Here is a 54,104-nt window from a genome sequence, read left to right as displayed (position 1 = left end):
CTTTCTCCACTCGAACAGCTCGCCGTAGGTGATCGTCCTCCCCTCGGTGACGATCACTGCGGGCGAGTCGGGAGCGCAGCCAACGTGTCGCGGCCGTGTTACATGAGTCAGGGTTGCGCCGCGGCGATGGCGTCGCGCTGATCCTGCCGAATCGGCCCGAGTTCTTCGAAATCACCTGGGGCTGCCAGCTTTCCGGTCTGTACTACAGCGCGATCAATACCCATTTCACCGCTGACGAGGTGGCATACGTCGTCGACGACTGCGACGCCAAGGCCGTGTTCATCGACGCCTCGATGGCCGAACTTGGAGATCGCGTCCTTGCGGTCAACGACAAGGTCTTCTTGCACCTCGGTGTCGGCGGGTCGCTACCGTGGTGGCGACCCTATGAACAAGCTTTGGCCGAAGCGGGTGAGGCGCCGCCCCTTTCGGACGGCTCTGAGATGCTGTACTCGTCGGGCACCACCGGGCGGCCCAAGGCGGTGCGCCGGCCGTTGCCCGAGGACGGTCAGGGGTCCTGGGCGCAGAAGGTGCTGGAGTACTCGTTGGGCGAGCGTTACCGGATGACGTCGGCCAGTGTGTACCTCTCGCCCGCACCGCTGTACCACGCGGCGGGCATCAACTACACGATGGCGGTGCACCGTATCGGCGCCGCGTCGATCCTGATGCCGAAGTTCGATGCCGAGACCTCGCTGCGCCTAATCGAGAAACACCGCGTAACGCACGCCCAGTTCGTGCCCACCATGTTCGTGCGGATGCTCAAGCTGCCGCAGCAGGTGCGGGAAAAGTACGACATCTCCAGCCTGCAGTGCGTGATCCACGCCGCGGCGCCGTGCCCCGTCGACGTCAAGCATCGGATGCTGGAGTGGTTCGGCCCGATCATCTACGAGTATTACGGGGGCACAGAGGGATTCGCGGGAACTCTCATCGGTCCTGAGGAATGGCTTTCCCACCCGGGATCGGTCGGCAAGCCGCTGCACCCGGTCCATGTCGTTGGTGACGACGGCAGAGAGCTTCCCGCCGGTGAGGCGGGGGTCTTGTACTTCGAGGGCGGCCCGGAGTTCGAGTACTTCAAAGATCCCGCGAAGACGGCATCGGTGTCCAACGATCGCGGGTGGCGCTCGCTGGGCGACATGGGCTACGTCGACGAGGACGGCTACCTGTATCTCACCGACCGCTCCACATTCATGATCGTCTCGGGAGGGGTGAACATCTATCCGCAGGAGGCCGAGAACGTGCTTGTCATGCATCCCAAGCTCGTGGACGCGGCGGTGTTCGGCGTACCGAACGCCGAGTACGGCGAGGAGGTAAAGGCGGTGGTGCAGCCCGTCGCGGGGATCGAGGGCGGCCCAGAGCTGGAGACCGAACTCATCGAGTACTGCCGCGCACACCTCGCGTCATACAAATGCCCGCGGTCGATCGAGTTCGACGCCGAGCTGCCTCGCGACCCCAACGGCAAGCTCTACAAGCGGCGCATTCGCGACCGCTACTGGCAGGACCGCTCCTCCCGCATCCTCTAACCCCTTCACCCAACCAACACATGGGCGGGGCTAGTCCAGCGAGAAGTCGATGACCCCGCGCACGATCTCACCGCCAAGCTGATCGCGATAGCCCTCGTTGATGTCGTCGAGCCGGTAACGCCGGGTGATCATCTCGTCGAGCTGAAGCAGGCCCGCCTCGTACAGCCGGGCGAAGCGCGCCACATCGACCCGCGGGTTGCACGATCCCAGCACCGTGCCCACCAGGCTCTTGTTCCACAGGATGAACTCCTGCAGGTTGATCGCGATGGAATTGGTCGTGGTGGCGGTCATGCCCGTCAGCACACACGTTCCACCCTTGCGGGTCAGGCTCAGGGCCGCCTGCACATCGTCTCGCGTGATGAGTGACGGTGACACGATGACGCTGTCCGCCATCACACCGTGCGTCAGATCACGTAACAGATCGGCGGCCTCGTCGACCGTCGAAACACTATGCGTGGCACCGAATCCCAGAACCGATTTCCGCTTGAATTCCACCGGATCCACCGCGACGATCTGCGCCGCACCGTTGATGCGGGCACCCTGGACCGCTCCGGTGCCAATGCCACCCACACCGATCACGACGACGGTGTCACCTGTCCTCACCTTGGCGCGGTTCTCCGCCGAGCCGTAGCCGGTGGGAATCCCGCACGACAACAACGCCATCGGCAGCAACGGCAGATGCCGATCGATCTTGACTATCGAATCGGTGGACACCACAGTGTGTTTCGAGAACGCTCCGACCTTCGACAGATGACCGAGGTTGCGGCCGTCGGCGGTGTGGTGGCGGAACGTGCCGTCGGTCGGCATCCCGGGAACCATCACCTGCGCGCCCATGTCGCAGATGTATTCCATACCGGAGTTGCACCACCGGCACTGACCGCACACTGCGACGAAGGACGTCACGACGTGATCGCCCGGCGCAAAATCGGTCACCCCCTTGCCCACTTCGAGCACCACCCCCGACCCCTCGTGCCCTCCGATCATCGGGAACATCGAGGGCAGCCCGAACGACTCCATCACCTCGTTCGGCGCCGACATGTCACCGTTGCGGATGTGCTCATCGGAGTGGCACAGCCCCGCGGCGGCCATCTCGATCAGCACCTCGCCGGCGCGCGGCGGGTCAAGCTCGAATTCTTCGACCGACCACTGCTGACCCATGTCGTGCAGGACCGCCGCCCGGCTTTTCATGCGACGGGACGGAAGGTCACCGGCAGGTGTTTCGGCGAGCGGAACGGCATGCCCACGATCGCGCAATCGTCGTCGGGCACCAACTCGATGTCGGTCACGCGGTCGAAGAGGCTGTTCAACATCGCCTTGGTCTCCACCCGCGCGAGGTGCATGCCAAGACAGCTGTGAATGCCGCCCGCGAACGAGATGTGAGCCCGCCGAGGCCGACGGATATCGAACTTGTCGGCGTCGGTCCACCGGCTCTCGTCGCGGTTGGCCGAGCCGATACACAGATTGACCTGCGAGCCTTTCGAAATCGGCACGCCATGGATCTCCACGTCCTGATTTGTGTTACGCGGCACCATGACCAATGGCGTCTCGTAGCGCAGGCCTTCTTCCATCGCGGCCGGAATCAGCTCGCGGTGCTGCTGCAGATCACGAAGTTGTTCGGGATGCGTCAGCAGCAGGTACAGCAGGTTGCTCGACGACCGGTATGTCGTCTCAAGGCCGGCGGGCAGCAGCAGTCGCAGGAACGAGATGATCGCCTCGTCGGTCAGCTTCTCGCCGTCGATCTCGGCCGAAACCAGGTCTCCGATGATGTCGTCGGTCATCGCGCTGCGGCGCTGGTCGACCTGGTTCTGGAAGTACGTGCCGAGCTCGACCGACGCGTTGAGTCCGGCCTCGATGTCCTCGGTGATCGAGATGAGGTCGAGTGACAACCGACGGAACAGCTCCAGGTCCTCCTGCGGCAGGCCGAGGAGGGCAGCCGTGACACGGGTGGGGAACTCAAACGTGATCGCCTTGATGAGGTCGGCCCCGCCTTCGTTTTTGATCTCGTCGACCAGTTGGTCACAGATGGGGTCGATGACTTCGGGTTCCCACTGGGTCAGTGCACTCTGGCGAAACGCCTTGGCGACCAGGCTGCGGTGATCGTGGTGCTGCTTGCCGTGCATGCCCAGGATGGTGGGGCCGAAGACGAGACCGATCGTGTTGTTGTACATCTCAGAGCCGTACACGTCGTCATCGCGGAAGGCGGCGAAGACGCTTTCGTAGTCGAACAGCGTCCACTCGTCGACGCTTGCCAGCTCCGGCGGCATCATCTCCGACGTCATGAGGGTGCCGCGCCACACGGGCTCTGTGCGACGCATGTACTCGAAGAAGCCGTAGGGGTCGGTGGCCAGGTCGGGGGCACCGGGTGTGTCGTGCGATTCGGTACTGAGCGTCACAGTGCCTCCCGGACAGCAGCGTCTAGCGGGTCAGTCGCTCTATCTTTACTATTTTAGTATTCTAGGTCAAGGATCGGCGAAGGGACGTTGATGCAACGCCGTCCGGTGTGCGCGCTCGAGGACCTGCCTCCCGGAAGCATGAAGCTCGTGCAGGCCGGCGCATTCGGCGTGGGCGTCTACAACATCGACGGGTCGCTGTATGCGATCGCCAATTACTGCTCGCACGAGGGCGCACCGCTGTGCGAGGGATACGTCGGCGGTACCACCGAATACGCGCCCGACGCACCCGGCCGGCTCCGCTATGTACGAGAAGGCCAGATAGCCCGCTGCCCGTGGCACAACTGGGAATTCGACATCACCACCGGGGTCAACCTCGCCGATCCGAGCAAGCGGGTCCGAACCTACGAGGTCGAAGTGTCGGACGGGCAGGTGTATCTGACCGCATGAGCGAAGCTTGCGAGCGAATCATCAGCACAGAATGCGCCGGCGGAGCCTGCGAGGTCGGCGCATGATCATCGATGCGAATGTGCAACCTCATTTCCGCTACAACGCGGAGATTCGGCGCTACCTGCCGCCGGCGTACCAGCTGCGCGCCATCCCCGATGTCGAGCAGCAGTGGTACCAGGCGCCGGGCGGCGACTACCGCGACGACCTCTACGGCGACGGATACCCGGGCTCCGATCCCGCGACGGTGGCGCGCCACCTGTTCGACGAGGCCCGTGTCGACTACGCCGTCCTCAACCCGCTGACGCGCGGCAACATCGCCGACTATCTGCTCAACAGCCGGATCTGCTCAGCGATCAACGACTGGTTGATCGACCGCTGGCTGGATCCCGATGCCACCGGCCGATTTCTAGGCACGATCCGGGTGAACCCGGAGGACGTCAAGGGTGCGCTGGTCGAGATCGACCGGCTCGCTGACCATCCGAAGATGGTGCAGGTGGGCGTCCCACTGCAGTCGAGGGAGCCCTACGGCAAGCCGGTGTTCGAGCCGATCTGGGAGGCGGCGGCCGCGCACGGGCTGCCCGTCGCGGTACATATCAACGGCGGTAACGGCGTTGACTACGCGCCGACCTTCGCGGGGCATGCCTTCACCTATCCCGGCTATGCAGCCTTCATGCCGCTGAACTCGTTCGTCCACCTCGCGACCCTGATCATCGAGGGAACCTTTGGCAGACATCCCGAACTTCGATTCGTGTTCGCCGACGGGGGTCACGACGTCCTCACCCCGCTGATGTGGCGACTCGACACGTTCTGGATGTCGATGCGCGACCAAACCCCTTGGGTTGACCGGTATCCGAGCGACTACCTCGCCGATCACGTGCGCTACTGCACGTCGGCGCTCGACGGCCCGACAGACCCCGTCCATGCGCAGCGGTGGCTGGGTTTCACCGACAAGGAGGATCTGCTCATGTACGGATCCGGCTACCCGCACTGGTCGACGACTTCACCTGAAGCGGCCGTCACAGGCCTCAGTATCGAGCAGCGCGAGAAAGTGTTGTGGCGCAACGCGAGTGGGCTCTATCGGATCGGGGCAGCAGAGGGAGTCGTGCGATGACGACGGTACAGCGCGCAGAGGAAGACGTCGCGCGGGACATCGCGGTGACCATCGTCGACACCGATGTGCATCCGCTGCCGGTGTCGGGCGAGGTACTCAAGTCCTACGCCCCGGCGCAATGGAAAGATCAGCTGTGGCCGACCGGCAACGCCGTCTCGCCCTTGTCGTATTTCTATGACACCCCCGATGCGTATAAGACGAGTTCACTACGCGTCGACGCCATCCCCCCGGCCGGAGGCGCGGCCGGCAGCGACCCGGACTTCGCCGCCCAACAACTTCTCGTCGACGCCGGGGTGAGTATCGCGATGCTGGAACCGATGTGTGATGCTCAGCTGCCGCAGGCCGAGCACATCCTCAAGGCCACCTATAACGATTGGCTGGCCGACGTGTGGCTTGGCGAGAACAACTGGCACGGGCGCTGGCGCGGGGCGATCAGCGTGACAGCGCAGGATCCCGGACAGGCGGCTCGGGAGATCGAGCGATGGGCGGGACACCCGTACATGGCCGAGGTGTTGATGACGCCGCAGACCCGCGGAATTCCGTTCGGCAGTCAACATTTCGACCCGATTTACGAAGCCGCCGCGCGCAACGGCCTTCCGGTCGCGACCCATCTCATGGGGCAGACACCGTTTGAGTTGATCCCGATCTATCCCGTCGGTAACCCAGCCCACTGGCATGATTTCTTCGCTTCGTGGCCGCTACTCTATGTCTCGCACCTCATGAGCCTGGTTTTCGACGGCGCCTTCGATCGCCATCCCGGGCTACGGGTGGTGTTCGTCGAGGGCGGGTTCACGTGGGCGATGCCGGTGATGTGGCGCATGGACCGCATCTGGGAGCAGCGCAAGGCCGATCTGCCGGGTGTGCGGCGCAAGCCCTCCGATTATGTCCGCGAACATGTGCGGTTCACGACCCAACCGCTGGAGGACGTCAACGTCGCCGAATACCGGGAGTACATCGAAATGATGGATCTCGGCGAGAACCTCATGTTCTCAACGGATTATCCGCACTGGAGCTATGACGCACCTGAGTGGGCGATCAGGCGATTCCCGGCCGATCAACGGCAGCAGATCATGCGCGGCAACGCGACCGCCCTCTACGGTCTGCCGCCGACGGTCAAGGCGCTCCCGAACGAGCTCGCCGCCAACTAGCCGCGATTTCGGCGTGATTTCCCGCGCTCAGCGCCGGTTTTCACGCCGAAATCACTTGGTCCGGGCTGCGCGTCGCTCGGCTTCCAGCGGAACGATGGGTGGCCGCGCCGACGGACCCCTGGTGATCGCGTGCAGGCGGATCTCCGGCAGGTCGACCGACGGGTCCAGGGTGTCCAGCCAGGCAACGGCGTCGGCCACATCGATGGCCCGAATCGCCCACATCTCGAACGGAACATCCTGCAGCATATCGGTTTCCACGGGCCCTGGCGTAACCACATGAACGTTGATGCCGTCGCGATCCACCTCTTGGGCCAGCGCAGCGGCGAATGCGTTCATCCCGGCCTTCGACGCGGAGTATGCCGTCCTGGCCATCATCGGCTCGTGTGCGGCCGACGACGAGATGAACACAAACCGCGAACCCGGCTTCATCCGCGGCAGCGCAGCGGAGGTGACCACGAAACACGAGTCGAGGTTGGCCGACATCGTCGCGCGCCACTGCTCGAATGTCTGCTTGCGGGCATAGGTGCCGCCGAGCACGCCCGACGCGTGGACGAGCAGGTCGATGTCGCCTGCGGCGTGGGCCGCGGGTGCGAACTTCTCGGGATCGGAGGCATCGGCGACGACATACCGCGCGCCGACCTCCTCGGCTGCCGCGCGCAGCGGTGCTGCACGCCGCGCAGTGAGCACCACGTCATAGCCGAGGTCTGCGAGCTTGCGCCCGCACGCCATGCCGATGCCACCGCTGCCGCCGGTGATCAACGCCGTACGCACGCAGCACCTCTCAGCGCTGGCGGCGGGCCAGGGCCTGCGGCGAGAGGGCTACGATCCGCTGTTCGGGATCGCCCGTGCTGAAGTAGGTCTGGGTGTCGGCGATATGCCGTGCGGCGAGCTTACGGGCCCGCTCGCCATCGCCGGCTTCAATCGCATCGGTCAGCTTGGTGTGCACCGATAGGGCAATGCGTCGCTTGCTCATCGACGGGTATTCGCCACGCGCGGCGGTCTCCTTGGCCCACATGTTCAGGTGGCCGGTCCACAGCGTCTCCAGGCTGCCGACCACCGCGATCATCGTGTGATTGCCGCAGCCGCGCACCACTTCGTCATGGAACTGGCCGCCGATCTCGGTGAACAACGCGCCGTCCTCGATGTGTGTACCCATCGCGTCGTTGATCTCTTTGAGCTTCGGAATCAGTGTCTTGCCGCGGTCGGGCCGACGGGCCGCCAGCGCGGCGCACATCGGTTCGAGTTCCTGAAGCGCCGTTCCGAGATCCGCCAGCGGCACCGTGTCGCTCTGCAGCAGCAGACCCAGCATGTAGGCCGCGCTGGCCTTGGCGGGCGCATGCACGACAGCGCCGCCGCGGTTGCCCCGGCGCACCGACACGAGCCCCTCGGTTTCGAGGATCCGCAACGCTTCCCGCAACGACACCAGGCTGACGTTGAACTGCTCGACCAGAATCTCCTGGCGGGGCAGCAAGTCACCGTCGGACAACTCGCCGTCGATGATCTGACGGCGGAGTTCGTCGGCTACTATTTCGGCCGTCCTTCGCGCGCCGAGCCTGCGGCGGGCCTCGGGGCCGATTCCCAGTGTGGTCATTGCGTGGCAATGTTAACAGCGTTAGGCGCGCTACCAGCGACGTACCGGATCGCTATCCGATAAATGTAACTAAGATGGCAAAGAAACCGCCGCAGGGAGGTCGTACGCGTGCGTGAGGGAGCATCCACTCCGCTCTCCGACCTACGCGTGGTCGAGGTCAGCGACCGCATCGCAGGCAGCTACTGCGGCAAGCTCCTCGTCGACGCCGGAGCCGACGTCGTGAAGGTTGAACCCCCCAACGGTGATGCGTTACGCAGGTACACCGCCTCCGGCGGTGTCCCGGCCGACGGCGCGGATGCTCCGCTGTTCAGTTACCTGTCCGCCGGAAAGCGCAGCGTCACAAGGCTTTCTAACGAACTGCTAGCCGGCGCCGATATTGTGATCGTGACCGCCACCCGCGGAGCTGCCGCGCAGCTCGGCATCGATCCGGTGCGCCTGCTCGAGTCCCGTCCGGAATGCATCGTCGTGACCATCTCCGACTTCGGCTGGACGGGGCCCTGGGCGGAACGGGTCGCGACGGAGTTCACCCTGCAGGCAGACTCCGGGCTGACGGGTTTTCGGGGCGATCCGGCCGGGCCGCCCATCTCGGTTGGCGGCGAGCTCGGCGAGTACATGGGCGGCGCATGGGCCGCCTACGGCGCCATGGCGCTCCGCCGCCGGGTTCTCGGCGGCGGCCCCGGTGGGCACCTCGACATGTCCATGCTCGAGGCGATCACGCTGATGCAGAGCAGCGAGTGGCTGCACTCCCAGCTGCTGCAACGCCCGCCCGTCAAGCGCTCGGTCGAGGTGCCGTCCATCGAACCGGCCAAGGACGGCTACGTGGGCATCAGCATGGTCACCGGACAGCAGTGGCTGGATTTCGCCGCGATGGTCGAATGTCCGGAGTTCACCGAGATCCCACAACTACGGTTCCAGATCGGCCGATGGGACTACCGAGAGTGGATCCGCGAACGGATTGACCCGTGGATGCGTGCCCGCACCGTCGACGAGATCGTCGAGCTCGGACAGCTCTTCCGGTTGCCGCTGGCTCCGCTCGGCAACGGCGCGACCATCCCCGGCATGGACCACCTGCGCGCCCGGGGGGTCTATATCTACAACCCGGCGGGCTTTCGGCAGCCGCGGGCCCCGTGGCTGATGTCGGTCGCAAACCAGGCACCGGTGCGGGCCGCCCCTGCTCTCGGCGAGGCCGACGGTGTATCGCTCTGGCAGCCAAGGAGTTCGGTCAAACCCAAGCCTGTCGACCCACCGCTAGAAGGCATACGGGTCGTCGACTTCACCGCGTTCTGGGCCGGACCCTCGGCAACACATTCGCTGGCCGCGTTCGGCGCCGACGTCATCAAGATCGAGTCGGTCCAACGCCCCGACGGCATCCGCTATTCCGGGGGAATGCGCACCGACGTCGATGACTGGTGGGAATACGGCTGGGTATTTCACGCGATGAACACCAACAAGCGCTCGGTCACCCTCGACCTGCAGTCTGACGACGGGCTGCGCCTGGCCAAAGAACTGGTGAGGCAGGCCGACGTGGTCATCGAGAATTTCTCGCCGCGGGTGATGGAGCAGTTCGGCCTGGATGCCGAGGTGTTGCTGGAACTCAACCCGAAACTGGTTGTGGTGCGGATGCCCGCGTTCGGATTAACCGGGCCGTGGCGCGACCGGGTTGGCTTTGCGCCGACCATGGAACAGATCGCCGGACTGGCTTGGGTCACAGGACTTCCCGACGGGCCTCCCGTCGCGCCGCGGGGCGCGTGTGATCCGCTCGCGGGCGCACACGCGGCGTTTGTGACGCTCGCGGCGCTGGAGTACGCCGCCCGAACTGGCCGCGGACAGCTCGTCGAGGTACCGATGATCGAGATCGTCCTCAACGTAACGGCTAGCCAGACAATGGAATTCGAGGTGTTCGGCACGCTCATGGAGCGGCGGGGCAACCGCGGACATCGGGATGCCGAGCAGGACATCTACCGCTGTGCGGGCGAGGACAGTTGGGTCGCAGTGACGATCCGAAACGATCGTGACCGTACTACGTTGGCCGACGTCACCGGTGACCCTGAGGGGGGCATCCGCGCATGGCTGGCTGCCCAAGACGCACAAGTAGCCGTCGAAAGGCTTGCCGCAGCGGGCGTTCCGGCTGCCGTCGTGATTTCGCCGTCGCTGGTGACCGACAACCCGCAACTCGTGCACCGCGGCTTCTTCGAGCGCCTTGTACATGCGCGTACCGGCGAGGGGCTGTACCCGTGCCCGCCATTCGCCCGGCTCGACGGCGTGGAACGGTGGTTGTCACGCACGCCGCCGACACTGGGACAGCACAACGCCGACGTGCTGACGCAGCACTGCGGGCTGACGGACGCCGAACTGGAGCGATTGGCCGCCGACAGTGTCATCGGCACCCGACCCAAAGGCGCCTAGCGTCAATCGGCCGGCTTCACCGTGATCGGTAGCGCGTCGAAGATCGTCATGTTGTTGGTGAGGTTGGGATAGGCGACCACCGGGGATCCGATCCTGATTTCGCCGGTGCGGCAGAGCAATTCGTCGAGTACCGCGCGGATTTCAGCCCGGGCCAGCATTGCACCGAGGCAATGGTGCGGTCCGCCGCCTCCGAACGCGACGTGCGGGTTCTCGGCGCGGCCGATGTCGAATGCGAACGGGTCTTCGAAGACCTCTTCGTCGCGGTTGGCCGACCGCAACATCGCCACCACCCGCTCGCCTCTCGGAATCGTGATTCCGTCCATCTCGACGTCGACCTTCGTGCTGCGGGTCCAGAACGTCACCGGTGAGGACCAGCGCAGCACCTCTTCGACTGCGCCGGAGCGCACCGTGTCGTCATCGCGGTAGCGCTCTATCTGCTCGGGGTTGGCCACGAACGCCTGCAGCCCGGAGGCCAGCGCGTTCTTGGTGGTGTCGCTGCCGGCGAAGGCGATCACGAAAAAGAAGATCTCCAGTTCGTTCGCCGGTATCGACAACTCCTCGCCGTTGTCGTCACTGACCACCGCGGAGGTCAACGTGCTCCAGATGTCGTCCGTCGGATTGCGCCGCTTCTCGGCAGTGAGCTCGAGCGCATACGTGAAGATCTTCCCGAACAGTTCCATCGCGTTTTGCTGGGCGACCTCGTCGTCGGACGATGCAACCTTGAGAATGCGATCGAGGGTGGCGAAGATTTCGGGCCGATCCGCTTCGGGGATTCCGATGATGTCACCGATGACCGACATCGGCAGCACGTCGGCGACGTCGGCGATCCAGTCGCCCCCGCCCGCCGAAAGCAGTCCGTCCACCATCACCGCCGCGCGCCGGCGAATGCCCTCCTCGAGCTTGCCGATCGCCTTCGGCGTGAACGCGTGCGACATCACCCGTCGGCGCTTGAGCAGCTCGGGCGGGTCCATTTTGATGATGGTCGGCGCCGATCCGACGATGCCCACACCCTGGATGAGTGGGCCGTCGGTCGCGGTGAACGACTCGGTGTCGCGGTGGATTCGCTGCGCATGCCGGTGCTTGGTCGCCATCCAGAAATCGCGCTTGACGGTCCTGGCCACCCCGGCGGTCAACGCGTGCCGGAACAGCGGTCGATCACGTCGTAGATCGGCGAACACGTCGTCGGGAAAACCGTTCCGCCACAATGCGGAATCCGAGAGGTCCACCGGCGTGGTCGTAGGCATGCGCGCTCCTGGTTCGGTCGTCCTTGACCTAGAATGATTAAAATAGTAACAATAGACGCAACACAGGGTCTGACCTGCCCAGACATCGCGCGGACGGAGACGGCATGACGGACATGGCCGACGATCCCATCGTCGATCCGTCGGAACGCGAATTCGGTTCGGGCGGCATCAGCCTGTCGAAGTACCGCTTCCCGACCGGATGGTTCATTGTCGGCTTCGCGTCCGATCTGGCGCCGGGGCAAGTCAAGCGGGCCCACTACTTCGGCGAAGAGTTGGTGATCTTCCGCACGGAATCCGGCAGGCTCAACGTGCTGGACGCCTACTGCCTGCACCTCGGCGCGAACATGGGTGTCGGCGGAACCGTGGAAGGCGAACGGATCGTCTGTCCGTGGCACGGCTGGCGATGGAACGGCGACGGCACCAACGCCGAGATTCCCTACAGCAAGCTCGGGTGTAAGCAGAACGTCCGCATCAAAATGTACCCGTCGATGGAGTGGTACGGCTTCATCCTGGTATGGCACGAACGGCATGGCCGCGCTCCCTATTGGCAGCCACCCGTGCTGCCCGAACTGGAAACCGACGAGTACTACCCACTGCATCCCCACACCCGAATGGTCAACCGGGTCAAGGTGCACGCCCAGATGATCATCGAAAACGCCGCCGACCCATACCACGTGCAATACGTGCACAAGGCCGCCAATCCCGCGACCACCGCAGCGTTTGAGGTGTCGGGTTATCACCTGCATGCGACGGTGAACGCGAACTTCGGTGGGGGACGGCCCAAAACGTGGCTGACGCCCAATGGCCCGGTCGATGCCAAGATCATCTACGACAACTACTCGCTGGGCCTGGGTGTCGTCCGGTTCCCGTCGGAACTCGTGGCCACCGTGCAGGTGACTGGTCAGACACCGGTGGATGAGGACTACACCGACTACTTCTATACCCAGGCGTCGATCCGCGAGCCAGGTGACACCGGCGATGCGCCGACCGGTCGCGCCGCGAAGTTCCTGCAGCTTCAGCAGGAAGTGATCAAGCAGGACTTCTTCACCTGGGAGAACATGAAATACCTCGAGAAGCCCAACCTCGCGCCCGAGGAAGCCCGCGACTATGCCGCCCTCCGCCGCTGGGCACATCGCTTCTATCCGGGCGAGCAACCCGCGCCCGACGATTTCGGCTACACCGTCACCGGTGAGCCGGATCCGGCGGCGGCGGGTGCCTGACGCGAGTCGCCCTGACGGGCCGATCGGCCCGTCGCGGTTCGGCGTCGACCGTTTCACCGTCGTCGACGTGCTGGACCGTCGTGCTGAGCAGTTCGGTGACCGGGTGATGATGTCCATCGCCGGAACCGCGGTGACATTCGCGCAGATGCGCGATCGTTCATGTGCGGCCGCGAACGCCTTGACCGACATGGGGATCGGTGCGGGCGACACCGTGGTGTTGTTCACCGCAACATGTCCCGAGTGGGTGTACATCTGGCTGGGCGCGGCGCGCATCGGTGCGGTGACCGCCGCGGTGAACGCCGCCAACAAAGGAGAATTCCTTAGCCACGCGCTGCGGTTGTCGCGCGCCAAGCTCGTCGTTGTCGACGCGGAAAGACGTACTCACCTGCGCGACATCATCGATCAGGTTCCGACTGTGAAAACCGTTCACACCGTCGAGGATTCACTGTCGAGGCTGCTGACCGCCGCATCGACCGGCCCCCCGCGGGTCGTTCCGAGCGAACCCGACGACCTGGCCGCGCTGTTCTTCACCTCCGGCACCACCGGTCCGTCGAAGGCCGTCGCGACCACGTGGAACTACTTGTTCTCGGCCGCCGCGGGCGTGGCGACGGCATGGGAGCTCACGGCCGGCGACGTGGTCTGGAGTGCGATGCCGCTGTTCCACCTGAGCGCCGCCCCTTCCGTGCTGGCGCCCATGCTCGTCGGTGCGACGACCGTGTTGTCGGCAACCTTCAGCCCAGGCAGCGTGTGGGACAACGTACGGGCGTGCGATGCAACGGGTTTCGCCGGGGCAGGTGCGATGGTCTCCATGCTGTGTAACCTGCCGCCGGATCCCGGCGATCAACGGCTTCCGCTGAAATTCATCTCCGCCGCGCCGATCCCGGCCGACATGTACCGCCGCATCGAGCAGCGTTACGGGGTCAAGATCGTGACGATGTACGGCATGACGGAGGCTTTCCCGATCGCGTTCAAAGCCGTTTCCGAAGACGGTGTCCCCGGCACATCCGGACCGGTGAATGCCGCGTTCGACGTCCGCATCGTCGACGGTACCGGCCGGTCACTACCGGCAGGCGACGTAGGCGAGATCGTCTGCAGGCCCAGAGCCCCGCATGTCATGAGTGAAGGGTATGTCGATGCGGTGGCGGCCGGCTCCACGCTGAGTGTCCATCCGCACGAAGAATGGTTCCGCACAGGTGATCTCGGCTCGCTCGACACCGAAGGAAACTTGACGTATGTCGACCGGGTGAAAGATTCGCTGCGGCGGCGCGGCGAGAACGTGTCTTCGGTGGAGGTGGAGACGACGGTGATGAGCCACCCTGCAGTGCTCGAGGCGGCCGCGGTCGCGGTACCAAGCGATCTCGGTGAAGACGACATCCTGGTGGTCGTCACCTTGCGGACGGACGCGGACTTCGATTATGTCGAGCTGCTGGACTTCTGCTCCACCCGCATGCCCTACTTCTGCGTCCCGCGGTACTTGGAGGTGCTCGACGAGCTGCCGAAGAACGTCATCGGTCGGGTCCGCAAGGACTTGCTGCGGCGACGTGGCCTCAGCCCACATGCCTGGGACCGAGAAGCCAACGGCTACATCCTGACTCGCTGATACGGAGAAACATATGACGATGAGCTATCAGCAGGAGTTTGTGTTGTCCGGGGTGGCCGGGCGAGCCGCGATCTTGAACCTGAACGCGCGGCACAACCGGCTGTTCTCAGCGGGCGAGGTTGTCGGCTGGATCGCCACCTTCCGGCACGCGGGCGCCGCTTACATCCGAGCGGGGGAGACCTTCACCGACCTGAGCGCCGCCTTCGACGGCGGACACGGACAACGGCTCGTCACCGTCGATCACGAGATCGACGTTGACGGCGTCGACGCCACCCAGACATGTGTCGCGTTGCTGTTTGTCGGCGCTGAACTTCGGTCGACGGGTGTCTACCGCGACCGCCTCATCTACGAGCGGGGCGGTTGGTACTTCACGTCGCGCGAGCTCGACTGGGACGAGTCGGTGACCTGAGTGACACGGGACATCAGCTACCAGTTCGCATTCGGCACCTACGAGGATGCCCTGCGGATGGTCGGCGTGCGCAGCGAGCCGAGATTCGCCGGAACGGCGGTGAGCGCCGCACGCATCCAGCACTTCGCGTCGATGGTGCAGGACGGGAACCCGGCCTTCTGGGACACCGAGTTCGCGACCGAGGTGTGGGGCGGATTGGTCGCGCCGCCCGCGATGCTGATGGGCTGGCTGATTCCGACGCCGTGGCTGCCCGGCGGCCAGCGGCCTGTTCCCTCGATCGCGATCCGCGTGCCGCTTCCCGGTACCACATTCATCAATGCCTCCAACGACGTCGAGCTCGTGACGCCGATTCTCGAGGGCGACCGCCTCAACGCGATCGAAGAGGTGCTGTCGGTATCACCGGAAAAGCGGACCAAGGTCGGCATCGGTCACTTTGTCGAGACCTGTGAGCACTACTACCGCGACGACTCGTCGCTGGTCGCGACGAACCGCAACACGTTGTTCCGCTTTACTCCCGCGGAGGCCCAATGAGTATGCCCCGCGGGCTCGAGTGGAACGATGTCCCGGTCCCGACAGAACTCGCCGAGGTCGTCGACGAGATCAGCTACCAGCGCGTCGTGATGAACCCCGGTGCGACATGGGATTACTTTCCCGGCCACTTCGATCCGGACTACGCCGAGAGCCACGGTCACCCAACCATTTTCGTCAATACGATGCATCTCGCCGGCTTCATCGACCGAATCGCCACCGAATGGGCGGGTCCCTACAGTCGCGTGGTGCGCCGCAAGGTGTCGATCGTCGGATCCATCTACGCGGGGGACTCGATGATCGGCCGGGGCCGCGTAGCCGCCAAACGCTGCGAAGGAGCCGGTGACACCCAGCGTCACCTGGTGGACCTCGAGATCGCGATCTTCAACCAGCGCGACGAATTATGTTGCCCTGCCGCCGTGACTGTTGAATTCGCTAACCGTTCTGGGAGTGCCCATGGGTGATGACTGGCGCCAATACCCGTTCGAACTGGTTGCAGGCGACCCGCACTTCGTGTTCCCCGCCGCTGAGGCGAATCATCCGACATGTGAGTCGGACACCTGGTACCTCGCCGGCGAGCTCACCGCAGAATCCGGTCGGAGGTTCGCGTTCTTCACGATCTACAACAAGAACCGTCCGGGTGGGGTGATCGTCGCAGATTTCTACACGCTCGCTCTGTTCGACCTCGACAACGGCACCTACGGCACCTACACGGATTACGACATGCCGGGTACGAATAAGCACGGCTCGACGTCTCCGAGACTATCGGTGGCCGATGACCACCTGGATTTGTCCTACGAGTGCAGTGCTGGAACTGCGCTCTGGCGGACACGTCGTGACGAGCGGGGCGAATTGGTGCCCTACACCTACGACTTCAGCCTCTTCGGCACCGACCATCACGGTGACGCGATGCAGCTCGACCTGAGCGTGACACCGTCACGGGGACCCGTGCCGCTGGGGGCCGCGGCGTACAACGGCGTCATCGAGTGCTTCGGACAGCCCGACACATACTCGTACTTCCAGACGCGCATGAACATGGCCGGAACCCTGTCGTGGGGTTCGATCTGCGAAAAGGTCGCGGGGAGCGCGGGTCACGTGGATCGGCAGTGGTTCCCACTGGTCGCCAATGACGGAGGTCCCACCGGCGACATCCGGTCACGCGGCCACGAGTGGCGCACGATCAACCTGGACAACGGCGTGGATATCAGCATCTGGCGCCAGTTCGACCGTACCAATCGCAATGCGCCGCAGCCGTTTACCGGTGCAACCGTGAGCCTGCCCGAGACTGCGCCCGAATACGTCGACGATATCGAGGTCGACACGACAAGCTACGTACGCTGGCCCGAAGAAATCCGCACGCTGGTCCCACCTCCCGCGAAGGTTCGGTACCTGCCCGATCGCCACCGCCTGACGTCGCGCAAATTGGACCTGGACTTGACGGCAGAACCGCTGGTGGCTGCCCCGGCGCATCTCCTACCCCTGGAATACATGGCAGGTCCGTACCGATACCAGGGCACCTATCGCGGCCAGTCGGTCAGCGGCTTCGCGTTGTACGAACGGTCAATGGCCTTGTATCGGGACTGGGAACTCGCCGACGTGCTCGCGGCCGCCGGACCCGACGAGCGAGACACGATCGCGCGGATCATCGAGGCGCAGCGCTGACCGCGTTCTCCCACACCTGGTGGCGATGCTGCAACCCCGGCTCGTTACGGCCGAATACCAGGTGGTCTCTGACGCCGGCGGCGAGATTGGCCTGCAACCTCTCGACCAACGCGTAGTCCTCGTCGCGCACCGTGCCGTGGGCGTAGTCGAATACCGCCTGAGCTCCCGCGGCAACCGACTCCTCGGAGATGTCCAACGGAGTCGAGTTCTGGTGCACCGTGATCGAGCGGCCGGGCATGTCACCCGGATAGACACGGAACAACTCGCCGTTGGCGATCGTGGCCGACAACACGATGTTGGGGAACAGCGCGTAGATGACGACCATTGCCTGCAACGGATCCCATTGGTCCTCATCGACATTATCGAAGTCGAGAATGCCGTTGAGCGGGAAGACGAGTCGGTGATGGGGTCCGAACGAGTCGAATACCGTGCAGTTGCTGCGCGCGATCGTCGCAAACGTGGTCTTGTGCACGGTCGCGAAATGGTAGTTCTCCGCGAAGGTGTCGATCGCGAGTTTCCAGTTGATGGCCGAGTCCAGCACTTTCTCACCGAGCGGTGACCAACGTCCGATCCCCCACGACTCCAGCTCGTCGACCAGCGGCCCCAGAAATCCACGGATATCGAGTGTGACGTCCGGATCCAGGCCGACCCACAGGAACCCGGCGCATTCGGTCGCGGGTAATTCGGTCAACCGTGCGCTGTCCGTTGCGTTTTTGGGAAAGCCTTCCTTCCCGGGCACGCCGGCCAGATTGCCGCCGAGGTCGTAGCTCCACGCGTGATACGGGCACACCAGGCGGCGCGCCGTACCGCAGCCATCGGCGATCTGTGACTGGCGGTGTAGGCACACGTTGTCAAAGGCTTTGACCGAACCTTCCGCCGTGCGGGTCAGCAGAATCGACCGGCCCATCACAACCTTCGTGCAATACGAATTGGGCTGGGGAAGTTCGGAGACATACCCGACGAGCTGGGGGCTCGCCATCACCATCGCACGGTCACGGGCGTGCCGCTCGGCCGACGTGTACGTGCTCGCCTTCACGGTGTATACCTCGGGTGCCAGGTCGGTCGTCTTGTCTCGTGCCAGCTTCAGCGCGCGACGAGTCAAATCGATCAGCTGATCACGCTCCATGGCCCTATCTTATTATCTTTGCAAAGATAGAGACAAGTAGAGCCAAAGCCTCAGAGGAGTTGACTGCTCCAGTGCCATGGCTGCCCCTCCCTCGAGTGCTGATCATCTAACGGCCTTGATTGACCTAAGTCAACTAAGGTAACCGGCAGGAAACCACTCCGAGGCGGTAGAGTCACTGTATGGCAGTGGTAGACAAGCCGTCCGCGCGAGAAACCAAACGACTGCAGACTCGGGAGCGGCTCATGGGAGCGGCGATCGCAGAGTTCAAACGCGAGGGGATGGCCGAGGCCGATGTTGGTTCGATCGTCACCGCTGCGGGCGTAGCCCACGGAACCTTCTTCTTCCACTTTCCTACCAAGGAGCACGTCCTCCTCGAGTTGGAACAGCGTGAGGAGGAGCGCATCGCCAAGCAGCTTGCTCGCTCCCTTGGGTCGGGCAAGGAGCTCGCTTATACGCTGAACGAGGCGGTCCGACTGGTGATGGGACTGGAACGCCGGCTCGGCGCGGTCTTGTTCAAAGACTTTCTCGCACTGCACTTTTCACAGACCCGGCCTTCGTCGGACGAGAGCCGTCAGCATCCAGTGATCGTCGCGGTCGCCCAAGAGATCGAGCGGGCGCAGCAGCTCGGCGCGGTCGACCCCGACGTGATACCGATGAACAGTGCGGTGTTCTTCCTGCTTGGTCTCTACGCATTGCTGACGACAACTCACGATTGGCCGGGTCAGGCCGCGATGATCGAGGATTATGTGGCGAGGACACTTCGTAGCGTGGGGGTTCGCTAGTTCATTGACTACGTGCACTGAATGACTATAGTCAGTTTCTGTGAATCTGCCGATGGTGCGTCTCGGCCGGGATCGGGCTCCTGCGCAGCGAGCGAGATCGTCTGGAAGCGGCCTCGACGAGCATATGGCTGCGTCGCAGGCCGCGCAGCGTCGGGCCGACAAGTGGCTGATCTCCGGAAGCATCTTGATCGGCACCGCCGCCCTGGGCATCTTTGGGCTGCCGCTCTTCCTTCGCGGCGTCTGGTTATTGCGCAAGGCTCAGCGCGACGGCCTGACGGTCAGGCCGATGCTCGTCACGCTGATCGGTTATCTCGTGATCATCGACGCTGCCATCAACACCGTGGGGTGGGCACTCGACCTGGTGGCCAACCACACGATTCTCGCTCGAATCCTGTTGAACGGGTGGGGAGCTATGTTCGATGCCGGCTACTTCTGGCACTACAACGAACTGTGGCTCGGCGGCGCGGCAGGCCCCGGTGAGAAGGCCATGGAAGTCGGGATGATCCTCACCGTCTTCACGATGCGGATCGCCGCTGCGATCGGGTTTCTGCAGATGAAGCGCTGGGGCCACCAGTGGATGATCATCACATGCTGGATGGGCGTGCTCATCTGGTGTCTGTACGTGTTCAACATGACGATGTACGCCGACGTCCGCTTCGCCGGCGTTGTCCTGCCCGTGGTCGGCTGGTGGCTCTACGACATCTTCTACATCACGCCGTTCCTGGCGATCCCATACCTGCATTCAGTGAATCGGGAGATCTTCTCCGACTGATGCCAATGACTTGACTCATTGACTTTGGTCAGTAACTGGGATACAAAGGGCGAACCATGACGCCACAGGTCAAGCAGTCGGCACGCGAAGCCCGCCGGCGGCAGACGAGGGAACGCATACTCGGCGCAGCCATTTCCGAGTTCAGGATTGCGGGTATGTCGGGCGCCGACGTGAACGCAATCGCGACCGTGGCGGGCGTGGCCCACGGCACCTTCTTTTTTCACTTTCCCAGTAAGGAGCACGTGCTGCTGGAGTTGGAAAGTCGTGAGGAAGCCCGGATGGCGGCCCGCTTTGCACAGTTCCTCGACGGTGGCCACGATCTCGTGGGGGCGCTGAACGAGGCGGTCCGACTGGTCACGGGTCTCGAGCAACGATTGGGTTCACTTCTATTCAAAGAGTTGCTGGCGCTACACTTCTCGCCGACGCGGCCAACCATGGATGAATGGACCGACCATCCGGTGATCGTGCTGTTGGTGGATGAGATTGAGCGTGCGCGGGGTGACGGTCAAGTCCATCCAGCTGTCGATGCGTTCTACAGCGCCGCCTTCTTCCTGCTCGGTGTCTACGGAACGCTCACCACCACAACGAATTATGAAACCCGTGGCACGATGCTCGCCAAGTTGGTCGACACCGCCGTTCGCGGGTTAGAGATCCGATGACTTCGTCTATCAGCAGGGAGGCTTGACGTGGATTGGATTTGGGAGATCCTCCGATACGTCGCAGCATGGGGCGGAACTGGATTGATCATCTGGTTCTGGTATTGGATGTTTTCCAACATCGGCACGTTCTGAGGCTCCTTCCGCGATATGTCCGAGAACGCCGAATCGCACTCCCTTGCCGTGGAGCGCAGCTGTGCCGTCACTGCCGTCGCCCTCAGCGGGCAGCGCCGTGAGGGCGTGCGCCTAGTCAGCGGCGAGCGGCGCAGCTTCGGTTTGAGCTCGGCGCTCGACTTCATTCACGTTCCTTATCCGCCGCCGCAAAGGGATTGGACGCGAAGAAGTTTGACGTGTGGGGTCGCGCTGCAATGCTCACCATCGAAAGAACGGATTCTCGGCTACCGGTTGAACGAACTGTCGGCCCGGGAGCTGAGCGCGCTCACGCTCGTCGAGGCGGCCGTGGCTCTGGGCTGGATCGCGCAGAGTTGGCCGGGCTTGCTGGTCGAACTGCGGCGGCTACTGCCAGACGTTGACGTGGCGTCCGCCGAGATGAGCGCACCGCAGATGCTCAATCGTGCCCTTGCGCTTGCGCGTGCGCCGCAACCGCTACTCGTTGATCCGCTATTGGGGACCCTGCCACGGGCATACACAGATCCTCAGGGGCTCGCCGACAAACTACGTCGTAGCTTCGGTAGGTTGCCATGGACCACCTCGCAGAAGCGACTTCCGCGTGCACACTCCGTTCCGGTGGGCGGCGACGGCGGCGTTCGCAACCCGAACCTGCCACCGCCGAGTCGGCCGCAGGACAACGACGTGGATGTCACCCCCGAACACCGCCCGGGAATTCCTTACCCCGAGTGGAACATGTGGACTAAAAGCTTTATGACCGACCACGTCGCGGTTCTTGAACGCACCCATACGACCCGCCTTCGGCATCCGGTGGCGGCCTCGGCCGACTTGCGGAAGTGGTTCTCCGAGCACACCCACCGTGCGATGACAAACGGCCTGGAAGACGGCTGCGACCTCGACGTTGACCGGTACGTGAGCCACTACATCGACCTCGCGACCGGTGAAGCGGTCGAGCCGCGCATCTTTCGTGACCTGCTGCCCAGCAGTCGCGACGTCACCACGGCCCTGCTTCTCGACGGAAGCTCATCGCTCGGCGTGCACGGCGGCAGGATCTTCAAACTCGAATTAGCCTGCGCCGACGCGCTTTCGCAGGCGATGCTGCTTGCCCGCGAGCGACACGGGATCTTTGTGTTCACCGGCAACACCCGCCACCGTGTCGAAGTCACCTGCCTCAAGGATTTCGAGGACCGCCGATTCGTGCCGCCGGGAACTCTCGGATTGGCCACCGGTGGATACACCAGGCTCGGTGCCCCGCTTCGCCATATGACCAGTCGCTTGCTCGCCCAACCATCGGAGAGACGCCTGCTGATCGTCATCGGGGATGGCCTGATATCCGATGAGGGCTACGAGGGTCGTTACGCATGGGCGGATGCCGCTCACGCGGTCGAGGAAGCGAACGACGCAGGTGTCAGCATGTACTACGTCGGCGTCGGTCCGACGCGTGTCGATCCACTACCCGAGGTGTTCGGACCCCGTCGCTCGCAACGAATCCGACGCGTCGAAGAGCTTCCGCGAGTGCTCGCCCATGTACATCGAGAGTTGGTAGCCGCATGACAGACACCACCTATTACTCGAACGCCAACGAGGTCCAGCTTTTCGAGCAGGCGTATCACCAGCAGCTACCAGTGATGCTGACCGGCCCGACCGGCTGCGGCAAGACGCGACTCGTCGAGCACATGGGCCTGCTGCTGCGGCGACCGGTCGTGACCATCAGCTGCCACGACGATTTGACCGCCTCTGATCTCGTAGGCCGCTTCATGGTCACCGGTGGTGACGTGGTGTGGACCGATGGACCACTCACCAGAGCGGTCAAGGCCGGAGCCATCTGCTATCTGGACGAAGTCGTTGAAGCACGGCATGATTCGCTGGCGATCCTGCACTCGTTGACCGATCACCGTCGGGCGCTGTATCTGGACCGTGCGGACCAAGTTGTCGACGCGCCGGACACTTTCATGCTTGTGTGTTCCTACAACCCCGCGTACCGCAGTTCCCTGAAGGAGCTCAAACCCTCCTTCCGTCAACGCTTCGTCACATTGCCGATGCGCTACCTAGTGCCTGAGCGCGAGGCGGAGGTGATCGTCGCGGAGGCGGGTATCGCAATCGCGCGGGCGCGGAGACTCGTCCAATGCGCTGTCGCCATTAGAACAGCCGACGAGGCGTTCCACTTCGAACCGCCGTCGACTCGTGTGCTCGTCAGCGCAGCGCAGATGATCGCCGCAGGCGCAACCGAATTAGAGGCGGCAGAGGCCTGCATCCTCGCACCGCTGTCAACTGACGGGGCAATCGCGGAAGGTTTACGCGAGGTAGCGGCTGCCAGCCTGGCCGGCGCCGACAACTCGGATGCAATCAGGTAGGGAGAGGAGTCGCCTACCATGGATCAAAAGGAACAGAAACGTAAGCGGGCACTCATCGTTCTGCAGATCGTCGTCTACGGCTATCTGCTGACGATGTTCGGCATTCAGTTGTACATGTCCTTCGCCCGCGGGTGGTGGGGGCTTTGAGTCTGGACGTCAGGTCGGCAGGCACGATAAGCCTCGAGGAGCACGACGAGGAGTCGCGCCTCGCACAGCGCCGGGCGGACAAGTGGATGATCGTCGGCGCCGGCCTGATGGGAATGTGGGCGCCAGGGATATTCGGCTTACCCATTTTTCTGCGCGGTGTGTATCTACAACGGCAGGCGGCCCGCGCGGGTCTGTCGATGCGGCCGATGATAGTCACCCTGATCGGATACCTCGTGCTGATCGACGGGATGCTCAACAGCCTGGGGTGGGCCCTCGACCTGGTCGCCAACCACACGTTGGTCAACCGCGTGCTCATGGTTGGCTGGGGCGCAATGTTCGACGCCGGCTACTTCTGGCACTACAACGAAGCATGGGTCGGCGGCGCGGCGGCGCCCGGCGAGAAATCCATGGTGTTTGGAATGATTCTCACGGTCTTCGCGATGCGGTGCGCCGCGGCGATCGGGTTTCTGCAGATGAAGCGCTGGGGCCACCAGTGGATGATCATCACGTGCTGGATGGGTGTGCTCATCTGGTGCCTGTATGTGTTCAACATGACCATGTACGCCGACGTGCGCTACGCGGGTGTGGTCTTTCCGGTCATCGGCTGGTGGCTCTACGACATCTTCTACATCACGCCGTTCCTGGCGATTCCGTACCTGCACACGGTCAATCGAGAAATCTTCTCCGATTGAACTGATTCGAGGAGCAAACCTGTGACCACCACATCTGGAACCGAGACAGAGAACACGGCGGAGGACCTCCCGCCGGGAACCACGCCGTACTACGCGCGGATGCACAAGTACATCAAGCGTGCCGTGCTTGTCTGCCTGGTCGCCCTTGTCATCGAGGGCGCCTTCACGCTGCCCTTCATGGCGGTCTACTACGGCTATCCAACGCTGAGCCTGACCGAAATCTGCAGTGAATTGCTGAAGGTCAGATACTCCGACGGCACCCTGGAATGCAAGGTGCCCTACCCGCCGCTGGGTCCCCCTGAAGGAGTCGAAGGCAAGGACACTGCTCAGGACGAATGGGGCATCCAGCCCGTCCCGAAGTACAACCGGATCGGATGGCGCGAACTGGTGCGCATCCACGATGAGCGCGAAGCTCGCCAAGCTGCCGAACAGCAGGGAAATCCGACTCCATGACGAAGTCGCTCAATGAGCATGCGCAGAACTGGGACCTGCGACACGAAGACTTCGGGGACAACGACTTCCTCTATGACGTCTACGCGGTGATGCGTGACACGTCGCCGTTCGCGCACACCGATACGCCCTTTCTGTCCGTGACACCGGGCGGCGCTTGGGTAGCGACTCGATATGCGGATTGCTACCGAATCCTGCAAGACTGGAAGCACTTCTCGAGTAATCCGACACCGCAGGCGTCTGAGCACCTCGCGGGCGAACTGGTGATCACGTTGGATCCACCGCGGCAACAGAAGTTCCGCCAGGTCCTCAATCCGTACTTCTCGCCTGGCCGGAAGAAAGCGTTGAGGCCGCAGATCCGCGGTGAGACGGACCGTCTGCTGGACGCCTTCATCACCGACGGCAGCGGTGATCTTGCCGAGGTCGCGTGGCGGCAGCCGGGCATTGTCTTCTTCAAATTCCTGCTCGGCATGTCGATCGACGACGTGCCGCTGTGCATCGAGTTGACGGATACGGCACTCAACGGGGCCACCGAGGAGTCGCGAATGGCCGCGTGGGGCGGCTTGTACCAACACATCAACGATGCGGTCACAGCCCGTACCGCGCAACCGCCGCGCGACGACATGATCGATGTGCTGCTCAAGGCGGAGATCGATGGGCAGAAGCTACAATTCGGGGACATCGTCGGCAACGCGATGCTGTTGGTGCAGGCAGGTCTCGAGACAACGGCGAGCGCGATGTCGTTCGCTTTCCACTACCTCGCGACCCATACTTCAGAGCGCGACCGATTGATCGCCGAACCTGAACTCATTCCACGGGCGGTGGAAGAGTTCATCAGGTTCGCGGGCTCGATCCACGGAATTCCGCGCACGATAACGCGGGAAGTCCAGTTGAGCGGCCCCACGTTTCGTCCCGGCGAATCGGTCATCGTCAACTACGCATCCGCCAACCGCGACCCCGAACAGTTTCCCGATGCTGACCGATGCATCCTCGACCGCCGGGAAAATCGTCATTTGGGATTCGGCGCCGGCGTGCATCGCTGCCTCGGCTCCAATCTCGCGCGCCTGGAATTCCAAGTCGGTCTCGAACAGGTACTCGCGCGGATGCCCGACTTCACGCTCACCTCGGCGCGCGACGCGTTCTTCCACGGGAACTCCGACACGTGGATTTCGCAGTATCCCTGTGACTTTCACTCCCGGCGAGCGGTCTGCTGCATGACATATCGGGTGATCCAGTGGATGACGGGCGACGTCGTCCAACCGCGAGGGTTGGTGTGCACATGATTGCGGAACCGGCCAGCCACGGCTGCACCACGTCACGTTCGCTGGAAGGATGGGGTTCGCGAAACCTTCAGGCGTCTCGGGCTGCTCGGACCCTAAATGCGGGCTGACTACGGCTCGCCTGCGACGGATTTGCGCAGTGGACGCGCCGCCGTCTCGCGCATTGTCATGACGGTCGCGAGCGTGATGACCGCGGCGAGGATCACGTAGTAGGCCGGCGCGAGTTCGTTGCCGGTGCGCTCGGTCAGCCAGGTCGCGACATAGGGGGCGGTGCCGCCGAATAGCGCGACCGAGACGTTGTAGCCGATGGAGTAGCCGCCCGAACGCACCTTGGTGGCGAACAGCTCTGCGCCCGCGGCCAGCGACGAGGATACGAACACCGCCTCGAGGGCGGCAAGGCCGGCGTGACCGGCGAACGCCGCGGACACTGATCCCGAATTCAGCAGCAGGAATAGGGGATAGGCGAACACGATAAATCCGACAGAGCCGGTGATTAGCAATGGCTTCCGTCCGACCCGGTCGGAAAGGGCGCCCAGCGGTGGGATGAGGATCAGCGCGACGGCACTGGCGATGGTGATCGACATGAACGCGTCCATCTTGGTCAGTCCGAGTGTCTTGGTGAAGTAACTCGGCAGGAAGGTGAACACCGTGTAGAAGCCCACGTTGTGGATCACCACCAGCCCAGCGATCTGAAGGATCGGCCGCCACGAGGTGGTCAGTGCGTCCTTCAGCGGCGACGACGAGACGTCGCCCTCGGCTTGCAGCTCCTCGAATTCGGGTGTGTCGCGCAGACGCAGGCGGATGTAAAGCCCGACGGCGCCTAGTACGCCTGCCAACAGGAAGGGGATACGCCATCCGTAGGAGTCCATGGCGCTCTCCGGCAGAACCGCTTCGAGGACGGTGACGGTGATGGAGCCGAGGAGGAATCCGACGACCACCGACCACACCAGGAACGAGACGACGAAGCCGCGATGCTTGTCAGGTGCGTACTCCGCGAGGAAGCAGGCCCCGCTGCCGTATTCGCCACCAGCCGAAAAGCCTTGCAGGCAACGGAGGAACAGCAGCAGTAGAGGGGCGCCCACGCCGATGGTGTCGTAGCTCGGGACAAGGCCGATGGCGAACGTCGAACCCGACATCAACAAAATCACGATGGCCAGGACACGTTGCCTGCCGATTCGGTCGGCTAGAGGTCCGAAGAAGAAGCCGCCCAACGGCCGCATGAAGAAGGCCGCCGCGAAGACGGCGAACGTGTTGAGCAGCGCGACGGTGTCGTTACCCGATGGGAAGAATTTGTCGGCGATGTAGGTGGCCAGAACGCTGTATACGGCGAAGTCGAACCACTCTACGGTGTTCCCGATCGCCGCTCCCCGCACGGCCTTTCGGACGTCGGATGTGTCCCGGTGGGTGAGTTGATGCCCGGCCATGGCCCGGGGATTCCCGATTCCGCCAGGTATTTAACGTCCTGACCTGCGGGCACGATCCAGCGAGCGACGAAGCTCAGTCGCTGGCCGGAAGCGGCTTGGCTTCCTTGATCGTCAGCGGCGTCGCGCCGACGGACAGCGTGCCTTTGCCGGCCTTGGTCACCAGCACCTCGGCACCGTTCTCGTCGACGTAACGCTTGCCCATCAGGTTCCCCTCGGCCAACGACTCGTCGAGCGTGAGATCGTCCGACTTCTCTGCGTCCAACGGCACCATCGGCGCCCCGCCCGCGCGCAGATCGTCAAGGCTGTCGGCGGATCGCACGACGATGACCTGGGTGTCGCAGACCTGGCTCTGCAGGCGCGTGCCGTTCTTGATCATGCTGGCTCCTTACTGGCGTTCAGCTCGCTGACGAGTTCGCGGCGCAGCACCTTGCCGGTCGCGTTGGTGGGCAGTTCATCGCGGAACACCACCTTGTCCGGTGTGCGGGATCCGCGCAGCTGGCTGCGCACGAAACCGCGCAAATCCTCGGCGTCGGGCGAGGCCCCGTCGGCGGGCACCACAACGGCGACGATGATCTGGCCCCATTGAGGGTCCTCCGCGCCGACGACGGCGCAGTCGTGGACATGTGGATGCTCGACGAGCACGTCCTCGATCTCGGCGGGGGCGATGTTTTCACCGCCGCGGATGATGGTGTCGTCGGACCGGCCGCCGATGAACAGATAGCCGTCCTCGTCGAGATAGGCCACGTCCCTGGTGGGAAACCAGCCCTCGTCGTCGAGCACCGAACCGATTCCGGTGTAGCGACCCGACACCTGCTCGCCACGGACGAACAACTCGCCGGGCATGCCTGGGCCGAGCACAGTTCCGTCCTCCGCGCGAATTTGCACCTCGACGGTGGGAACGGGCTGGCCGACCGATCCGAGCCTGCGCGCAACCGCTTCGTCGGAAGCGGCCAGTGCGATCCGGTGGTCATCGGGAGTCAGCACGGCGATGGTCGAACTGGTCTCGGTCAACCCGTAGGCGTTGACGAATCCGACGTCGGGCATCAGCGACAATGCCTTGCGCACCAACGGGAGAGCGACCTTGGACCCGCCGTATGCCAGCGAGCGCAACGTCGGTAAGGCCACCGGCTCGGCTTCCAGCACCGCCACGATGCGGTCCAGCATGGTGGGCACCACGGTGGCCGAGGTGACCCCTTCATCACGCACCAGGCGCACCCATTCACGGGCATCGAAATTGGTCAGATACACCATCTTTCGGCCCGCGTACAGGTTGGACAGCGCCGCGCTCACACCGGCGATGTGGTACGGCGGCACACAGATCAGCGCGGCGTCCTCTGTTGCGGCCGAACCGAATTCGACTGTGCCAGTGATGTAGCTGGTCAAGTTGTTGTGGGTCAGCTCGACCGCTTTCGGCCGCGACGTTGTCCCGGACGTGAACAGCACGACCGCCACGCTGTCGGGATCAGCGAACTCGGCGGCGGGCTCGGTGTGGCGGGCAGATGCCAGGAAATCGTCCGACGAGATGACCTTTTTGCCGGCGCCCGTGACGACGTTGACGTACTCGTCGTCGGCGATCACCAGCGGCGTGGGCAGCCGGTCGATCAGCTCGCGCAACCCATCGGCGCTCAGCCGGTAGTTCAGCGGGGTGACGGCGACGGCGGCCCGCGCGGCGGAGAACAACAGCACCGGCAGCATGGCCCCGCCGGTGCCGACGTAGGCGACGTGCTCCGCACCGGATGCGGCGACGACCCCGGCCCCGCCGTCGGCGAGTGCGCTGAGTTCGTTCGTGGTCAACCGCATGTCGCCGGACACCACTGCCGTCCGGTCTGGGTCGCTCGAGGCAGCCATCTCGAGCAGCAGGGAAATGCTCATGATTTGTCGACGAAGATATCAAGGATGGGGTCGTCGCCACCGCCATAGTGGGACAGGTCGGCTTCGCCGGCCTCGCAAAGGACCTGCGAATCGATGTAGCACTTCCCGTTCACCTCGGCCGCGGGCCGGGAGAAGATTGTCGCCGCGGCGTCGCCCATGATCTGCGGATCGCGCGAGCGCGCCGCCAGCTTGTCGCCGTCGGCGAGGTTGGCCACCGCGGACGTAGCGATGTAGGTCTCCGGCCAGAGACAGGCGAAGCCGATGCCGCTGTCGGCGTATTCGGCCGCCCAGCCCAGCGACAGCAGCGTCATGCCGTATTTCGACAGCGTGTAGGACGGATGCGCACCGAGCCAGTGCGGGTTCATGTTCAGCGGCGGCGCGAGCGTCAGCACGTGAGGGTCGCGGCCCTTCTTCAAATGCGGCAGCGCGGCCTTGGTCAGCAGGAATGTGCCCCTGATGTTGATGTCCATCATCAGGTCGAACTTCTTGGCGGACAGCTGTTCGGTCGGCTCGGTGGCTATGGCGCTGGCGTTGTTGACGCAGATGTTCACGCCGCCGAAACGCTCGACGGCCGTGTCGATGGTGCGCTGCACATCGTCCTCGTTGCGCACGTCGCCGACCACCGCGAGGCCCTTGCCACCGGCGGCCTCGATCTCTGCCACCGCCGTGTGCACTGTGCCGGGAAGCTTGGGGTGGGGCTCGGCGGTCTTGGCCAGCAGCACGATGTTCGCGCCGCCCCTGGCCGCGGCGAGTGCGATCGCCAGCCCGATGCCGCGGCTGGCGCCGGAGATGACGAGGGTGCGATCGGTAAACGACTGTGACATTGCGCTCCTGTCGGCGAACCCTCACCCTAACAAATCGGTATTGGCATTCTCATTTTACGCAAGTGGCATAATCGCTGTGTACCGGGTCTTCGCCTCGCGTTCAGTGATCTGGAGACGCCGCGTTCCGTGCGGGTTTCCCCTGCGCGGTATTGGCATTCTCATTTTTTGCAAGTACGTTATCCATTGATGAGCGACCCAGTTCAGACCCCCTCCGGCATCCCGCTGCAGCCCGTCTACGGGCCGGACGATCGGTCCGGCGAGCCGCCTGCGCCCGGCACCTATCCGTTCACCCGCGGAAATTTCGCGAGCGGATACCGCGGCAAGCTGTGGACGTTTCGTCAGTACTCCGGTTTCGGCACCGCCGAGGAGTCCAACCGCCGCTACCGGTACCTGCTGGACCAGGGCGGGACGGGGCTGTCGGTCGCGTTGGACCTGCCGACGCAGTGCGGGTTCGACTCCGATGATCCTGAGGTCAGCGAGGAAGTCGGCCGGGTCGGCGTGGCCGTCGACACCCTGGCCGACGCCGAGATCCTGTTCGACGGCATCCCGCTGGACAAGATCAGCACCAGCTTCACGATCAACGGCACTGCGGCAATCCTGCTGGCGTTCTACGTCGCGGCTGCCGAGAAGAAGGGGGTGCCGCGAGAGAAACTCACCGGCACCATCCAGAACGACATCCTCAAGGAGTACGCGTCCCGCGGCACCTGGATCTGGCCGCCGGAGCCGTCGCTGCGGCTGATCGCCGACACCATCGAGTTCTGCGCCGCCGAGGTGCCGAGGTTCAATGCGATCTCGGTGGCGGGCGCGCACTTCCGCGACGCCGGTGCCAACGCCGTCCAGGAGATGGCGTTCACGTTGGCCGACGGCGTCACCTATTGCGACACCGTCGTTGAGCGTGGCCGGATGACCATCGACAAGTTCGCACCGCAGATCTCGTTCTTCTTCTATACCCACGGCGACTTCTTTGAGGAGATCGCGAAATACCGTGCGGGCAGGCGACGCTGGGCCACGATCGTGCGCGAGCGTTACGGCGCCACCATCGACAAGGCGTCGATGTTCCGGTTCGGATGCGTGTCCGGTGGCGCCTCGCTGTACGGACCGCAGGCGCAGAACAACATCGTGCGCGTGGCCTACGAGGCCATGGCCTCGGTCCTGGGCGGCGTGCAGTCGATGTTCACCGCCGCATGGGACGAACCGTTCGCGTTGCCCACCGAGGAGTCCGCGACGCTGGCGCTGCGCACCCAGCAGATACTGGCCTATGAAACGGGCGTCGCAGCGGTCGCCGACCCGCTGGGTGGTTCCTATTTCGTCGAGGCGCTCACTGATGCGACGGAAAAGAAGATCATCGAGATTATGGCCGATCTCGAAGCCCACGGCGGTATGGTGCGCGCCATCGAAGACGGCTACCTGCAAGGGCTGATCGCCGACGAGGCGTTCAAGATCCACCAGGAAGTCGAGTCCGGAGCCCGGCCGGTCGTCGGTGTGAACAAGTTCGTCACCGACGAGGCCACACCCGACGTATCGATGTACGAGCTCGACGCCGAAGGACGCGACACCCAGCTCAAGCGTCTGTCGAAGGTCAAGGCGGACAGGGACTCTGCCGCCGTCGCGGCCAGCCTTGCGGCGCTGTCACGGGCAGCAGAGGGTGACGACAACCTGATGCACCACCTGATCGACTGCGCCAACAACTACTGCACCGTGGGAGAGATGGTGAACGCGCTGAAAGCAGTCTGGGGCGAATTCCAGCAACCGGTGGTTTTCTAATGGCGACAAGGGTTTTGGTAGCCAAACCGGGTCTGGACGGCCACGACCGCGGTGCGAAGATCGTCGCCCGCACCCTGCGCGATGCCGGTTTCGAGGTCATCTACACCGGCATCCGTCAGCGCATCGAGGACATCGTGTCGATCGCTCTGCAAGAGGATGTTGCCTTGGTGGGGTTGAGCATCCTGTCGGGTGCGCACGTCGCGCTCACCACACGGACGGTCGAGGCCCTGCGCGGCGCCGAGGCCGACGACATCGCTGTGGTAGTCGGCGGCACGATCCCCGAGGCCGATGTGCCCAAGCTGCTGTCCGCCGGTGCGGCGGCGGTCTTTCCGACCGGCACACCGCTGGATGTGTTGGTCCGCGAGGTCCGCGCGCTGACGGAAAAGTCGGGGGAGCCGGCATGAAGTTAGGCGTGATGATCGGGGCCGAGCGCGGCGATATGACGCGTAAGGTCACCAAGCTGGTGTCGGACATCAAATGGGCCGAGGAGGCCGGGCTCGACACCGCGTGGATGCCGCAGGTGCCCGATGACTTCGACGCGCTGACCATGGTCGCGCTGATGGCCGCGCACACCGACCGCATCGAGCTCGGCACCGCGGTGGTGCCTCTTCAGGCTCAGCATCCGATCGCTCTTGCCCGCCAAGCGCTTTCAGTGCATGCGGTGACATCCGGGCGGCTGGCGCTCGGCGTCGGGCCGTCACACCACTGGATCGTGCGCGACATGCTCGGCATCCCGTATGAGAAGCCAGCCGCCTACACCCGCGACTACCTCGAGGTGCTCAGCACCGCGATCGCGGGACCGGGACCGGTCGACGTCGAAAACGATTCGTTCACCGTGCACAACCCCACCGTTCTTGGTGCCGAGACACCGATGCCGGTCTTGGTGGCCGCGCTCGGGCCGGTGATGCTGCAGATTGCCGGCGAACGCGCCGACGGCACCGTGTTGTGGATGGCCGACGAGAAGGCCATCGGCGATCACATCGCGCCGAAGATCACCAAGGCCGCCGCCGGAGCCGGACGGCCCGCGCCGCGCATCGTCGCGGGCATTCCCGTGTGCCTGTGCGCCAATTCGGAGATCGATGCCGCCAAGGAACGCGCCAATCGCATACTCGCCGAAGCCGAGACATCGCCTAACTATCAGCGGCTGCTTGACCGCGGCGACGCCCGCGACGTCGGTGATCTGTGCGCGGCCGGCGACGAAGAAGCCATCCTGGCGCGGTTCCGGCGCTTCGCAGAAGCGGGCGTCACGGATCTGTCGGTGCGATTGCTGCCGATCGGGAACAACCGCGACGAGCTCGTGGCCTCCAAATACCGTACGCGTGAGGTGATCTCGCAACTCGCAGCCGAGGTCCGATGAGCGCTTGCGCGAAGAGGCGATGGAACAGATGAGCGCTTGCGCGAAGAGGCGATGGAACAGATGAGCGCTTGCGCGAAGAGGCGATGGAACAGATGAGCGCTGGACCGCTGGCGGGCATCCGCATTCTGGAGGTCGGCGTCATGCTCGCCGGTCCCTACGCGACGATGGTGCTCGCCGACCTCGGCGCCGAGGTGATCAAGATCGAGCCGCCGGAGGGCGAGATCTCCCGGCAGGTCAGCGACAGCTACTTCGCCAGCCTGAACCGCAACAAGCAGAGCGTGTGTGTCGACCTTCGATCGGACGCCGGACAGGCGCAGCTGGGTGAGCTGGTCGCGAAGTCCCATGCGCTGCTGGTCAACATGAAGCCCTCGGCGATTCGCCGGCTCGGTCTCACCTACGAGTCCTTGCGCAAGTACAACGAGAAGATCGTCTGCGTCGCGCTGACCGGGTTCGGGATGGACGGCGGTGACGATCCGGCGTTCGACTACGTCATTCAGGCGGGCACCGGAGTGGCGGCGATGACAGGCGATCCCGATGGTCCGCCGACATTGCCCGGCTACTCGGCGGCCGACAACTCCACGGGTCTGACGGCCGCGCTGGGCCTGGTGTCCCAGATCGTGTCGGGCCGAGGCGGCCAGGTCGAGGTCTCGCTGCGCGATGTCGTCATGTCGCAGCTGAACTACCGGGCGTCGGCCTATCTGAACGACGGGGTCGCGCCGCAAAGATATCCGAACGGTGCACACTCGTATTACGTTCCCGCGCAACTTTTTCCGACCGCCGACGGCTACCTTGCATTGTTCATCACGCATGACGCGTTCTGGCGGTCGTTCTCCGCCGAGGCGGGTATCTCGGGGTTCCCGACCATGGCCGAGCGTTCCGCACAGCGCGACGAGGTCCTCGCCGTCGTCACCGCGGCACTGGCCAGCGACACCGCGAAGAACTGGGAGGCCCGGCTACGTCCGCTCGGCATTCCTGCAGCGGCGGTGCGCTCGCTGCCCGATGCACTCGAGGCGACCCCGGAGATCCTCGTGAGGGCGGGCGAGTTCCGGTTGGTGGGGAGCCCCATCCGCGTTTGGGGATACGAGCCGCAATACCGGCCGCCGCCCGGCCTGGACGAGCACGATCACTCGTATTCGACGATCACCGACTCCGTGTCCGGAACGCCCTGACAGGTGAGGATGTATCCCTCGGCAACCTCGTCCTCGTCCAGCGCGTCGTTGACGCGCATGGTTGCCTTGCCCTCGACCAGCTTTGCCATGCAGGTGCCGCAGTTGCCTGCCTCGCAGCTGAACGGTGGAGACAGCCCCGCACGTCGCGCGCTCTCCAGCAGTGTCTCGCCTTCGACGCGGGGAACCGAAGCCTTCTGCCGGTCGAGCAGGATCGTCACGGTCCCCTCGACTGCCATCTAACCCCCTCAGTGCGCCATTGAGATTCTGCTCCTGCGAGAATACTATTCTCGCTCAAGGATAGTGTGTTCTCGCGGCTTCCTGCAAGGTCGCCGCAACGCGGAAGAAGGGTGGGTGAGCTGACGTGGGGGAGCCGGCCGCCCTCGCCTTCGAAGAGCGCGAATACCCGTTGGCAGAGCTGAACGCGCTGGCCAACGGCATGGCGACAACCCTCGAACAGCGCGGCGTGCGGGCCGGGCATCGGGTGGCGCTCATGTCGTCGAACCGCCCAGAGTTTGTGGTCGCGTTGCGTGCGATCTGGCGCCTGGGTGCCTCGGCCGTTCTGCTCAGCCCCGCATGGCGAGCGACCGAAGTCGATCATGCGCTTTCGGTGACCCGGCCTTCGCACGCCGTCGGTGACCATCCGGTGCTCGCCGCCGTGATGCCGATGCTGTCGCTGGACGAGCCCATCACCGGCGGTCTGCGAACGTTCGAGCCGCCGCCCGCGGACGCCGAGGCGCTGTGCGTGTTCAGCTCCGGAACCACCGGCATGCCCAAGGCCGTGCGTCATACCCACGGCGGCTTCGCCGTGGCCATCCGGCACTGGCGTACCGCGCTTGGTCTGACCCCTACGGACCGCATGCAGATCGTGACGCCGCCGTCGCACATCCTGGGGCTGCTCAACATCGCGATGGCGCTCGAAACGGGAGCATGGATCCGCCTGCACCGCCGGTTCGACGTGGACCAGATGCTGCATCACATCGAGGCCGACCGGATAACGATCGAGATGGCCGTCGCGCCGATTGCACTGGCCCTGGCCGCCCATCCGAAACTGGACTCCTACGACCTGTCCTCGCTGCGGTACATCATGTGGTGCGCGACGCCGGTTACCCGCAGCGTCGCCGAGGCGGTCACCGCCAAGGCCGGGGTGAACTGGGTGACCGCGTATGGCAGCAGCGAGCTGCCGGTGCTCGCGTGTAATTCGCTTGCCAGCGCCCGGTTAGACACCGTGGGGCGCGCGGTGCCCGGGGTGGACATCCGCATCGTGTCGCTTGATGAGCCGGGCGCACCCCTCGGGTCGGGCGAGGTGGGCGAGATTCAGGCCCGGTCGGATTCGGTGATGGTCGGCTATCTGCCCGATGACGCGACGGCACAGGCGTTTTCCGAGGGCTGGTACCGCACCGGGGACGTCGGCTACCTCGACGCCGACGGCTGGCTGCACATCACCGACCGGGCCAAGGAGATGATCAAGGTCCGCGGGTTCCAGGTGGCGCCCGCAGAAATCGAGGCCGTGCTGCACGGACATCCCGACGTCGACGATTGCGCGGTGTTCGGCGTCGAGGATGCGGCCGACGGGGAAGCTGTGGTCGCCGCGGTGACCGCGCATGGCTCGGTCGATCCCGACGAGCTGATCGCGCTGGTCGCCGAGCGGCTGGCGTCGTACAAACGACTCAGCCGCGTAGTAATTGTTCCCGAGATCCCGCGACTGCCATCGGGAAAGGTGTTGCGCCGAGTGCTGAAGGGGAAGTATGGACGTCCGTCTGACTGCTGAACAGCGGCAGCTGCGCGAGGCTGCCGCCGAGGTGGCCGACGACCTCGGGCCGGGGTCGGTCGCCGACCTCGACGACGCCAACCGCGTCGCCCGGCTGGAAAAAGCCATCGACGGCACGGGGTTTCGCACCCTGCGCTCGGACGGGGCATCCGGGGTCGAGGTGGCCATCGTCGCCGAGGAATTCGCCAGGGGCCTGGTCGATGTTCCGTTCATCGGTCCGATCCTCAACGATGACCTGAGCCGCCGCCTCGGCCGCGAGCCGTCGGCGCCCGATGCCGCGGCCGAATCCGTCGACCTCACGAAAAGCCTTGCCGGAGTAGTCGAGTCGCCCGCCGAACTCGACGAGCTGAATGAGGAAGACGCGTGGCGCTGGAAGGCGTTGGCGTTGACCGTTACGTGCGCTGACCTCGTTGGCGCGGCCCGGGGAGCGCACGCGCTGGCCACAGAATACGCGAAGGTGCGCGAGCAGTACGGGGCGACAATCGGGTCGTATCAGGCGGTGGCCCATCTGCTTGCCGAAAGCCTTGCACTGATCGAGGGCGCCATCAGTGTCGTCCGCCACGCGGCGTGGGCCGTCGACGAACTGCCTTCCGCCGAAGCCATTGAGGCGGCCCGGGTTGCCAAGATCTACTGTGCGCGTGCGGCTTTGACGGTGTGCGAGACGTCGATTCAAGTGCACGGCGGCATCGGCAACACATGGGAGTGCCTTGCCCACATCTATTTGCGACGGGTGCTGGCCGCCAGCGAGACATGGCCGGTGAAGCTCGAGGAGGTGTCCATTGGATTTTCGTGATTCGCCGGAGGAGGCCGCGTTCCGTGAGCGGCTACGCGACTGGCTGGGCGAGCAGAAGGGCAAGTTTCCCACCTCGGGTGACGAGTACTGGGCCCGTCAGGGTGACTGGCATCAGGCGCTGTACCAGGCGGGGTTCTTCGGTACCTCGTGGCCCAAACAGTACGGCGGCCAAGACCTGCCTCCGGTCTACGACGTCATCGTCGACGAAGAGATCGCTAAGGCGGGCGCGCCGGCACGGCCCAGCCTCGGCTATCTGGTGGTCGGTCTGTCCCACCACGGCAATGAGGAACTCCGGCAACGGTTCCTGCCGGGGATGATCAACGGCACCGAGCGGTGGTGCCAAGGCTTCTCCGAGCCGGGCGCGGGCTCCGACCTAGCCTCGCTGACCACCACCGCCACCCGCGACGGCGATGAGTACGTCATCCACGGTCACAAGATCTGGACAAGCTACTCCGACGTCGCCGACTGGTGCCTTCTGCTGGCCCGCACGGACAAGGAAGTGCCGAAGCACTTAAGACATCGAGGCATCTCCGCGTTCATCGTCAACATGCATCAGCCGGGCATCGAGCAGCGGCCGCTGAAGATGATCAGTGGTGTGACAAAGGAATTCGGCCAGGTCCTCTTCGACGGGGCGCGGGTCCCCGTCGAGAACATGGTGGGCCAGCCAGGTGAGGGCTGGAAGCTGGCAATGACCGTCGTCAGCCACGAACGCGAGCCGTCGACGCTCGGCTTCTCGGCCCGCTACGGGAAGTTGGTGCGCCAGTTGGCCTCCCGCGTCGACGGACCCCCTCCTGAGGAACTGTCATGGGCGTGGGTGCAGACCGAGATGTTGCGGCTACACGTGCGACGGCGGTTGTCCGAACAGCTCGACGGTCTCACCCACGGCCCGCAGGGCTCGCTGGACAAGCTGTTGATGACATGGGTTGAACAGTCGGTCGGCCATGCGGCCCTCGCCACAGTAGGTACCGGCGATCCGGAGATGTTCGGCGCGTACATGTACAGCCGCGCGCAGAGCGTCATGGGCGGTACGTCGCAGATTCAGAAGAACATCATCGCGTCGCGGATTCTCGGGTTGGGAGGGTGATGAGCGCTCGCGCGAAGAACGAAGGGAACAGCATGTATGGCATGCCAGAGGAAATCGACGTCAAGGCGGACGGTGCTCTTCGCATCATCACGCTGAACCGCCCGGATGCGCTCAACGCGGTCAACGACAACCTGCATGTCGGGCTCGCCCGCGTCTGGGAGGAGCTGAACGAGGACGCCTCGGCGCGGGCGGCCGTCATCACCGGCGCGGGCCGGGCGTTCTCAGCCGGCGGCGATTTCAACTATCTCGACGAACTGCGCAACGACGAAGCGTTGCGGCAGAAGACGATCAAGCACGGCCGCGATCTGGTCATCGGCATGGTGCGCTGCCGCATCCCGGTGATCGCCGCCGTCAACGGTCCGGCCGTCGGTCTGGGCTGCAGCCTGGCGGCGTTGTCGGACATCGTGTTCATCTCCGAAACCGCGCACTTTGCCGACCCTCACGTCCAGATCGGGTTGGTCGCCGCCGATGGTGGCCCGCTGGTGTGGGGCTCGCAGATCAGTCTGCTGCAGGCCAAGGAGTTCGCGCTGACCGGTGTGCGGATCAAGGCGCAGCGTGCGGTCGAACTCGGGCTGGCCAACCATGTCGTGGAAGACCCGCTGGCCGAGGCGATCGCGTGCGCGAAGAAATTGTTGGCGCTGCCGCAGCAGGCGGTCGAGGCCACGAAGCGGCTGATGAACATTCAGCTCGAGCAGGCGGTGATGGCGTCGCTCGACTACGCGAACCTCGCCGAGTACGTGTCGTTCGGCACAGCGGACTTCAACGAAATCGTCGACGGCCTGATCGCCAAGGACAAGTAGTCAGTAGCGCGCATCACCTCTTGCCGCGAGCGCGCTTGTCTGCACACGACATGCCGTCGTTTGGCGACACTGTGCGCACGTTCGGCACAAGACGAGAGTGCGCCTGCCGCTGAGGATTTGCGGTGTCGGTGTACAAACGCGCAGGCTCGGCGATGCGGACGCCGCAGCGGGCTCAGAAGGTGAGGGACTCGGAGCGCTGGATGGTGCCCGAGATCCCGCAGGCGTCCTGTTGGGCCAGGCGCACGACGGCGTTGGCCATCGCCTCGGGTGGTTCCACCATCTCCGGTGGAACCTGCATTCCGGCACCGCCGGCCTGCCAGCCCTCGGTCAGCACCACCCGCGACGGGCTCAGGCAGTTCACGGCGATGTTGTCGGCCAACAGGTCGGCGGCGAGCCCCGTGTAGAGCCGCTCGACTCCGGCCTTCGACACCCAGTAGGCATTGGAGCCGTGGTCTGCCATCGCGACGCCGGCGGTGGTGATCGCGATCAGGGAGCCACCCCCACGCGCCCGCACATGCGGGATGACGGCCTTGGTGACCAGGAAGACGCCGGTCAGGTTGACGTCCAGGCACAGCTGCCACCGTTTCAGTGGTGTGGACTCGATGGGGCCCAGCCACAGCACTCCGGCGTTGGCGACAAGGATGTCGATGGCGCCGAACTCGCCGACAACGGCGTCCACCGCCGTCTGCACCGCAACCTCGTCGGTCACGTCACACGGCACCGCCAACGCCCGACCGCCGGCGGCCGAGATCGCCTGGGCCACAGAGTGAATAGTGCCGGGCAGCCTGCCCTCCTGCTCGGAGCGCGCGGCGACCCCGACGGCCGCACCGGCACGCGCCAACGCCGCGGCCACCGTCGCGCCGATGCCGCGGCTGGCACCGGCCACGAAGGCGGTCTTGCCGACCAGGGGTCGGCCCACAAGCGTCACTTCGGCGGGAAGCGCAACGCCCCGTCCAGGCGAATGATCTCGCCGTTGAGATAGTCGTTCTCGATGATGCTCTGCGCCAGCTGCGCGTATTCCATCGAACGGCCCATCCGCTTGGGGAACGGCACCTGCGGGCCCCAGTACTGCTCGAGCTGATCGGCGGCCTTGCCGTAGGCAGGGGTGTTGATGGTGCCGGGGGCGATGGTGTTGACGCGGATGCCCAGCGGCGACAGGTCGCGCGCGGCGACCAGTGTCATCCCGAGCACGCCGCCCTTGGCCGCGGAATAGGGCAGTTGGCCGATCTGGCCCTCATAGCCGGCGATCGACGCCGTGTTGATGATCGCGCCGCGGGCGCCTTCTTCTAACGGCTCGGACTTCGCGATCTCGGCGGCCGCGAGCCGCATGACGTTGAACACCGCCGTCAGGTAAAACTCGATCGTCTTCTTGAAGCCGTCGAGATCGAGCGGCGAACCGTCCTTGCCGATGAGCCGGCCGCCGCTGGCGGGGCCGCCGTGGGTGTCGACCGAGATCCGCAGGGGCGCCAAGGACGCCGCCTCGGCGATCGCGGCGTTGACCGACTCCTCGGAGGTGGCGTCGGTGCGCACGTACCGCACGCCGAGCTCGTTCTCCAGTTCCTTGCCCTTGTCGTCGGCGAGGTCGGCGACGACAACCTTCGCCCCCGCGCCGTGCAGCCTGCGGACGGTCGCCTCACCCAGGCCGCCCGCGCCGCCCACCACGATCGCGGAGCTACCGACGATTTGCATATGGTTCCCCTTCTTGCAACTGGCACTCTCGATCAGAGAGAATAGCATTCTCGCACCGACCGAAACGGAGTCCCCACATGCCAGAAGCCGTGATCGTTTCCGCCCTGCGGACTCCGATCGGGACAGCGATGAAGGGCACACTGCGCGATACCGACGCCTATCAGCTCGCCGAGCACGTGGTGGGCAGCGCGGTCGCCGATCTCGACGACAACACGATCGACGACGTCATCCTCGGGGAGGGGCTCTACGGCGGTGGCGTCGTGGCACGTCATGCCGCCATCACCGCCGGCCTGCCCGCGGTGCCCGGCCTGGCGCTGAACCGGCACTGCGCCGCCGGCCAGGCGGCCGTGCAGAGCGCCGCGGCGAGCATCAGGGCGGGCATGGAGCAGCTGATCCTCGCCGGCGGGGTGAACTCGGCGTCGACCTCACCGCGGTTCAAGCGGCGGGCGGGCAGCCATAAAGACGCAGAGCTGGTCGACTGGTTCCCGCCGACGCATCCCGACCGGCCGGATGCGCCCAACATGGACATGTCGATCACGGTCGGCTGGAACGCCGCGGTCAAGGCGGGCGTGAGCCGCGAGGAGATGGACGAGTGGGCGCTCGGGTCGCACCGCAAGGCCATCCAGGCCATCGACGAGGGCCGGTTCAAGGAAGAGATCGTCCCCATCGACACACCCCACGGCCTTTTCGAGGTCGACGAGCATCCGCGTCGCGACACCAGCATCGAGAAACTCGCATCGCTGAAACCGTTGCACCCCGAGATCGAGGACTTCTCGATCACGGCGGGCAACGCGTGCGGCGCCAACGACGGCGCCGCCGTGCTGGCCGTCGCCAGCGACCGCCTCGGTCTGCCGGCCCTGGCCACCCTCAAGGCCTGGTCGTCGGTTGGTGTCGACCCGGCGTCGACCGGTCTGGCACCCGTCGAGGCGATTTCGAAAGCGCTTGGCCGGGCGGGCCTTTCACTGTCAGACGTCGACCTCTTCGAAATCAATGAGGCCTTCGCGTCGATGTGCGTGGCGACCATCAAACTTCTGGACATCGATTCCGACATCGTCAATGTCAGCGGTAGCGGCTGCTCGCTCGGCCATCCGGTGGCCGCCACCGGGGCCCGGATGCTCGTCACACTGGTGCATGAGCTGCGCAGGCGCGGCGGCGGTATCGGGGTCGCCGCAATGTGCGCGGGCGGCGGGATGGGGTCGGCCACCGTCATCGAGGTTCCCGCGCCGTAGGCTCGGCCAGAGATGACCATCGACGAGCTCATCACCGCGGCGCGCGGCGGGTCCACCCGAGCGGCCGGCCGGCTGTTGAGCCTTGTCGAAAGCTCCCGTCGTGACGAGGTACTCGCTTCGATCGGCGAAACCACCCCAACTCGCATCGTCGGCCTGACCGGACCGCCGGGGGCGGGCAAGTCGACGACCGTCGCGGCTCTCGTGGCCGCCTACCGGGCCCGCGACATGCGGGTCGCCGTGTTGGCCGTCGATCCTTCGTCGCCGTACAGCGGCGGCGCGCTGCTCGGTGACCGGATCCGGATGGCCGCGCACATCAACGATCCCGACGTGCTGATCCGCTCGGTGGCCACCCGCGGTCATCTCGGCGGTCTGGCCGCGGCGATCCCCGCGGCCACCCGGTTGCTCGCCGCCCTGTCCTACGACCTGATCGTGTTGGAGACGGTCGGTGTCGGCCAGTCCGAGATCGAGATCGCCGCGGTCGCCGACCCGGCGATCGTCGTCCTCAATCCCGGTGCGGGAGACGCAGTCCAGGCCGCGAAGGCGGGGCTGCTCGAGGTCGCCGACATCGTCGTGGTGAACAAGGCCGACCGCGAAGGCGCCGATCAGACCGTCCGCGACCTACGCGCCGAGACCAAGGCACCGATACTGAAACTCGTTGCCGCACAGGGCGAGGGCATCCCCGAGCTGGTCGACGCCATCGAGGCGCACGCCCGCGCCGACAGCCTGGAACGCCGCAAGGCGCGTGCGCGGGCTCAGATCCTGTCGCTGGCCCAGACCCTGCTGCACACCCACGCCGATCTCGACCGGTTGGCGGAATCGGTGGCCGACGGCCGATCCGACCCCTATACCGCGGCAGAACAGCTGTTCGCCATTCCTGTCGAGTCCTGATCTGCTACAAATCTGCCAACGAACGGAGCCGAGCAGTGAACGTATCGAGTTCAGTGGTCTCGAGTGGCCCTGTCGTCTTCGACCCGTACTCCGACGATTACTTCGACTCGCCGTTCGAGACGTATCGGCGCATGCGTGACGAGGCGCCGCTGTACTACAGCGAGCAGTACGACTTTTGGGCATTGACCCGCTACGACGACGTATCGGCAGCGATCAGGGACCACGCGACGTTTTCGTCGGCCAACGGCGTCACGCTCGACATGGTCAAGGCGAATGCCGCCGGCAACGACAGCGGCGCGATGGCGAAGATCATCATCAGCCTCGATCCGCCAGAGCATGAGCGCATGCGCAAGCTGGTCAACCGCGTGTTTACGCCCCGTGCGGTCGCATCGTTGGAGTCGCTTGTGCGCGAGACGATCGAACGCTATGTGAGCCAGCTGGATCCGAGGTCGTTCGACGCCGTCGAAGACTTCGCCGCACTGTTTCCGGTCGACATCATCACCTCGATGCTCGGCGTACCTGCCGAGGACAGGCAACAGCTGCGGTTGTGGCTCGACAAGGGGCTCGAGCGCGACGGCCTCGGTGTGTCAGCCGAAAGCATGGACGCCGTGATGAAGTCCGGTGCCTACTATTACGAGCTCATCCAGGAGCGGCGTAAGCGGCCGCAGGACGACATGATCAGCGGGCTCATCGAGGCCGAGATCATCGAGGACGGCGAGACCCGTCGGCTCGACGATATCGAGATCACCGGATTCTGCACCATGCTCGGCGGTGCGGGCGCCGAAACGGTGACCAAGCTCGTCGGCAACGCGGTCGTGGTGTTCGCCGACAACCCCGACCAGTGGCAGAAGCTGCGCGACGATCGCAGCAAGATACCGGCGGCCTTCGAAGAGCTATTACGCTACGAAGGGCCGTCCCAGTACCAGATTCGCACCCCCACTCGGGATGTCACGTTGCACGGCAAGACAATCCCCGAAGATGCGCCGGTTTTGCTCATCAACGGCTCGGCCAGCCGTGACGAGCGCTTCTTCCCCGACGCCGACCGGTTCGACATCGATCGCGAACGCAAGGTCGGCTACAACCTCAACTTCGGCTACGGGATTCACAGCTGTCTGGGCGCCGCGCTGGCGCGGATGGAAGGACGCATGGCACTGGAAACGCTGCTGGATCTGATCCCGCGCTATGAGATCGACCGCTCGGGCCTGCAGCGCGTCCACATGACGAACGTCCTGGGCTGGTGCAACGTGCCCGTCCGCGCGGTGCCCTAGCTGACCGACGTCCCCGTCGCTGCCGCGTATCCGGCGCGGAAACCGAAAACCATTGCGGGGCCGATGGTTCCACCGGCGCCGCCGTAGGCCTTTCCTGTTGCCCCGGCCATCGCGTTACCGGCCGCGTACAGGCCAGGGATCGGGTCGCCGGTGACGTGCAGCACGCGTCCGTCCCGGTCGGTGCGCGGTCCGCCCTTGGTGCCCATCGCGCCTACGGTGACCGGAACCGCGTAATACGGCGCCGTGTCGATCGGGCCAAGCGTCTTGCCCGCGGTCGTCTCCGCGTCGTTGTCGCCCCAATACCCGTCGTAGGCGCTGGAGCCGCGGTCGAACTCGGGGTCGTGGCCGTTGGCGACGTTGTCGTTCCAGGCGTCCAGTGTGCGTGTGAGGCCATCGGCGTCGATACCGGTTTTCTCGCTGAGTTCGGCGAGGTCGCGGGACTGACAGAACCAGGGCGGCACCGGACCGTCGGGGGCGACGCCCAGAAAGCCATAGCGCTTGAGGTGCTGATCGTCGAAGACGATCCACGCCGGATCGTTGATGTAACCGTGGCGGGGGTCGAGATGATGGAACGGTCCGGCCATCGAGTTGTATTCGCCCGCCTCATTGAGGAATCGCTTGCCCGCCCGGTTGACGATGATGCTTCTGGGCCGGGTGCGTTCCAGCCGGACGCTGCGACTGCGCGGCTGTCCTTCGAACGTGTCGCCGGGGATCTGGACAATGGGCACCCACCACGCCTCGCCCATGTTGGCGAGGTCGGCGCCGTGGGCCATCGCCATGCGCAGGCCGTCCCCGGTGTTGTTGGGTGGGGACACCGGGCCGCGCATCGGTCCACGCAGGAACGCCTCCACCAGCGCCTGGTCCCACTCGAATCCGCCGGTTCCGAGGATCACGCCGGAGCGGGCCCGGATGCGAATATCGTTGGTTTCGACCTGGATTCGGGCACCGACGATAGCGCCGTCCTCGGCGATCAGTTCCACCGCTCTGGCATGCGTATGCGGCGTCACGCCTCGGTCGAGCAGGCCCTTCAGCAGACCGGCGATCAGTGCGGTGCCAGCCACGCAGTAGTCGCCACTCTCGGTGTCGACGGCGGCGTGAATGCGTGCCCGGGTTTCCGCATCGATGCCGACGTTGCTGAAATCGGCGGGAAACGACGTGATCCGGTCCTTCCACTCGCCGAGGCGCGACAGGTCGAACGGTTTGACGTTCAACGAGCGGCCTCCCGTGGGTCGCCCGCCCGGCAGCTCCGGCTTGTAATCGGGGAAACCTTCGGCGATTTCGAACTCCAGCTCGCTGTGCTGCTCGACGAAATCGAGCATCGCCGGGCCCGTGTGCACGAACGTGCGGACCAGTTCGCGATCCATCACGCCGAGCGATTGGGCCTCGAGGTAACGCAGCGCATCGGTTTCGGTCAGTTCACCGTCGGGCGAGCGACGATGGGCGGGGATCCACACGATGCCCCCCGACACGGCGGTGGTACCGCCGACGGTTGCGGCCTTTTCGTAGACCTCTACCGATGCGCCGTTGGCCGCGGCCGCCAAGGCCGCTGTCAGCCCGGCGCCACCGCTGCCCAGCACGACGACGTCGACTTCGCTGTCCCACTTCGTCACCGTTGCTCACCCTCCTGAGTCAGTCAGCCTCAACCGAGGATCGCGGATAATGCGTTGGCCGCTTTGATGACTGAGTCCTTGCCGCCTATCACCACATCTTCGCGGTGGGAGATCAGGTTGATGCAGGTCGGTGGCGACGGCGGACTGCGTCGGACGGGGACGGCAAGGCCATAGGTGTTCGGCTCGATCTCACCGTGTGTGATGACCCAGCCCTGTTTGCGGGTCTGCGGCACCAATTTCCGCTCGCCGGGGCGCGGAGGCATGCTGGCCAGCAGCGCGATGCCGGCCGCGCCGCGGTCCAGGGGGTAGCGGCTGCCCTCGTGGAACGCCAACTGGTAGAAGACATTCGTTGGCACGATGACCGCGATGGCGACCTGCTGGTCGCCCTCGGCAATGAGCAGCGACACCGTGGTGCCGAGCTCGTCGGCCAGCGCGCGCAGGGTCGGCAGGCTCAGCTGCCGAACGTTGTTGTCGAAGGAGGCGCCGAGTACGGCGAGCGCCGACGCCGGGCGGTACCGACCATCCTCGCCTTTGGCCACGAACCGGTATTGCGCCAGCGTCGTGAGCAGCCGGTAGGCGATCGTGCGGTGCACACCGATGTCGTCGGCAACCTGCTGGGCCGTCAGCCCGTTCGGCGCAGCGGCGACCAGCTGTAGGGCGGCGAGCCCGCGCGCCAAGGTCTGCGATCCGGGTGCACCGTTTGATCCGGTGCCGGCGCCGCTACTCCTTGGCATGCGCCCTCCTTGACAGAACGGATTCACGAGAGTGATGCTCTGACTATAGTGCACGTATATGTGCGATAAATGAGCAGAGTGCTTACAACTCACGAGAATCAATTCTCGTTGTCAGAGAGGTGACGAGGTGTCGGAGCACGAAAGCGTCTGGAGCGATCTCCAGGGCGTGGCGTTCTCTCAGGGGTACCTCGATGCGGGCGGCGTTCGCACCCGCTACCTCCACGCCGGTGATCCGAGCAAGCCCGCGCTGGTGCTGCTGCACGGCTCTGGAGGCCACGCCGAGGCGTATGTCCGCAACCTCGAGGCACACGCTGAGCACTTCTCGACCTGGGCGATCGACATGCTCGGCCACGGTTACACCGACAAGCCTGGACATCCGCTCGAGATCGGCCACTACGTCTCGCACCTCATGGCGTTCTTCGATGCGATCGGCGTCGACCGGGCCCACCTGAGCGGCGAATCGCTCGGCGGGTGGGTGGCATCGCGGGCCGCGATCGACCACCGCGACCGCATCGATCGTCTGGTGCTCAACACCGCGGGCGGCTCGCAGGCCGACCCCGAGGTCATGAAGCGAATCATCACCTTATCGATGGCCGCGGTGGAAGCGCCGACGTGGGAAACCGTGCAGGCCAGGATCAAATGGCTGATGGCCGATAAGGCACGCGACTACGACGACATCGTCGCCAGCAGGCAGCGGATCTACCGTCAACCGGGCTTCATCAACGCCATGCGCGACATCATGGCGCTGCAGGATCCCGAGATCCGGGCGCGAAACCTGTTAGGCCCTAAGGATTACAGCGCCATCACTGCGCCCACCCTGGTCGTGTGGACCAGCGATGACCCTACCGCCGATGTGACCGAGGGCAGGCGGATTGCCTCCATGATCCCGGGCGCCCGCTTCGAGTTGATGCCGGGGTGCGGCCATTGGCCGCAGTACGAGGATCCCAAGGCCTTCAACCGGCTCCACCTAGACTTCCTGCTCGGGCGTTAGGACCATGGCCGAGACTCGCGACATTGTGATCATCGGGGCTGGCCCCGTCGGACTCACGCTGGCCAATATCCTTGGGCTGCAGGAAGTTCGGACCCTGGTGGTCGACGAACGTGACAGCCTCATCGACTATCCCCGCGGCGTTGGGCTCGACGACGAAGCCCTCCGGACCTTTCAGTCGGTCGGGCTTATCGAACAGATCCTGCCCCACACCGTGCCCAATCAGATCCTGCGCTTCTTCGACGCGAAGCGAAAGCTGCTCGCGGAGATGGCCCCGCCCGACGCCAGGTTCGGCTGGCCGAAGCGCAACGGCTTCGTGCAGCCCATGGTGGACGCCGAGCTCCTGCGGGGCCTTGACCGTTTTGACCATGTCGAGGTGCGGTGGGGCCACCGGATGCAGCACTGCGCCGAAGCCGCCGACGGTGTGACGGTCGAGTTCGCCGGTGGCCGCGCGCCGGTCATGGCCCGCTATGTTGTCGGCTGTGACGGCGGCCGGAGCGCCACGAGGCGGTTGATGGATGTGTCGTTCGACGGCACCACCTCGCCGACCCGCTGGCTCGTCGTCGACTGCGCCAATGATCCTCTGGGCCATCCCAACAGCGAGGTCGGCGCCGATCCGGCGCGGCCCTACGTGTCGATCTCGATCGCGCACGGGATCCGCCGCTTCGAGTTCATGATCCACGGCGACGAGGCGGACGACGAAGCCGACAGCCCGGAGTTCGTGCGGCGCATGCTGGCGACGATGGTTCCCCATCCCGAGCGGGTCGACATCATCCGCCACCGGATCTACACGCACCACTCGCGGATCGCGGGCGCGTTCCGGCAGGGGCGGCTGATGATCGCGGGCGACGCCGCCCACTTGATGCCGGTGTGGCAGGGCCAGGGTTACAACAGCGGCATTCGCGACGCCGCCAACCTCGGCTGGAAGCTTTCGGCGGTGGTGAAGGGCCAGGCCGACGACGCACTGCTGGACACCTACGACGTCGAGCGGCGCAAACACGCGAGGGCGATGATCGACTTGTCCACGATGGTCGGCCGCGTCATATCGCCGACGAACCGGCGCGTTGCGGCGCTGCGGGACAAGGTGATTCATGCGGCGTCGTTGCTACCGACCCTCAAACGCTACGTGCTGGAGATGCGGTTCAAGCCGATGCCCCGCTACGAGCAGGGCGCCGTCTACCACGGCGAGCCGCGTGCCGAATCGTCCCCGACGGGCACGCTGTTCGTCCAGCCCCGCGTCGACACCCGCGATCAGCGCAACGTACTTCTCGACGATGTGCTGGGGACGGGGTTCGCCGTGCTGTGCTGGAGCAACAATCCCCGGGCGCTGCTCGACGACGAGGCGTTCGCGCGGTGGAAAGCGTTGGGCGCGAAATTCGTTGCGGTACGGCCGATGACGCAACTGCACTGGCCCGGCCACGACGACCCCGACGTCGTGATCGTCGGTGACCGCACCGGTGCCCTCAAGGCGTGGTTCGACGCGCACACCGACTCGGTGCTGTTCCTGCGACCGGATCGATGCATCGCGGGTGCCTGCATCGCCCAACGCGCGCCGGAACTGAGCGCGTCGCTGTTCACGGTTCTTCATCTGACCCAGGAAGGAGGCTCGAATTCCGATGGCGCTGACGCTGTGCTGCATGTCCCACAGCCCACTGCTGAATCTTCCGGGACCGTCGCAGGATCTTCTTGACGAGATCAACGCCGCCCTGGCCGCCGCCCGAGACTTCGTGCGTGCCTTTGACCCCGAGCTGGTCGTCATCTTCTCGCCGGACCACTACAATGGCGTCTTCTACCGCATGATGCCGCCGTTCTGCATCAGCACGAAGGCGACCGGAGTCGGTGACTACGGCACCCAGGCCGGTCCTCTCGACGTCCCCGACGACATCGCCACCGCCATGGCGGAAGCGGTGCTGGGCGCCGATGTAGACGTCGCGATCTCGGCGAGCATGGACGTCGACCACGGCACCGTGCAGCCGCTGCAAACCCTCTTCGGTGACGCCGCCGCACGTCCGGTCATCCCGATTTTCATCAACTCCGTCGCCACGCCCCTTGGGCCACTGCGCCGGTCACGTGCCCTCGGGACAGCGGTCGGGAAATTCCTTGCGACGTTGGATAAGAGGGTGCTGGTGGTCGGCTCAGGCGGCCTGTCACACGACCCTCCCGTTCCGACGCTCGCGACGGCTCCGCCCGCCGCGCACGGACGCATCGTGCTCGGTGAGCCGATGTCGGCCGAGCAGCGTCAGCAGCGTCAAACCGCGGTGATTCAGGCGGCCCACGACTTCGCCCACGGCGGGAGCAAGCTGCAGGCGCTGAATCCCGAGTGGGACAGCCGCTTTCTCGAAATCGTGGACAGCGGCCACCTGTCCGACGTCGACCGGTGGTCGACGTCATGGATGGCGCACGAGGCGGGCAACTCGGCACATGAGGTTCGCACCTGGGTTGCGGCGTTCGCGGCGTTAGCGGTCCAAGGCGCTTATCGGACTGAGAACCGGTTCTACCGCGCGGCGCCGGAATTGATTGCGGGTTTCGCCGTACGAACGGCGGTGCCGGTGTCATGATGTCGGCCGAATTCGATGTGACCGTCGATGTTCTCGTCGTCGGGTCGGGTGGTGGCGGCATGACGGCCGCGCTCACCGCCAACGCCGCAGGCCTCGACACTCTGGTCGTCGAGAAGTCAGCGCATTTCGGCGGCTCCACCGCACTGTCGGGCGGCGGCATCTGGGTGCCTGGCGCTCCGTCGCAGCGGAAAGAGGGCTATGTCCCCGATCCCGATGACGTGTTCACGTACCTGAAGACGATCACCAGCGGTCTTGTCAGCGATGCCCGTTTGCGGCGATACGTGGACAAGGCGCCGGAGATGATGGAGTTCCTCGAGGGGCGCAGCCGATGGTTCGAATTCGTGTGGAAGCCGGGTTACGCCGACTACTATCCGGAACTGCCCGGCGGTTCGGCGCTCGGCAGCACTATCAATGTGCCGGAGCTCGATCTGCGCAAGCTCGGCGACGAAGAGCAGAACCTATTGCAACCGCTGGCGTTGGCGCCGCGGGGAATCTGGTTTGCGCCCAAGGATCTTCGCCTGTTTTACCAAGTCCGGCAGAGCTGGCGCGGCAAGGCGGTCCTGCTGAAGTTGGTGTGGCGCATGTTCCGGGCGCGGGTGTTCGGCGACCGGATGGCGGCGATCGGGCAGTCGCTGGCCGCGCGCATGCGGATGGCGATGAAGGAGCACGGTATCCCGCTGTGGCTGAACTCGCCGATGACGGAGTTGATCACCGACACCGACGGCGGCGTGGTCGGCGCCGTCGCGGAACGCGACGGCCGACAGCAGCGCATCGGTGCCCGCGGCGGCGTCATCCTCGCCGCGGGCGGCTTCGACCACGACATGGAGTGGCGTCGCCAGCATCTGCCGGTGCTCGAGAAGGACTGGAGCTTCGGCAATCCCGCCTCCATGGGGGACGGCATCCGGGCAGGGGAGAAGGTCGGCGGCTCGACCGACCTGCTCGACGAGGCCTGGTGGTTTCCCGCCATGTGCTGGCCCGAAGGGCGTCTGCAGTTCATGCTCAACGAACGGATGATGCCCGCACAGTTCGTGGTCAACGGGGACGGCAAACGGTTCATCAACGAGGCCGCCCCGTACATGGATTTTGCGCACGCCATGATCGACGGGCAGAACTCCGGTGTCACCCATATTCCGTGCTGGTTGATCACCGACATCCGCTCCTTCCACCGCTATGTCGTCGCGGGGCATCTGCCGATTCCGAAGGTGCCGTTCGCGCCTGTGCCCACGGGCAGGAAGGTGCCCAAGGCGTGGCTGGACTCGGGGATCGTCAAGGAAGGCAGAAGCTTCGAAGAACTCGCCGCCGAAATCGGCGTGCCGCCCGCAGCGCTTCGACAGACCGCCGAGCGTTTCAACGAGCTGGCACGCAAAGGCCACGACGACGATTTCAACCGGGGCGATTCGGCTTACGACAACTACTACGGCGATCCCACCCTGCCCAATCCCAACCTGCACCCGCTCGGCAAGCCGCCGTACTACGCGTTTCAGATCGTTCTCGGGGACCTCGGCACGTCCGGCGGCCTGCGGACCGACGAGTTCGCCCGCGTGCTGCGAGCCGACGACACGGAGGTGAAGGGTCTGTATGCGGTGGGCAATACCTCAGCGGCGGTCATGGGTCGTAGCTACGCCGGCGCCGGAGCAACCATCGGCCCCGCCATGACCTTCGGCTACGTCGCCGCCAGGCACATCGCAGACCAGCTGCCGAAAACCGGTGGCGCCACGACCGATTCGGCTCTCGATTCGCATCGAAAGGTAACCAAATGAAGATCTCGCTGTTCTATGAATTCCCGCTGCCGCGGCCGTGGAGTGACGACGATGAGCACAAGCTCTTCCAGGACGGCCTCGATGAGGTGGAGGCCGCCGACAAGGCCGGCTTCTCCACGGTGTGGCTGACCGAGCACCATTTCCTCGAGGAGTATTGCCACTCGACTGCGCCCGAGATCTTCCTGTCGGCAGCAAGCCAGCGCACAAAGGACATCCGGCTGGGGTTCGGCATCATGCATCTACCGCCTGCGGTCAACCACCCCGCGCGCGTCGCAGAGCGCGTGTCGACGCTCGACCTGATCTCGAATGGCCGTGTCGAGTTCGGCACCGGTGAGTCGTCGTCGGTGGGCGAGCTCGGTGGGTTCGGCATCGATCCCGCGGACAAGCGCAAGATGTGGGAAGAGGCGCTCGAGGTGTCGATCCGCTGCATGATCGAGGAGCCGTTCACCGGGTTCAAGGGTGAGCACGTCGAGATGCCGCCGCGCAACGTGGTGCCCAAGCCGCTGCAGAAGCCGCATCCGCCGGTGTGGGTGGCGTGTACCAGGCCCGCGTCAGTGTCGATGGCAGCCCAAAAGGGCCTCGGCGCACTGAGTTTCGCCTACACAGGCCCCGGGCCGCTGGCCGAACGCGTCAACGGCTACTACAAGGAGTTCGAGGAGAAGGCCGCGCCGGTCACGCCGCAGATGAACCCGAACATCCTGGCGATCGGCGGTGATCTGTCGATGATGGTGGCGCCCACCGACGAGCAGGCCATCGAGCGGCTCGGCAAGGGTGGCGGCTTCTTCGCCTTCGGCATCATGCACTACTACATGACCGGGATGCACACACCGGGCCGGACAGGGGTGTGGCAGCGCCACCTCGAGGAGATCGAGAAGGACCCCAGCATCGTCTACGGCCCCGACCGCGGGCCGATCGGCAGCCCCGCCACCGTGCGGGAGTTCCTGCGCGGATACGAGGAAAGTGGTGTCGACGAGCTGATCCTGCTGCTGACCCCGCGGCGTCACGAGGAGACCATGGAGTCCATCGAGTTGATGGGCAAGGAAGTTCTGCCCGAGTTCATCGAGCGTCATGAGAAGGTGGCCGCGGAGAAGGCGAAGCGGATGGAGCCGATCCTCGAGAAGGCCGATGCGCGCAGGCCCGCATCGAATGCGCCGGCGTTCGACGAGACCTACGCCTTCGGCGGGCTGCCGACCGGGCGTGAGAACTACACCGCCAACGAGGTGTCGTTGGCGATGGACGAGATGAACGCCGGGATCGAGGCGGCCGCGGCGAAGCTGAAGTCGGGGCAGGGCTGGGACAGCCGCAATCCCTCTGCGGACAAGTAATTAGGTAATGGGACGGATCGACGACCTGTGGGGCTACGACGGTAAGCGCGTCGTCGTCACCGGTTGTGCCTCGGGCATCGGCGAGCGCGTCACCCGTCAGCTCACGGAGCTGGGCGCCGAGGTCGTCGGCTTGGATCTGCACCGTCCGGCCCTGCAGCTCAAGGATTTCCATGAGCTCGATCTGTCCGACTGGGCATCGATCGATGGCGCTGTCGCCGCGATCGGGGGACAGGTCGATGCGCTGTTCAATGTGGCGGGGGTGTCGTCGGGCATCGGCGACCCACTGCGCGTCGTCACCATCAACTTCCTGGGAACCCGGCACTTCACGGAGTCGTTGATTCCCGTGATGCCCGCAGGTTCGGCGATCGCCAACGTGTCGTCGCTGGCTGCCTCGGCCTACCGAGAGAACGCGACCGTCACTGCGGAATTGGTGGACACGGCGACGATGGCCGAAGGCATCGAGTGGTGTCAGCGCAACCCGCAGCCCGTCGCCGACGGCGGCGGCTACCGATTGGCAAAGGAGGCCCTCATCCTCTACGGCATGGCTAAGGTTGTCGTGTTGGGGGCCAAGGGAATTCGGATTAACTGCACGGCGCCGGGAGTCACCGACACACCGATCCTCGACCAGCTGCGCGGTGCCTACGGGCAGGAGTTTCTCGACTCGTTCACCACACCGCTGGGCCGCGCGGCGGAGGCCGACGAGCAGGCCAGCGTGCTGGTGTTTCTCAACAGCGCCGCGGCCCGCTACATCACCGGCCAGGTGATCTGGGTCGACGGCGGTTCGGTCGCCGAGCGGGAATTCGGAGACATCTCGAACAGGAGGGCCACCCATGGCCGACTGGAATGATTTTCGGCGCGTCGCCGATGATGTCCGCAACTGGGGACGATGGGGAGACGACGACGAGCTCGGCACGCTGAACCTCATCACCGACGACAAGGTCCAGCAGGCCGCGGGGCTCGTCAAGCACGGCAAGGTCTTTCCGCTCGGAGTCGACTTCGGGTCGTCAGGACCGCAGGGAGCCTTCCACTTTCGGCAGAACCCGTTGCACCTCATGACCGTCGACGGCGGGGATGCGAGCACCCTCGCCGAATACGGCCCGCCCTGGCTGAAGAATCCGGCGGCGACTCAGCTCAGCAAGTACTGGGCCAATGGTCCGATGCGGTTCAACGACGACGTCATCATCATGCCGCTGCAGGCGGCCACCCAGTGGGATGCGTTGTCGCATGTGTATTACGAGGACAAGCTGTACAACGGGTTTCCCGCGGATTCGGTGACCAGCCTCGGCGCGTATCACTGCGGTATCGACAAGGTGGACGGCAAAGGCATCATCTCGCGCGGCGTGCTGCTCGATATTGTCCGGCTGCGGGGCGTCGAGACATTCTGCGAACTCGGCGAGCCCATCACACCCGCTGAACTCGACGAGGCGGCGCGCACGCAGGGGGTCACTGTGTCCAGCGGTGACGTCGTGTTGGTTCGGACCGGTTGGTGGGCGCGGTTTCAGCAGACCGGTAACGGCGCCGAACCCGGTGCCGGAC

Annotated in this window: 51 protein-coding genes and 2 pseudogenes; 38 read left to right on the top strand and 15 right to left on the bottom strand. The window is 64.9% G+C overall.

The annotated features are described in order from the left end of the window. Positions 1 to 74: 74 nt before the first annotated feature. A pseudogene (locus tag A5651_RS00910) lies at positions 75 to 1,517 on the top strand (acyl-CoA synthetase); the annotation flags it as partial. A 30-nt stretch (positions 1,518 to 1,547) separates the two neighbouring features. Here the strand turns inward: A5651_RS00910 and A5651_RS00905 are convergent. Beyond that, complete coding sequence (locus tag A5651_RS00905; RefSeq protein ID WP_066974632.1) at positions 1,548 to 2,705, bottom strand: NDMA-dependent alcohol dehydrogenase; 1,158 nt, start codon at positions 2,703 to 2,705, stop codon at positions 1,548 to 1,550. Next, the gene (locus A5651_RS00900) at positions 2,702 to 3,910 is read right to left on the bottom strand and encodes a cytochrome P450 (protein WP_066974630.1); all 1,209 of its coding nucleotides are present in this window, start codon (positions 3,908 to 3,910) and stop codon (positions 2,702 to 2,704) included. The genes A5651_RS00905 and A5651_RS00900 overlap by 4 nt, the downstream gene beginning before the upstream one ends. 90 nt (positions 3,911 to 4,000) lie before the next feature. Here A5651_RS00900 and A5651_RS00895 point away from each other — a divergent pair, with 90 nt between their 5' ends. The 3 genes from A5651_RS00895 to A5651_RS00885 all read left to right on the top strand — a co-directional run bounded on the left by A5651_RS00895 (position 4,001) and on the right by A5651_RS00885 (position 6,616). Next, positions 4,001 to 4,357: a Rieske (2Fe-2S) protein gene (locus A5651_RS00895; RefSeq protein ID WP_066974628.1), complete on the top strand. Its 357-nt coding sequence runs from the start codon at positions 4,001 to 4,003 to the stop codon at positions 4,355 to 4,357. Between the two features lie 61 nt (positions 4,358 to 4,418). Beyond that, complete coding sequence (locus A5651_RS00890) at positions 4,419 to 5,468, top strand: amidohydrolase family protein (protein WP_066974625.1); 1,050 nt, start codon at positions 4,419 to 4,421, stop codon at positions 5,466 to 5,468. Further along, complete coding sequence (locus tag A5651_RS00885) at positions 5,465 to 6,616, top strand: amidohydrolase family protein (RefSeq protein WP_066974624.1); 1,152 nt, start codon at positions 5,465 to 5,467, stop codon at positions 6,614 to 6,616. The genes A5651_RS00890 and A5651_RS00885 overlap by 4 nt, the downstream gene beginning before the upstream one ends. 51 nt (positions 6,617 to 6,667) lie before the next feature. Here the strand turns inward: A5651_RS00885 and A5651_RS00880 are convergent, their stop codons facing one another. Continuing rightward, entirely contained in the window at positions 6,668 to 7,387 is a 720-nt protein-coding gene (locus A5651_RS00880) for an SDR family oxidoreductase (protein ID WP_066974621.1), read from the bottom strand. 10 nt (positions 7,388 to 7,397) lie between these two features. Then, entirely contained in the window at positions 7,398 to 8,207 is an 810-nt protein-coding gene (locus A5651_RS00875; RefSeq protein ID WP_066974619.1) for a FadR/GntR family transcriptional regulator, read from the bottom strand. Positions 8,208 to 8,315: 108 nt separating this feature from the next. On the opposite strand from A5651_RS00875, the gene A5651_RS00870 reads away from it, so the two are divergent. Continuing rightward, a complete protein-coding gene (locus tag A5651_RS00870) occupies positions 8,316 to 10,613 on the top strand; it encodes a CoA transferase (protein WP_066974617.1) in 2,298 nt (765 codons plus the stop codon). Positions 10,614 to 10,615: 2 nt separating this feature from the next. On the opposite strand, the gene A5651_RS00865 is transcribed toward A5651_RS00870, so the two are convergent. Further along, positions 10,616 to 11,857 carry a cytochrome P450 gene (locus A5651_RS00865; RefSeq protein ID WP_066974615.1) on the bottom strand — a complete coding sequence of 414 codons (1,242 nt, stop codon included), beginning with the start codon at positions 11,855 to 11,857 and terminating at the stop codon, positions 10,616 to 10,618. A gap of 104 nt (positions 11,858 to 11,961) precedes the next feature. Between A5651_RS00865 and A5651_RS00860 the strand changes: the two genes are divergently transcribed. Genes A5651_RS00860 through A5651_RS00835 form a run of 6 tightly spaced genes read left to right on the top strand, consistent with a single transcriptional unit; the run spans position 11,962 to position 17,276 of the window. After that, positions 11,962 to 13,077 carry an aromatic ring-hydroxylating dioxygenase subunit alpha gene (locus tag A5651_RS00860; RefSeq protein ID WP_066974613.1) on the top strand — a complete coding sequence of 372 codons (1,116 nt, stop codon included), beginning with the start codon at positions 11,962 to 11,964 and terminating at the stop codon, positions 13,075 to 13,077. Positions 13,078 to 13,099: 22 nt separating this feature from the next. After that, positions 13,100 to 14,677 (top strand): AMP-binding protein, encoded by a 1,578-nt coding sequence (locus tag A5651_RS00855; RefSeq protein ID WP_369803895.1) that lies wholly within the window; start codon positions 13,100 to 13,102, stop codon positions 14,675 to 14,677. Between the two features lie 13 nt (positions 14,678 to 14,690). Continuing rightward, on the top strand, positions 14,691 to 15,086 hold the full coding sequence (locus A5651_RS00850) for a nuclear transport factor 2 family protein (protein WP_066974611.1): 396 nt from the start codon (positions 14,691 to 14,693) through the stop codon (positions 15,084 to 15,086). Further along, positions 15,087 to 15,617 carry a MaoC family dehydratase gene (locus A5651_RS00845; protein ID WP_066974609.1) on the top strand — a complete coding sequence of 177 codons (531 nt, stop codon included), beginning with the start codon at positions 15,087 to 15,089 and terminating at the stop codon, positions 15,615 to 15,617. It abuts the gene before it with no gap. Positions 15,618 to 15,619: 2 nt separating this feature from the next. Next, a complete protein-coding gene (locus tag A5651_RS00840) occupies positions 15,620 to 16,078 on the top strand; it encodes a MaoC/PaaZ C-terminal domain-containing protein (protein WP_066974607.1) in 459 nt (152 codons plus the stop codon). Next, the gene (locus A5651_RS00835) at positions 16,071 to 17,276 is read left to right on the top strand and encodes a lipocalin-like domain-containing protein (protein WP_066974606.1); all 1,206 of its coding nucleotides are present in this window, start codon (positions 16,071 to 16,073) and stop codon (positions 17,274 to 17,276) included. Before A5651_RS00840 ends, A5651_RS00835 begins: the two co-directional genes overlap by 8 nt. Here A5651_RS00835 and A5651_RS00830 read toward each other — a convergent pair. Continuing rightward, positions 17,257 to 18,402 carry an aromatic ring-hydroxylating dioxygenase subunit alpha gene (locus tag A5651_RS00830; RefSeq protein WP_066974605.1) on the bottom strand — a complete coding sequence of 382 codons (1,146 nt, stop codon included), beginning with the start codon at positions 18,400 to 18,402 and terminating at the stop codon, positions 17,257 to 17,259. The two genes, A5651_RS00835 and A5651_RS00830, sit on opposite strands and share 20 nt — an antisense overlap. 179 nt (positions 18,403 to 18,581) lie before the next feature. Here A5651_RS00830 and A5651_RS00825 point away from each other — a divergent pair, with 179 nt between their 5' ends. The 9 genes and pseudogenes from A5651_RS00825 (at position 18,582) to A5651_RS00790 (ending at position 25,602) form a co-directional block, all read left to right on the top strand. Next, positions 18,582 to 19,184 (top strand): TetR/AcrR family transcriptional regulator, encoded by a 603-nt coding sequence (locus A5651_RS00825; RefSeq protein ID WP_082943508.1) that lies wholly within the window; start codon positions 18,582 to 18,584, stop codon positions 19,182 to 19,184. Positions 19,185 to 19,236: 52 nt separating this feature from the next. Then, entirely contained in the window at positions 19,237 to 19,956 is a 720-nt protein-coding gene (locus A5651_RS00820; RefSeq protein WP_066974645.1) for a hypothetical protein, read from the top strand. 56 nt (positions 19,957 to 20,012) lie between these two features. Next, entirely contained in the window at positions 20,013 to 20,615 is a 603-nt protein-coding gene (locus A5651_RS00815) for a TetR/AcrR family transcriptional regulator (protein WP_066974602.1), read from the top strand. 147 nt (positions 20,616 to 20,762) lie between these two features. Next, entirely contained in the window at positions 20,763 to 22,295 is a 1,533-nt protein-coding gene (locus tag A5651_RS00810) for a nitric oxide reductase activation protein NorD (RefSeq protein ID WP_066974601.1), read from the top strand. Then, on the top strand, positions 22,292 to 23,095 hold the full coding sequence (locus A5651_RS00805) for a CbbQ/NirQ/NorQ/GpvN family protein (protein WP_066974600.1): 804 nt from the start codon (positions 22,292 to 22,294) through the stop codon (positions 23,093 to 23,095). The genes A5651_RS00810 and A5651_RS00805 overlap by 4 nt, the downstream gene beginning before the upstream one ends. 18 nt (positions 23,096 to 23,113) lie before the next feature. Continuing rightward, complete coding sequence (locus A5651_RS26170) at positions 23,114 to 23,242, top strand: hypothetical protein (RefSeq protein ID WP_255361772.1); 129 nt, start codon at positions 23,114 to 23,116, stop codon at positions 23,240 to 23,242. Beyond that, on the top strand, positions 23,239 to 23,934 hold the full coding sequence (locus A5651_RS00800) for a hypothetical protein (RefSeq protein WP_066974599.1): 696 nt from the start codon (positions 23,239 to 23,241) through the stop codon (positions 23,932 to 23,934). Before A5651_RS26170 ends, A5651_RS00800 begins: the two co-directional genes overlap by 4 nt. A 99-nt stretch (positions 23,935 to 24,033) precedes the next feature. Next, positions 24,034 to 24,387 carry a hypothetical protein gene (locus A5651_RS00795; protein ID WP_231988452.1) on the top strand — a complete coding sequence of 118 codons (354 nt, stop codon included), beginning with the start codon at positions 24,034 to 24,036 and terminating at the stop codon, positions 24,385 to 24,387. After that, positions 24,384 to 25,602, top strand: a pseudogene (locus A5651_RS00790) (cytochrome P450). The gene A5651_RS00795 and the pseudogene A5651_RS00790 overlap by 4 nt, the downstream one beginning before the upstream one ends. A 172-nt stretch (positions 25,603 to 25,774) precedes the next feature. Here the strand turns inward: A5651_RS00790 and A5651_RS00785 are convergent. The 4 genes from A5651_RS00785 to A5651_RS00770 all read right to left on the bottom strand — a co-directional run bounded on the left by A5651_RS00785 (position 25,775) and on the right by A5651_RS00770 (position 29,784). Next, positions 25,775 to 27,088 carry an MFS transporter gene (locus A5651_RS00785; protein ID WP_066974597.1) on the bottom strand — a complete coding sequence of 438 codons (1,314 nt, stop codon included), beginning with the start codon at positions 27,086 to 27,088 and terminating at the stop codon, positions 25,775 to 25,777. A gap of 73 nt (positions 27,089 to 27,161) precedes the next feature. Beyond that, a complete protein-coding gene (locus tag A5651_RS00780) occupies positions 27,162 to 27,464 on the bottom strand; it encodes a hypothetical protein (protein ID WP_066974596.1) in 303 nt (100 codons plus the stop codon). Then, positions 27,461 to 28,960, bottom strand: a complete 1,500-nt coding sequence (locus tag A5651_RS00775) for a class I adenylate-forming enzyme family protein (protein WP_066974594.1) — start codon at positions 28,958 to 28,960, stop codon at positions 27,461 to 27,463. Before A5651_RS00775 ends, A5651_RS00780 begins: the two co-directional genes overlap by 4 nt. Beyond that, entirely contained in the window at positions 28,957 to 29,784 is an 828-nt protein-coding gene (locus A5651_RS00770) for an NAD(P)-dependent oxidoreductase (protein ID WP_066974592.1), read from the bottom strand. The genes A5651_RS00775 and A5651_RS00770 overlap by 4 nt, the downstream gene beginning before the upstream one ends. 186 nt (positions 29,785 to 29,970) lie before the next feature. Between A5651_RS00770 and A5651_RS00765 the strand changes: the two genes are divergently transcribed. The 4 genes from A5651_RS00765 (at position 29,971) to A5651_RS00750 (ending at position 34,074) form a co-directional block, all read left to right on the top strand. Further along, positions 29,971 to 31,548, top strand: coding sequence for a methylmalonyl-CoA mutase family protein (locus A5651_RS00765; RefSeq protein ID WP_066974591.1), 1,578 nt, complete (start codon positions 29,971 to 29,973; stop codon positions 31,546 to 31,548). Then, positions 31,548 to 31,952, top strand: coding sequence for a cobalamin B12-binding domain-containing protein (locus A5651_RS00760; protein ID WP_066974590.1), 405 nt, complete (start codon positions 31,548 to 31,550; stop codon positions 31,950 to 31,952). The genes A5651_RS00765 and A5651_RS00760 overlap by 1 nt, the downstream gene beginning before the upstream one ends. Next, complete coding sequence (locus A5651_RS00755) at positions 31,949 to 32,905, top strand: LLM class F420-dependent oxidoreductase (RefSeq protein ID WP_066974588.1); 957 nt, start codon at positions 31,949 to 31,951, stop codon at positions 32,903 to 32,905. The genes A5651_RS00760 and A5651_RS00755 overlap by 4 nt, the downstream gene beginning before the upstream one ends. Before the next feature lie 92 nt (positions 32,906 to 32,997). After that, positions 32,998 to 34,074, top strand: coding sequence for a CaiB/BaiF CoA-transferase family protein (locus A5651_RS00750; protein WP_066974643.1), 1,077 nt, complete (start codon positions 32,998 to 33,000; stop codon positions 34,072 to 34,074). On the opposite strand, the gene A5651_RS00745 is transcribed toward A5651_RS00750, so the two are convergent. Continuing rightward, positions 34,029 to 34,310 (bottom strand): 2Fe-2S iron-sulfur cluster-binding protein, encoded by a 282-nt coding sequence (locus tag A5651_RS00745; RefSeq protein WP_066974586.1) that lies wholly within the window; start codon positions 34,308 to 34,310, stop codon positions 34,029 to 34,031. The two genes, A5651_RS00750 and A5651_RS00745, sit on opposite strands and share 46 nt — an antisense overlap. Positions 34,311 to 34,435: 125 nt before the next feature. Between A5651_RS00745 and A5651_RS00740 the strand changes: the two genes are divergently transcribed. From A5651_RS00740 to A5651_RS00725, 4 genes are read left to right on the top strand one after another with little or no spacing between them, the layout of a single operon-like run. Further along, on the top strand, positions 34,436 to 35,842 hold the full coding sequence (locus A5651_RS00740; protein ID WP_066974584.1) for a class I adenylate-forming enzyme family protein: 1,407 nt from the start codon (positions 34,436 to 34,438) through the stop codon (positions 35,840 to 35,842). Continuing rightward, a complete protein-coding gene (locus tag A5651_RS00735; RefSeq protein WP_066974582.1) occupies positions 35,820 to 36,635 on the top strand; it encodes an acyl-CoA dehydrogenase family protein in 816 nt (271 codons plus the stop codon). The genes A5651_RS00740 and A5651_RS00735 overlap by 23 nt, the downstream gene beginning before the upstream one ends. Further along, positions 36,622 to 37,719 (top strand): acyl-CoA dehydrogenase family protein, encoded by a 1,098-nt coding sequence (locus A5651_RS00730; protein ID WP_066974580.1) that lies wholly within the window; start codon positions 36,622 to 36,624, stop codon positions 37,717 to 37,719. Before A5651_RS00735 ends, A5651_RS00730 begins: the two co-directional genes overlap by 14 nt. 32 nt (positions 37,720 to 37,751) lie before the next feature. Further along, positions 37,752 to 38,519 (top strand): enoyl-CoA hydratase/isomerase family protein, encoded by a 768-nt coding sequence (locus A5651_RS00725; protein ID WP_066974641.1) that lies wholly within the window; start codon positions 37,752 to 37,754, stop codon positions 38,517 to 38,519. A 172-nt stretch (positions 38,520 to 38,691) separates the two neighbouring features. Here the strand turns inward: A5651_RS00725 and A5651_RS00720 are convergent, their stop codons facing one another. Both A5651_RS00720 and A5651_RS00715 read right to left on the bottom strand, forming a co-directional pair. Then, the gene (locus A5651_RS00720; protein WP_197496491.1) at positions 38,692 to 39,438 is read right to left on the bottom strand and encodes an SDR family NAD(P)-dependent oxidoreductase; all 747 of its coding nucleotides are present in this window, start codon (positions 39,436 to 39,438) and stop codon (positions 38,692 to 38,694) included. A 5-nt stretch (positions 39,439 to 39,443) separates the two neighbouring features. Then, positions 39,444 to 40,208, bottom strand: coding sequence for an SDR family NAD(P)-dependent oxidoreductase (locus A5651_RS00715; RefSeq protein WP_066974579.1), 765 nt, complete (start codon positions 40,206 to 40,208; stop codon positions 39,444 to 39,446). 77 nt (positions 40,209 to 40,285) lie between these two features. Here A5651_RS00715 and A5651_RS00710 point away from each other — a divergent pair, with 77 nt between their 5' ends. From A5651_RS00710 to A5651_RS00700, 3 genes are read left to right on the top strand one after another with little or no spacing between them, the layout of a single operon-like run. After that, positions 40,286 to 41,437 (top strand): thiolase family protein, encoded by a 1,152-nt coding sequence (locus A5651_RS00710; RefSeq protein WP_066974577.1) that lies wholly within the window; start codon positions 40,286 to 40,288, stop codon positions 41,435 to 41,437. Between the two features lie 12 nt (positions 41,438 to 41,449). After that, a complete protein-coding gene (meaB, locus tag A5651_RS00705; protein WP_066974575.1) occupies positions 41,450 to 42,325 on the top strand; it encodes a methylmalonyl Co-A mutase-associated GTPase MeaB in 876 nt (291 codons plus the stop codon). 35 nt (positions 42,326 to 42,360) lie between these two features. Then, positions 42,361 to 43,593 (top strand): cytochrome P450, encoded by a 1,233-nt coding sequence (locus A5651_RS00700; RefSeq protein WP_066974572.1) that lies wholly within the window; start codon positions 42,361 to 42,363, stop codon positions 43,591 to 43,593. On the opposite strand, the gene A5651_RS00695 is transcribed toward A5651_RS00700, so the two are convergent. Both A5651_RS00695 and A5651_RS00690 read right to left on the bottom strand, forming a co-directional pair. Further along, positions 43,590 to 45,203 (bottom strand): FAD-dependent oxidoreductase, encoded by a 1,614-nt coding sequence (locus tag A5651_RS00695; protein WP_066974570.1) that lies wholly within the window; start codon positions 45,201 to 45,203, stop codon positions 43,590 to 43,592. The genes A5651_RS00700 and A5651_RS00695 overlap by 4 nt on opposite strands. A gap of 29 nt (positions 45,204 to 45,232) precedes the next feature. Then, complete coding sequence (locus tag A5651_RS00690) at positions 45,233 to 45,937, bottom strand: IclR family transcriptional regulator (protein WP_066974568.1); 705 nt, start codon at positions 45,935 to 45,937, stop codon at positions 45,233 to 45,235. Between the two features lie 127 nt (positions 45,938 to 46,064). Here A5651_RS00690 and A5651_RS00685 point away from each other — a divergent pair, with 127 nt between their 5' ends. From A5651_RS00685 to A5651_RS00655, 7 genes are all read left to right on the top strand, one after another. Further along, positions 46,065 to 46,928 (top strand): alpha/beta fold hydrolase, encoded by an 864-nt coding sequence (locus A5651_RS00685; RefSeq protein WP_066974566.1) that lies wholly within the window; start codon positions 46,065 to 46,067, stop codon positions 46,926 to 46,928. A 4-nt stretch (positions 46,929 to 46,932) separates the two neighbouring features. Beyond that, positions 46,933 to 48,615, top strand: a complete 1,683-nt coding sequence (locus A5651_RS00680; protein WP_066974564.1) for a bifunctional 3-(3-hydroxy-phenyl)propionate/3-hydroxycinnamic acid hydroxylase — start codon at positions 46,933 to 46,935, stop codon at positions 48,613 to 48,615. Then, positions 48,563 to 49,483, top strand: a complete 921-nt coding sequence (locus A5651_RS00675) for a 3-carboxyethylcatechol 2,3-dioxygenase (protein ID WP_066974636.1) — start codon at positions 48,563 to 48,565, stop codon at positions 49,481 to 49,483. Before A5651_RS00680 ends, A5651_RS00675 begins: the two co-directional genes overlap by 53 nt. Continuing rightward, on the top strand, positions 49,483 to 51,243 hold the full coding sequence (locus tag A5651_RS00670; RefSeq protein WP_066974634.1) for an FAD-binding protein: 1,761 nt from the start codon (positions 49,483 to 49,485) through the stop codon (positions 51,241 to 51,243). The genes A5651_RS00675 and A5651_RS00670 overlap by 1 nt, the downstream gene beginning before the upstream one ends. Then, positions 51,240 to 52,568, top strand: coding sequence for an LLM class flavin-dependent oxidoreductase (locus A5651_RS00665; protein ID WP_066974562.1), 1,329 nt, complete (start codon positions 51,240 to 51,242; stop codon positions 52,566 to 52,568). The genes A5651_RS00670 and A5651_RS00665 overlap by 4 nt, the downstream gene beginning before the upstream one ends. Positions 52,569 to 52,575: 7 nt before the next feature. Continuing rightward, complete coding sequence (locus A5651_RS00660) at positions 52,576 to 53,415, top strand: coniferyl-alcohol dehydrogenase (RefSeq protein WP_066974560.1); 840 nt, start codon at positions 52,576 to 52,578, stop codon at positions 53,413 to 53,415. Then, the coding region (locus A5651_RS00655; RefSeq protein ID WP_066974558.1) for a cyclase family protein at positions 53,399 to 54,104 on the top strand (706 nt) is incomplete at its 3' end. The genes A5651_RS00660 and A5651_RS00655, both read left to right, overlap by 17 nt.

This window comes from Mycobacterium sp. 1274761.0, from assembly GCF_001668615.1.
Taxonomy (GTDB): Bacteria; Actinomycetota; Actinomycetes; order Mycobacteriales; family Mycobacteriaceae; genus Mycobacterium.
The sequence above is the reverse complement of the archived record's forward strand: the minus strand, read 5'-3'. Positions and strand labels throughout refer to the sequence as shown.

Excerpts from the sequence above, each read along its gene's own strand:
- A5651_RS00905 (WP_066974632.1), bottom strand. The coding sequence starts at position 2,705 with ATGAAAAGCCGGGCGGCGGTCCTGCACGACATGGGTCAGCAGTGGTCG.
- A5651_RS26170 (WP_255361772.1), top strand. The coding sequence starts at position 23,114 with ATGGATCAAAAGGAACAGAAACGTAAGCGGGCACTCATCGTTCTGCAG.
- A5651_RS00875 (WP_066974619.1), bottom strand. The coding sequence starts at position 8,207 with ATGACCACACTGGGAATCGGCCCCGAGGCCCGCCGCAGGCTCGGCGCG.
- A5651_RS00665 (WP_066974562.1), top strand. The coding sequence starts at position 51,240 with ATGAAGATCTCGCTGTTCTATGAATTCCCGCTGCCGCGGCCGTGGAGT.
- A5651_RS00835 (WP_066974606.1), top strand. The coding sequence starts at position 16,071 with ATGGGTGATGACTGGCGCCAATACCCGTTCGAACTGGTTGCAGGCGAC.
- A5651_RS00830 (WP_066974605.1), bottom strand. The coding sequence starts at position 18,402 with ATGGAGCGTGATCAGCTGATCGATTTGACTCGTCGCGCGCTGAAGCTG.
- A5651_RS00820 (WP_066974645.1), top strand. The coding sequence starts at position 19,237 with ATGGTGCGTCTCGGCCGGGATCGGGCTCCTGCGCAGCGAGCGAGATCG.
- A5651_RS00770 (WP_066974592.1), bottom strand. The coding sequence starts at position 29,784 with ATGTCACAGTCGTTTACCGATCGCACCCTCGTCATCTCCGGCGCCAGC.
- A5651_RS00780 (WP_066974596.1), bottom strand. The coding sequence starts at position 27,464 with ATGATCAAGAACGGCACGCGCCTGCAGAGCCAGGTCTGCGACACCCAG.
- A5651_RS00750 (WP_066974643.1), top strand. The coding sequence starts at position 32,998 with ATGAGCGCTGGACCGCTGGCGGGCATCCGCATTCTGGAGGTCGGCGTC.
- A5651_RS00710 (WP_066974577.1), top strand. The coding sequence starts at position 40,286 with ATGCCAGAAGCCGTGATCGTTTCCGCCCTGCGGACTCCGATCGGGACA.
- A5651_RS00735 (WP_066974582.1), top strand. The coding sequence starts at position 35,820 with ATGGACGTCCGTCTGACTGCTGAACAGCGGCAGCTGCGCGAGGCTGCC.
- meaB (WP_066974575.1), top strand. The coding sequence starts at position 41,450 with ATGACCATCGACGAGCTCATCACCGCGGCGCGCGGCGGGTCCACCCGA.
- A5651_RS00660 (WP_066974560.1), top strand. The coding sequence starts at position 52,576 with ATGGGACGGATCGACGACCTGTGGGGCTACGACGGTAAGCGCGTCGTC.
- A5651_RS00725 (WP_066974641.1), top strand. The coding sequence starts at position 37,752 with ATGTATGGCATGCCAGAGGAAATCGACGTCAAGGCGGACGGTGCTCTT.
- A5651_RS00715 (WP_066974579.1), bottom strand. The coding sequence starts at position 40,208 with ATGCAAATCGTCGGTAGCTCCGCGATCGTGGTGGGCGGCGCGGGCGGC.
- A5651_RS00690 (WP_066974568.1), bottom strand. The coding sequence starts at position 45,937 with ATGCCAAGGAGTAGCGGCGCCGGCACCGGATCAAACGGTGCACCCGGA.
- A5651_RS00860 (WP_066974613.1), top strand. The coding sequence starts at position 11,962 with ATGACGGACATGGCCGACGATCCCATCGTCGATCCGTCGGAACGCGAA.
- A5651_RS00840 (WP_066974607.1), top strand. The coding sequence starts at position 15,620 with ATGCCCCGCGGGCTCGAGTGGAACGATGTCCCGGTCCCGACAGAACTC.
- A5651_RS00895 (WP_066974628.1), top strand. The coding sequence starts at position 4,001 with ATGCAACGCCGTCCGGTGTGCGCGCTCGAGGACCTGCCTCCCGGAAGC.
- A5651_RS00815 (WP_066974602.1), top strand. The coding sequence starts at position 20,013 with ATGACGCCACAGGTCAAGCAGTCGGCACGCGAAGCCCGCCGGCGGCAG.
- A5651_RS00885 (WP_066974624.1), top strand. The coding sequence starts at position 5,465 with ATGACGACGGTACAGCGCGCAGAGGAAGACGTCGCGCGGGACATCGCG.
- A5651_RS00890 (WP_066974625.1), top strand. The coding sequence starts at position 4,419 with ATGATCATCGATGCGAATGTGCAACCTCATTTCCGCTACAACGCGGAG.
- A5651_RS00775 (WP_066974594.1), bottom strand. The coding sequence starts at position 28,960 with ATGAGCATTTCCCTGCTGCTCGAGATGGCTGCCTCGAGCGACCCAGAC.
- A5651_RS00670 (WP_066974634.1), top strand. The coding sequence starts at position 49,483 with ATGTCGGCCGAATTCGATGTGACCGTCGATGTTCTCGTCGTCGGGTCG.
- A5651_RS00745 (WP_066974586.1), bottom strand. The coding sequence starts at position 34,310 with ATGGCAGTCGAGGGGACCGTGACGATCCTGCTCGACCGGCAGAAGGCT.
- A5651_RS00805 (WP_066974600.1), top strand. The coding sequence starts at position 22,292 with ATGACAGACACCACCTATTACTCGAACGCCAACGAGGTCCAGCTTTTC.
- A5651_RS00755 (WP_066974588.1), top strand. The coding sequence starts at position 31,949 with ATGAAGTTAGGCGTGATGATCGGGGCCGAGCGCGGCGATATGACGCGT.
- A5651_RS00765 (WP_066974591.1), top strand. The coding sequence starts at position 29,971 with ATGAGCGACCCAGTTCAGACCCCCTCCGGCATCCCGCTGCAGCCCGTC.
- A5651_RS00850 (WP_066974611.1), top strand. The coding sequence starts at position 14,691 with ATGACGATGAGCTATCAGCAGGAGTTTGTGTTGTCCGGGGTGGCCGGG.
- A5651_RS00675 (WP_066974636.1), top strand. The coding sequence starts at position 48,563 with ATGTCCCACAGCCCACTGCTGAATCTTCCGGGACCGTCGCAGGATCTT.
- A5651_RS00680 (WP_066974564.1), top strand. The coding sequence starts at position 46,933 with ATGGCCGAGACTCGCGACATTGTGATCATCGGGGCTGGCCCCGTCGGA.
- A5651_RS00810 (WP_066974601.1), top strand. The coding sequence starts at position 20,763 with ATGTCCGAGAACGCCGAATCGCACTCCCTTGCCGTGGAGCGCAGCTGT.
- A5651_RS00785 (WP_066974597.1), bottom strand. The coding sequence starts at position 27,088 with ATGGCCGGGCATCAACTCACCCACCGGGACACATCCGACGTCCGAAAG.
- A5651_RS00795 (WP_231988452.1), top strand. The coding sequence starts at position 24,034 with ATGCACAAGTACATCAAGCGTGCCGTGCTTGTCTGCCTGGTCGCCCTT.
- A5651_RS00825 (WP_082943508.1), top strand. The coding sequence starts at position 18,582 with ATGGCAGTGGTAGACAAGCCGTCCGCGCGAGAAACCAAACGACTGCAG.
- A5651_RS00865 (WP_066974615.1), bottom strand. The coding sequence starts at position 11,857 with ATGCCTACGACCACGCCGGTGGACCTCTCGGATTCCGCATTGTGGCGG.
- A5651_RS00760 (WP_066974590.1), top strand. The coding sequence starts at position 31,548 with ATGGCGACAAGGGTTTTGGTAGCCAAACCGGGTCTGGACGGCCACGAC.